Source organism: Mesorhizobium sp. B2-3-6, from assembly GCF_006442305.1.
GTDB lineage: Bacteria > Pseudomonadota > Alphaproteobacteria > Rhizobiales > Rhizobiaceae > Mesorhizobium.
In genome coordinates this window covers 167,393-222,245 of sequence record NZ_VFVW01000010.1, presented here as the reverse complement: position 1 = coordinate 222,245, position 54,853 = coordinate 167,393, and the positions used below count along the sequence as shown (strand labels likewise).

Annotated in this window: 58 protein-coding genes and 1 pseudogene (2 of these 59 cut by a window edge); 38 read left to right on the top strand and 21 right to left on the bottom strand. The window is 64.4% G+C overall.

What is annotated here, in order from left to right:
- From sdhD to FJ953_RS26680, 4 genes are all read left to right on the top strand, one after another.
- Positions 1–362, top strand: the 3' portion of a protein-coding gene (sdhD, locus tag FJ953_RS26695; protein WP_140518101.1) for a succinate dehydrogenase, hydrophobic membrane anchor protein. 34 nt of this gene lie to the left of the window's left edge; 362 of the gene's 396 nt are visible here — the last part of the coding sequence; its start codon lies off the left edge, out of view; it ends in the stop codon at positions 360–362.
- 4 nt (positions 363–366) lie between these two features.
- Positions 367–2,202, top strand: a complete 1,836-nt coding sequence (sdhA, locus tag FJ953_RS26690; protein ID WP_140518102.1) for a succinate dehydrogenase flavoprotein subunit — start codon at positions 367–369, stop codon at positions 2,200–2,202.
- Between the two features lie 39 nt (positions 2,203–2,241).
- Positions 2,242–3,021: a succinate dehydrogenase iron-sulfur subunit gene (locus tag FJ953_RS26685; protein ID WP_140518103.1), complete on the top strand. Its 780-nt coding sequence runs from the start codon at positions 2,242–2,244 to the stop codon at positions 3,019–3,021.
- 105 nt (positions 3,022–3,126) lie between these two features.
- Entirely contained in the window at positions 3,127–3,753 is a 627-nt protein-coding gene (locus tag FJ953_RS26680; RefSeq protein ID WP_140559263.1) for a DUF480 domain-containing protein, read from the top strand.
- Positions 3,754–3,801: 48 nt separating this feature from the next.
- On the opposite strand, the gene FJ953_RS26675 is transcribed toward FJ953_RS26680, so the two are convergent.
- Positions 3,802–4,227 carry an OsmC family protein gene (locus tag FJ953_RS26675; RefSeq protein WP_140492697.1) on the bottom strand — a complete coding sequence of 142 codons (426 nt, stop codon included), beginning with the start codon at positions 4,225–4,227 and terminating at the stop codon, positions 3,802–3,804.
- Between the two features lie 214 nt (positions 4,228–4,441).
- On the opposite strand from FJ953_RS26675, the gene FJ953_RS26670 reads away from it, so the two are divergent.
- Positions 4,442–4,669, top strand: a complete 228-nt coding sequence (locus FJ953_RS26670; RefSeq protein ID WP_140550699.1) for a hypothetical protein — start codon at positions 4,442–4,444, stop codon at positions 4,667–4,669.
- Positions 4,666–5,022 (top strand): YciI family protein, encoded by a 357-nt coding sequence (locus tag FJ953_RS26665; RefSeq protein WP_140492691.1) that lies wholly within the window; start codon positions 4,666–4,668, stop codon positions 5,020–5,022. The genes FJ953_RS26670 and FJ953_RS26665 overlap by 4 nt, the downstream gene beginning before the upstream one ends.
- Before the next feature lie 13 nt (positions 5,023–5,035).
- Here the strand turns inward: FJ953_RS26665 and FJ953_RS26660 are convergent, their stop codons facing one another.
- The gene (locus tag FJ953_RS26660) at positions 5,036–6,295 is read right to left on the bottom strand and encodes a ubiquinone biosynthesis hydroxylase (protein ID WP_140563950.1); all 1,260 of its coding nucleotides are present in this window, start codon (positions 6,293–6,295) and stop codon (positions 5,036–5,038) included.
- 99 nt (positions 6,296–6,394) lie between these two features.
- Here FJ953_RS26660 and tesB point away from each other — a divergent pair, with 99 nt between their 5' ends.
- From tesB to FJ953_RS26625, 7 genes are all read left to right on the top strand, one after another.
- Positions 6,395–7,255 (top strand): acyl-CoA thioesterase II, encoded by an 861-nt coding sequence (gene tesB, locus FJ953_RS26655; RefSeq protein WP_140524665.1) that lies wholly within the window; start codon positions 6,395–6,397, stop codon positions 7,253–7,255.
- A gap of 249 nt (positions 7,256–7,504) precedes the next feature.
- Positions 7,505–7,843 carry a P-II family nitrogen regulator gene (locus FJ953_RS26650; protein ID WP_013528889.1) on the top strand — a complete coding sequence of 113 codons (339 nt, stop codon included), beginning with the start codon at positions 7,505–7,507 and terminating at the stop codon, positions 7,841–7,843.
- Positions 7,844–7,875: 32 nt separating this feature from the next.
- On the top strand, positions 7,876–9,228 hold the full coding sequence (locus FJ953_RS26645) for an ammonium transporter (protein WP_140625411.1): 1,353 nt from the start codon (positions 7,876–7,878) through the stop codon (positions 9,226–9,228).
- Positions 9,229–9,537: 309 nt separating this feature from the next.
- Positions 9,538–9,813: a hypothetical protein gene (locus FJ953_RS26640; protein WP_140513949.1), complete on the top strand. Its 276-nt coding sequence runs from the start codon at positions 9,538–9,540 to the stop codon at positions 9,811–9,813.
- A 213-nt stretch (positions 9,814–10,026) separates the two neighbouring features.
- Complete coding sequence (locus FJ953_RS26635) at positions 10,027–12,693, top strand: DNA translocase FtsK (RefSeq protein WP_140513950.1); 2,667 nt, start codon at positions 10,027–10,029, stop codon at positions 12,691–12,693.
- 136 nt (positions 12,694–12,829) lie between these two features.
- A complete protein-coding gene (locus FJ953_RS26630; protein WP_140513951.1) occupies positions 12,830–13,510 on the top strand; it encodes an outer membrane lipoprotein carrier protein LolA in 681 nt (226 codons plus the stop codon).
- Positions 13,511–13,640: 130 nt separating this feature from the next.
- The gene (locus tag FJ953_RS26625) at positions 13,641–14,447 is read left to right on the top strand and encodes an exodeoxyribonuclease III (protein ID WP_140492674.1); all 807 of its coding nucleotides are present in this window, start codon (positions 13,641–13,643) and stop codon (positions 14,445–14,447) included.
- 122 nt (positions 14,448–14,569) lie between these two features.
- On the opposite strand, the gene FJ953_RS26615 is transcribed toward FJ953_RS26625, so the two are convergent.
- Together FJ953_RS26615 and FJ953_RS26610 are read right to left on the bottom strand one after the other, a co-directional pair.
- Complete coding sequence (locus tag FJ953_RS26615; RefSeq protein WP_140492671.1) at positions 14,570–15,025, bottom strand: cyclic nucleotide-binding domain-containing protein; 456 nt, start codon at positions 15,023–15,025, stop codon at positions 14,570–14,572.
- A gap of 121 nt (positions 15,026–15,146) precedes the next feature.
- The gene (locus tag FJ953_RS26610) at positions 15,147–15,830 is read right to left on the bottom strand and encodes a response regulator transcription factor (protein WP_140625410.1); all 684 of its coding nucleotides are present in this window, start codon (positions 15,828–15,830) and stop codon (positions 15,147–15,149) included.
- A gap of 144 nt (positions 15,831–15,974) precedes the next feature.
- Between FJ953_RS26610 and FJ953_RS26605 the strand changes: the two genes are divergently transcribed.
- Positions 15,975–16,511 carry a L,D-transpeptidase gene (locus tag FJ953_RS26605; RefSeq protein ID WP_181165209.1) on the top strand — a complete coding sequence of 179 codons (537 nt, stop codon included), beginning with the start codon at positions 15,975–15,977 and terminating at the stop codon, positions 16,509–16,511.
- 63 nt (positions 16,512–16,574) lie between these two features.
- Here FJ953_RS26605 and FJ953_RS26600 read toward each other — a convergent pair whose 3' ends face one another.
- Positions 16,575–16,814, bottom strand: a complete 240-nt coding sequence (locus FJ953_RS26600) for a hypothetical protein (RefSeq protein ID WP_140513952.1) — start codon at positions 16,812–16,814, stop codon at positions 16,575–16,577.
- A gap of 165 nt (positions 16,815–16,979) precedes the next feature.
- Here FJ953_RS26600 and gcvA point away from each other — a divergent pair, with 165 nt between their 5' ends.
- Positions 16,980–17,912 (top strand): transcriptional regulator GcvA, encoded by a 933-nt coding sequence (gene gcvA, locus FJ953_RS26595; RefSeq protein ID WP_140492662.1) that lies wholly within the window; start codon positions 16,980–16,982, stop codon positions 17,910–17,912.
- A 9-nt stretch (positions 17,913–17,921) separates the two neighbouring features.
- Here gcvA and FJ953_RS26590 read toward each other — a convergent pair whose 3' ends face one another.
- The 6 genes from FJ953_RS26590 to tsaD are packed head-to-tail and all read right to left on the bottom strand — an operon-like array spanning position 17,922 to position 21,951.
- The gene (locus FJ953_RS26590) at positions 17,922–18,338 is read right to left on the bottom strand and encodes a DUF1761 domain-containing protein (RefSeq protein WP_140513953.1); all 417 of its coding nucleotides are present in this window, start codon (positions 18,336–18,338) and stop codon (positions 17,922–17,924) included.
- A 51-nt stretch (positions 18,339–18,389) separates the two neighbouring features.
- Complete coding sequence (locus FJ953_RS26585; protein ID WP_140513954.1) at positions 18,390–19,061, bottom strand: methyltransferase; 672 nt, start codon at positions 19,059–19,061, stop codon at positions 18,390–18,392.
- The gene (locus FJ953_RS26580; RefSeq protein WP_140492656.1) at positions 19,058–19,483 is read right to left on the bottom strand and encodes an EVE domain-containing protein; all 426 of its coding nucleotides are present in this window, start codon (positions 19,481–19,483) and stop codon (positions 19,058–19,060) included. The genes FJ953_RS26585 and FJ953_RS26580 overlap by 4 nt, the downstream gene beginning before the upstream one ends.
- Before the next feature lie 28 nt (positions 19,484–19,511).
- Entirely contained in the window at positions 19,512–19,808 is a 297-nt protein-coding gene (locus FJ953_RS26575; RefSeq protein ID WP_140554833.1) for a YciI-like protein, read from the bottom strand.
- Between the two features lie 23 nt (positions 19,809–19,831).
- Positions 19,832–20,869, bottom strand: coding sequence for an NAD(P)H-dependent glycerol-3-phosphate dehydrogenase (locus tag FJ953_RS26570; protein ID WP_140625409.1), 1,038 nt, complete (start codon positions 20,867–20,869; stop codon positions 19,832–19,834).
- Positions 20,866–21,951 carry a tRNA (adenosine(37)-N6)-threonylcarbamoyltransferase complex transferase subunit TsaD gene (tsaD, locus tag FJ953_RS26565; protein ID WP_181167281.1) on the bottom strand — a complete coding sequence of 362 codons (1,086 nt, stop codon included), beginning with the start codon at positions 21,949–21,951 and terminating at the stop codon, positions 20,866–20,868. The genes FJ953_RS26570 and tsaD overlap by 4 nt, the downstream gene beginning before the upstream one ends.
- A 106-nt stretch (positions 21,952–22,057) precedes the next feature.
- Between tsaD and hemC the strand changes: the two genes are divergently transcribed.
- The 6 genes from hemC to FJ953_RS26535 all read left to right on the top strand — a co-directional run bounded on the left by hemC (position 22,058) and on the right by FJ953_RS26535 (position 28,153).
- A complete protein-coding gene (gene hemC, locus FJ953_RS26560; protein ID WP_140625408.1) occupies positions 22,058–22,984 on the top strand; it encodes a hydroxymethylbilane synthase in 927 nt (308 codons plus the stop codon).
- 2 nt (positions 22,985–22,986) lie between these two features.
- The gene (locus FJ953_RS26555; RefSeq protein WP_140625417.1) at positions 22,987–23,703 is read left to right on the top strand and encodes a uroporphyrinogen-III synthase; all 717 of its coding nucleotides are present in this window, start codon (positions 22,987–22,989) and stop codon (positions 23,701–23,703) included.
- Between the two features lie 89 nt (positions 23,704–23,792).
- Entirely contained in the window at positions 23,793–25,274 is a 1,482-nt protein-coding gene (locus tag FJ953_RS26550) for a mitofilin family membrane protein (RefSeq protein WP_140625407.1), read from the top strand.
- A 10-nt stretch (positions 25,275–25,284) separates the two neighbouring features.
- Positions 25,285–26,886 (top strand): heme biosynthesis protein HemY, encoded by a 1,602-nt coding sequence (locus tag FJ953_RS26545; RefSeq protein ID WP_140625406.1) that lies wholly within the window; start codon positions 25,285–25,287, stop codon positions 26,884–26,886.
- Between the two features lie 36 nt (positions 26,887–26,922).
- Positions 26,923–27,402, top strand: coding sequence for a TerB family tellurite resistance protein (locus tag FJ953_RS26540; RefSeq protein WP_140492633.1), 480 nt, complete (start codon positions 26,923–26,925; stop codon positions 27,400–27,402).
- Between the two features lie 22 nt (positions 27,403–27,424).
- Positions 27,425–28,153, top strand: a complete 729-nt coding sequence (locus FJ953_RS26535) for a glutamine amidotransferase (RefSeq protein WP_140492630.1) — start codon at positions 27,425–27,427, stop codon at positions 28,151–28,153.
- Positions 28,154–28,174: 21 nt separating this feature from the next.
- Here the strand turns inward: FJ953_RS26535 and FJ953_RS26530 are convergent, their stop codons facing one another.
- Both FJ953_RS26530 and FJ953_RS26525 read right to left on the bottom strand, forming a co-directional pair.
- Entirely contained in the window at positions 28,175–28,405 is a 231-nt protein-coding gene (locus FJ953_RS26530; protein WP_140492627.1) for a hypothetical protein, read from the bottom strand.
- An 85-nt stretch (positions 28,406–28,490) separates the two neighbouring features.
- Positions 28,491–29,729: an MFS transporter gene (locus FJ953_RS26525; protein ID WP_140625405.1), complete on the bottom strand. Its 1,239-nt coding sequence runs from the start codon at positions 29,727–29,729 to the stop codon at positions 28,491–28,493.
- A gap of 842 nt (positions 29,730–30,571) precedes the next feature.
- Between FJ953_RS26525 and FJ953_RS26520 the strand changes: the two genes are divergently transcribed.
- The 3 genes from FJ953_RS26520 to FJ953_RS26510 are packed head-to-tail and all read left to right on the top strand — an operon-like array spanning position 30,572 to position 31,810.
- The gene (locus tag FJ953_RS26520; protein ID WP_140625404.1) at positions 30,572–30,907 is read left to right on the top strand and encodes a hypothetical protein; all 336 of its coding nucleotides are present in this window, start codon (positions 30,572–30,574) and stop codon (positions 30,905–30,907) included.
- A gap of 35 nt (positions 30,908–30,942) precedes the next feature.
- Complete coding sequence (locus FJ953_RS26515; protein WP_140554826.1) at positions 30,943–31,368, top strand: hypothetical protein; 426 nt, start codon at positions 30,943–30,945, stop codon at positions 31,366–31,368.
- Positions 31,369–31,402: 34 nt separating this feature from the next.
- Entirely contained in the window at positions 31,403–31,810 is a 408-nt protein-coding gene (locus FJ953_RS26510; RefSeq protein ID WP_140625403.1) for a lysozyme inhibitor LprI family protein, read from the top strand.
- A gap of 40 nt (positions 31,811–31,850) precedes the next feature.
- On the opposite strand, the gene FJ953_RS26505 is transcribed toward FJ953_RS26510, so the two are convergent.
- From FJ953_RS26505 to FJ953_RS26480, 6 genes are all read right to left on the bottom strand, one after another.
- Positions 31,851–32,045, bottom strand: a complete 195-nt coding sequence (locus FJ953_RS26505) for a hypothetical protein (RefSeq protein ID WP_246674906.1) — start codon at positions 32,043–32,045, stop codon at positions 31,851–31,853.
- Positions 32,046–32,156: 111 nt separating this feature from the next.
- Positions 32,157–32,618, bottom strand: a complete 462-nt coding sequence (locus tag FJ953_RS26500) for a MucR family transcriptional regulator (RefSeq protein WP_140492615.1) — start codon at positions 32,616–32,618, stop codon at positions 32,157–32,159.
- A gap of 216 nt (positions 32,619–32,834) precedes the next feature.
- The gene (locus FJ953_RS26495; protein ID WP_140625402.1) at positions 32,835–33,539 is read right to left on the bottom strand and encodes an ROK family protein; all 705 of its coding nucleotides are present in this window, start codon (positions 33,537–33,539) and stop codon (positions 32,835–32,837) included.
- Positions 33,540–33,555: 16 nt separating this feature from the next.
- Complete coding sequence (gene zwf / locus FJ953_RS26490; RefSeq protein WP_140492609.1) at positions 33,556–34,932, bottom strand: glucose-6-phosphate dehydrogenase; 1,377 nt, start codon at positions 34,930–34,932, stop codon at positions 33,556–33,558.
- Positions 34,933–34,954: 22 nt separating this feature from the next.
- A complete protein-coding gene (gene gnd / locus FJ953_RS26485) occupies positions 34,955–35,971 on the bottom strand; it encodes a phosphogluconate dehydrogenase (NAD(+)-dependent, decarboxylating) (RefSeq protein ID WP_140625401.1) in 1,017 nt (338 codons plus the stop codon).
- A 42-nt stretch (positions 35,972–36,013) separates the two neighbouring features.
- Positions 36,014–38,431: a glucan 1,4-alpha-glucosidase gene (locus FJ953_RS26480; protein ID WP_140625400.1), complete on the bottom strand. Its 2,418-nt coding sequence runs from the start codon at positions 38,429–38,431 to the stop codon at positions 36,014–36,016.
- A gap of 208 nt (positions 38,432–38,639) precedes the next feature.
- Here FJ953_RS26480 and FJ953_RS26475 point away from each other — a divergent pair, with 208 nt between their 5' ends.
- The 5 genes from FJ953_RS26475 to FJ953_RS26455 all read left to right on the top strand — a co-directional run bounded on the left by FJ953_RS26475 (position 38,640) and on the right by FJ953_RS26455 (position 45,310).
- Entirely contained in the window at positions 38,640–39,653 is a 1,014-nt protein-coding gene (locus FJ953_RS26475; RefSeq protein WP_140492600.1) for an ABC transporter substrate-binding protein, read from the top strand.
- Between the two features lie 49 nt (positions 39,654–39,702).
- Positions 39,703–41,166, top strand: a complete 1,464-nt coding sequence (locus FJ953_RS26470) for a sugar ABC transporter ATP-binding protein (RefSeq protein ID WP_140559251.1) — start codon at positions 39,703–39,705, stop codon at positions 41,164–41,166.
- A gap of 1 nt (position 41,167) precedes the next feature.
- Entirely contained in the window at positions 41,168–42,142 is a 975-nt protein-coding gene (locus FJ953_RS26465; RefSeq protein ID WP_140625399.1) for an ABC transporter permease, read from the top strand.
- Between the two features lie 3 nt (positions 42,143–42,145).
- On the top strand, positions 42,146–43,093 hold the full coding sequence (locus FJ953_RS26460; RefSeq protein WP_140625398.1) for an ABC transporter permease: 948 nt from the start codon (positions 42,146–42,148) through the stop codon (positions 43,091–43,093).
- A gap of 144 nt (positions 43,094–43,237) precedes the next feature.
- Positions 43,238–45,310, top strand: coding sequence for a 3-hydroxyacyl-CoA dehydrogenase NAD-binding domain-containing protein (locus FJ953_RS26455; protein ID WP_140625397.1), 2,073 nt, complete (start codon positions 43,238–43,240; stop codon positions 45,308–45,310).
- A gap of 27 nt (positions 45,311–45,337) precedes the next feature.
- Here FJ953_RS26455 and FJ953_RS26450 read toward each other — a convergent pair whose 3' ends face one another.
- A complete protein-coding gene (locus FJ953_RS26450; RefSeq protein WP_140513972.1) occupies positions 45,338–46,144 on the bottom strand; it encodes a LuxR C-terminal-related transcriptional regulator in 807 nt (268 codons plus the stop codon).
- Between the two features lie 119 nt (positions 46,145–46,263).
- Between FJ953_RS26450 and FJ953_RS26445 the strand changes: the two genes are divergently transcribed.
- The 6 genes from FJ953_RS26445 to FJ953_RS26420 all read left to right on the top strand — a co-directional run bounded on the left by FJ953_RS26445 (position 46,264) and on the right by FJ953_RS26420 (position 52,084).
- On the top strand, positions 46,264–47,400 hold the full coding sequence (locus tag FJ953_RS26445; protein ID WP_140513973.1) for an ABC transporter ATP-binding protein: 1,137 nt from the start codon (positions 46,264–46,266) through the stop codon (positions 47,398–47,400).
- The gene (locus FJ953_RS26440; RefSeq protein WP_140492580.1) at positions 47,381–48,544 is read left to right on the top strand and encodes a spermidine/putrescine ABC transporter substrate-binding protein; all 1,164 of its coding nucleotides are present in this window, start codon (positions 47,381–47,383) and stop codon (positions 48,542–48,544) included. The genes FJ953_RS26445 and FJ953_RS26440 overlap by 20 nt, the downstream gene beginning before the upstream one ends.
- A 77-nt stretch (positions 48,545–48,621) precedes the next feature.
- A complete protein-coding gene (locus FJ953_RS26435) occupies positions 48,622–49,479 on the top strand; it encodes an ABC transporter permease (RefSeq protein ID WP_140524649.1) in 858 nt (285 codons plus the stop codon).
- Positions 49,479–50,291 carry an ABC transporter permease gene (locus FJ953_RS26430; RefSeq protein WP_140625396.1) on the top strand — a complete coding sequence of 271 codons (813 nt, stop codon included), beginning with the start codon at positions 49,479–49,481 and terminating at the stop codon, positions 50,289–50,291. Before FJ953_RS26435 ends, FJ953_RS26430 begins: the two co-directional genes overlap by 1 nt.
- A gap of 10 nt (positions 50,292–50,301) precedes the next feature.
- The gene (locus FJ953_RS26425; RefSeq protein ID WP_140580185.1) at positions 50,302–51,063 is read left to right on the top strand and encodes a glucose 1-dehydrogenase; all 762 of its coding nucleotides are present in this window, start codon (positions 50,302–50,304) and stop codon (positions 51,061–51,063) included.
- Between the two features lie 325 nt (positions 51,064–51,388).
- Positions 51,389–52,084: a hypothetical protein gene (locus FJ953_RS26420; RefSeq protein ID WP_140580186.1), complete on the top strand. Its 696-nt coding sequence runs from the start codon at positions 51,389–51,391 to the stop codon at positions 52,082–52,084.
- Between the two features lie 29 nt (positions 52,085–52,113).
- Here FJ953_RS26420 and FJ953_RS30625 read toward each other — a convergent pair whose 3' ends face one another.
- A complete protein-coding gene (locus FJ953_RS30625; protein ID WP_181167274.1) occupies positions 52,114–52,308 on the bottom strand; it encodes a hypothetical protein in 195 nt (64 codons plus the stop codon).
- A 222-nt stretch (positions 52,309–52,530) separates the two neighbouring features.
- Between FJ953_RS30625 and FJ953_RS26410 the strand changes: the two are divergent.
- The 3 genes and pseudogenes from FJ953_RS26410 to FJ953_RS26400 form a co-directional block, all read left to right on the top strand.
- Positions 52,531–52,908, top strand: a pseudogene (locus FJ953_RS26410) (nucleotide disphospho-sugar-binding domain-containing protein); the annotation flags it as partial.
- Positions 52,909–52,962: 54 nt separating this feature from the next.
- On the top strand, positions 52,963–54,336 hold the full coding sequence (locus FJ953_RS26405; protein ID WP_140524685.1) for a glutamine synthetase family protein: 1,374 nt from the start codon (positions 52,963–52,965) through the stop codon (positions 54,334–54,336).
- Positions 54,337–54,338: 2 nt separating this feature from the next.
- Positions 54,339–54,853: the 5' end (the start) of an FAD-binding oxidoreductase gene (locus tag FJ953_RS26400; RefSeq protein ID WP_181165198.1), read on the top strand. The gene runs 784 nt beyond the window's last position; the window shows 515 of its 1,299 coding nt (coding positions 1–515); the start codon lies at positions 54,339–54,341; its stop codon lies off the right edge, out of view.

Sequence of the window (54,853 nt, the reverse complement as noted above, 5' to 3'; positions counted from 1 at the left end):
TGGCGAAAGTCCGCGGCCTGGGGTCCGCCCGCGAAGGCACCGGGCATTTCTGGCGCCAGCGCCTCACGGCAATCGCCAACATCCCGCTGATCCTGTTCTTCACCGGGTTCCTGGTCGCGCTCAACGGCGCCGGTTATGCGGAGGTGCGGGCAGCGCTCGCCAACCCGCTCGTGGCGCTGATGATGGCCCTTGTGCTCATCTCGCCGCTTTATCACATGCGGATCGGCATGCAGGTGATCATCGAGGATTACGTGCATGGCGAAGGCATGAAGCTGGCGCTGATCGCCCTCAACACTTTCTTCACCGTAGCGGTCGGCGTGGCTTCGCTCTTCGCCCTGCTCAAACTGGCATTCGGAGGCTGACGTTTTGGCCAAGGACGCGAAAGAAGCCAATACGGCAGGCTATACCTATGTCGACCACAAATTCGACGTCGTGGTCGTCGGTGCCGGGGGCGCGGGACTGCGCGCTACGCTGGGCATGGCCGAACAGGGCCTGCGCACCGCCTGCATCACCAAGGTTTTCCCGACCCGCTCGCACACGGTGGCGGCGCAGGGCGGTATTGCCGCTTCGCTTTCCAACATGGGCCCGGACTCCTGGCAGTGGCACATGTACGACACCGTCAAGGGTTCGGACTGGCTGGGCGATGTCGACGCCATGGAATATCTGGTGCGTGAAGCGCCGGCCGCCGTCTACGAACTCGAGCATTACGGCGTGCCGTTCTCGCGCACGGAAGAGGGCAAGATCTACCAGCGGCCGTTCGGCGGCCACATGATGAATTACGGCGATGGCCCGCCCGTGCAACGCACCTGTGCCGCCGCCGACCGCACCGGCCACGCCATCCTGCACACGCTCTACGGCCAGTCGCTGAAGAACAACGCGCAGTTCTTCATCGAGTATTTCGCGCTCGACCTGATCATGGAGCCGGACGGCACATGCACCGGCGTCGTCGCCTGGAATCTCGACGACGGCACCATCCACCGTTTCTCGGCCAAGATGGTTGTGCTGGCGACAGGCGGCTATGGCCGCGCTTATTTCTCGGCGACGTCGGCCCACACCTGCACCGGCGACGGCGGCGGCATGGCCGCGCGGGCGGGGTTCCCTTTACAGGACATGGAGTTCGTGCAGTTCCACCCGACCGGCATCTACGGGGCCGGCTGCCTGATCACCGAAGGCGCGCGCGGCGAGGGCGGCTATCTCGTCAATTCCGAGGGCGAGCGGTTCATGGAGCGCTACGCGCCGTCGGCCAAGGACCTTGCCTCGCGCGATGTCGTCTCGCGCTGCATGACGCTGGAAATCCGGGAGGGCCGCGGCGTCGGCAAGAACAAGGACCATATCTTCCTGCACCTCGATCATCTCGATCCGGCGGTGCTGCACGAGCGGCTGCCCGGCATCTCGGAATCGGCAAAGATCTTCGCCGGCGTCGACCTCACCAAGGAGCCGATTCCGGTGCTGCCGACGGTGCACTACAATATGGGCGGCGTGCCGACCAATTACTGGGGCGAGGTGCTCAACCCGACGATCCTTAATCCCGATCGGGTCTCGCCCGGCTTGATGGCGGTAGGCGAGGCCGGGTGCGCCTCGGTGCACGGCGCCAACCGGCTGGGATCGAACTCGCTGATCGACCTGGTCGTGTTCGGCCGCGCGGCGGCGATCCGTGCCGGCCAGGTCATCGACCGCAAATCGGCAATCCCGTCGCCCAACCAGGCCTCGGTCGACAAGATCATGGACCGCTTCGACCGGCTGCGTCACGCCAACGGCTCGACGCCGACGGCGGTTCTGCGCGAAAAGATGCAGCGCGCCATGCAGGAAGACGCGGCGGTGTTCCGCACGCAGGAATCGCTGGAGAACGGTTGCAAGCGCATTTCGCAGATCTGGGGCGAGCTCAAGGACATAAAGGTTTTCGACCGCTCGATGATCTGGAACTCCGACCTGGTGGAGACGCTGGAGCTGGAAAACCTGATGGCCAACGCCATCACCACGGTCTACGGCGCCGAGGCGCGCAAGGAGAGCCGTGGCGCGCACGCGCGGGAGGATTTCTCCGCCCGCGACGACGCCAACTGGCGCAAGCACACGCTCGCCCATCTGAGCGAGACCGGTGAGGTGACGCTCTCCTACCGTCCGGTGCACACCGAACCGCTGCTGGCCGAAAAGGACGGCGGCATCAGTCTCGCCAAGATCGCGCCCAAGGCCAGGGTGTATTGAAATGACGTCCAGCCGCGTCATCCGAAAGGACCTGAGGTAATGGTCGAACTCACGCTCCCCAAGAACTCGAAGATCCAGCAGGGCAAGACCTGGCCGAAGCCGGAAGGCGCGACCAATCTCAGGGAATACCGCATCTACCGCTGGTCGCCGGATGATGACGAGAACCCGCGCATGGACACGTATTTCGTCGACATGGACGATTGCGGGCCGATGGTGCTGGATGCGCTGCTCTGGATCAAGAACAAGATCGACCCGACGCTGACCTTGCGCCGCTCCTGCCGGGAAGGCATCTGCGGCTCCTGCGCCATGAATATCGACGGCTCCAACACGCTCGCCTGCACCAAGGGCTGCGACGACATATCGGGCGCCGTCAAGATCTACCCGCTGCCGCATATGCCCGTCATCAAGGACCTGGTGCCCGACCTCACCAATTTCTACGCCCAGCACGCCTCGATCGAACCGTGGCTGAAGACGGTCTCGCCGCAGCCCGCCAAGGAATGGCTGCAGAGCCATGAGGAGCGTGAGAAGCTCGACGGGCTCTACGAATGCATATTGTGCGCCTGCTGCTCGACCTCTTGCCCGAGCTATTGGTGGAACGGCGACCGTTATCTCGGCCCGGCAACCCTGCTGCAGGCGTATCGCTGGCTGATCGACAGCCGCGACGAGGCCACGGGCGAGCGGCTGGACAATCTCGAGGACCCCTTCCGGCTCTATCGCTGCCACACCATCATGAACTGCGCGCAGACCTGCCCCAAGGGCTTGAATCCGGCCAAGGCGATCGCGGAAATCAAGAAGATGATGGTGGAGAGAAGGGTTTAGGCGCTCGCTCGCGGCAATCTTGAACGCAGCGATCCTTCGCGCCCCCTTTCTCCGGCAGGACAAAAGGGGCGCTGTCTTGCCAGCTTCAAAAAGGATTGCAATCCAATGACGGACCTCCCCATCCTGTCTCCTCCCGAAGCGCGTGTGCTCGGCTGCCTCATCGAGAAGAAGGAGCTGACGCCGGACGTCTATCCGTTGACCCTCAACGCAGCGCTTGCCGCCGCCAACCAGAAGACGGCGCGCGAGCCCGTCATGGCGCTGGAGCAGACAGAGGTGCACCGGGCGCTAAAGCTGCTCGAGCAGAAGGGGCTGGTGCGGCAGATGTTCGGCTCCCGCGTCGAGCGCTACGAGCACCAGATGGCGCAGCGCTTCTCGCTGACCACGCCTCAGACCGCCTTGGTCGGTCTGCTTTTGCTGCGCGGGCCGCAGACGGCGCATGAATTGTTGGCACGCAGCGAGCGCATGGCAAGGTTTTCATCGATCGAGGATTTGCGCGGTGAACTCGATATGCTGATCGGCCGTCGACCGCCGCTCGTTCAGGAAATCCCGCGCGGTCCAGGCCAACGCGAGGACCGCTATGTGCATCTCCTCGCCGGGCCGGTTGACGTTGCCGCCCTGTCGGCGCAGCGCACTGCATCGGCCGTGCCCGCTTCCGACCTCGAAGCGAGAGTGGAGGCGCTGGAGCAGGAAGTCGCAGCCCTTCGCGCCCGGCTCGACGCGCTGGGCGCCTGAGCGGTCGGGCGTGTCCGGCGCGACCATGCGCGCCGGGATGCCGGGGTCTCAGCCGAGCCTGGCGTCGAGCGATACGTTGATGGCGCCCAGCGCTTTGGAAACAGGGCATTCGGCCTTGGCCTTCTCGGCCAATTCCTTGAACTTCGCCGCGTCGATGCCGGGCACCTTGCCGACAAGGGTGATCGCGCTGCCCGTGATGCCGGTGCCGGGAACCAGCGTCACCACGGCCTTGGCGTCGAGTTCGGCTGCCGGGGTGCCGTTCTCGGCCAGGAAATGCGACAGCTGCATGGCGTAGCAGCCGGCGTGCGCGGCCGCGATCAGCTCTTCCGGATTGGTGCCGGATTTGCCGCTCTCGTCCTCGAAGCGTGCCTTGAACGAATAGGGCGTGCCGTTCAGGGTCCCGCTCTGGCTGTCGAGCGTGCCTTTGCCGTCCTTCAGATTGCCCTTCCAGACGGCGGTTGCGGTGCGGTCCATGAATTCCTCCTTGGTTGTCGTGAACTTGTCCAGGTGAGCCCAGCGTCCGGCCAACTATAACGCGGGCATGCGCGAAGACCACTGCGCTGTTTGGACCACGGCGTGATGACGGTTCATTCCTTTCGAAAAAAAAACTGCGTGCAAAAATGTCGGCTTCCATTCGGCCCGGCCGTCCTGCGGGCGACCACGGGATTGTGGCCGGATGGAGGTTCACATGGACAATCTGTTTTTCGCAATATGGAAGACCCCGGGCCGCAAGGCTCAACGACGGCAAGACTTCTGGCTGGAGCCACCGCCGTCCGGTGTCCGCAGGCTGCTGGCGGCTGTCGCCATCATCGCGGTCGCGGCATGCCTTCTCGACCATGCGGCAGCGGTCGAAGGCAAGGCTGACACGCTCGTCGCCGCATCCTATGATTCATCGCAGCAAGGGAGCGCGAAATGAAATATGTCTGCCTGGTCTATGGTGAGGAGAAAGACCTCTACGCGCTCACCCCGGAAGGATCGGCCAAGCTCGACGCCGATTCGCTGGCCTATGACCGGTCCTTGGACCAACAAGGCAAGCTCATCGTCGCGCAGGCGCTGCAATCGGTGAAGACCTCGAAGACCGTGCGCCGTCGCAAGGGCAAGCGGCTGGTCACCGACGGCCCGTTCGCCGAAACCAAGGAGCAGTTGCTCGGCTTCGTCATGATCGAGGCGAAGGACCTCCAGGAGGCACTGGACATCGCCGGCGGCATTCCGCTGGCCGAACTCGGCACGATCGAGGTCCGGGCGATCTATGACGTGCCCGGGTCATAGATGGCGCGGCGGGTCAGATCGCCTCGCCCTTCAAAAGGCGCGGCGTGCCGGCTGAAAGCCCCGACGCCTGGCGGATGAAGAATTCCTTCAGCCGCGGCATGCGTTCGACCAGGCCGAGGCCGATGTCGCGCACTGCGCGCAGCGGACCGATGTCGTTGGAAAACAGCCGGTTCAGCACATCTGTCGTGACGCCCATCTGCACCGTGTCGAAACGACGCCATTGCTGGTAGCGCTCGAGCACGTCGAGCGCGCCGATATCCTGGCCCAGCCGGTCGGCCTCGACGATCACCTCGGCCAGGGCGGCGACATCCTTGAAGCCGAGATTGAGGCCCTGGCCGGCAATCGGATGGATGCCGTGGGCGGCATCGCCGGCAAGCGCCACGCGCGGCGCGACGAAGGCGCGCGCGATGGTAAGACCCAGCGGCCAGGCGCGCGGCTTGTCGGCGACGCGGATCTCGCCAAGCTTGAGGCCGAAACGCTGTTCCAGCTCATGCTCGAAGAGGAGGTCGTCGCCGGCGACCAGCGTCTGAGCATCTTCCGACCGCTCGACCCAGACGATCGACGAGCGGTTGGAGCCGTCCGCGCCCGGCTTCAGCGGCAGCGTGGCGAAGGGGCCGGCGGGCAGGAAATGCTCTTCGGCACGGCCGTTGTGGGGCCGTTCATGTGCCACGGTGCAGACGATGCCGGACTGGCCGTATTCCCACTTCACCGTCTTGATGCCGGCCATGTCACGCAGCTTCGAATTGACGCCGTCGGCGGCGACCAGCAGCCGCGCCTTCAGCGTCGCGCCGTCGGCTAAATGCACGGTGATGCCTGCACCATTGGTTTCGAACCCTTGCACGGCAACGCCTTCGATGATGTCGACGCCGAGCTTTTCGGCGCTGCGGCGCAAGGCGCCGTTCAGCACCCGGTTGGCCACCATATGTGCGAAGGGCTCGCCCGACGCCACCTCGCCGTCGAAAGTGAGGAAGACCGGGCGCACAGGATCGGCGGCACGCGAATCGGTGATGATCATCTCGGTGATTGCCTGCGCTTCCGGCGCGATCTCGGCCCAGACGCCGAGCCGCTCGAGCATGCGGCAGGCGGCCGCCGCAATGGCCGAGGCGCGCCCGTCCCTTTGCCAGGAGCCGGGGGGTGCGGCATCGACCAGGGCCACGGCAAGCTCCGGTTGCGCCTGTTTCAGCGACACGGCGGCAGCCAGGCCGACATAGCCGGCGCCGGCGACCAGAACATCGAGCCCGGACCTGGTTTTCGCCTCTGCCTTGCCTTCCATGGTCTTCGCTCCTTGCAAGCCAGCCTGCCATCCGCCCTTGACGGCCCGTCCTTCCTGTCGGAAACCCGCCGAGGAAATCTTGAGGCGAGGTCACGACACATGACGGCGGCCATGGACGAGCTTCTGCGCATTCTCGACCTCGAGAGGCTGGAACACAATCTGTATCGTGGTCGCAGCCCCCAGGTGGAGTGGCAGCGCGTGTTCGGCGGCCAGACCATCGCCCAGGCGCTGGTGGCGGCGCAGCGGACCGTCGAGCCCGACCGCTACGTGCATTCGCTGCACGGCTATTTTATGCGGCCGGGCGACATCAAGGTGCCGATCATCTACGAGGTCGACCGCATCCGCGACGGCGGCTCCTTCACCACCCGCCGGGTGCTGGCGATCCAGCACGGGAACGCGATCTTCTCGCTGGAAGCCTCGTTCCAGGTCGATGAGAAGGGGCTGGAGCACCAGTTCGCTTTGCCCGACGACGTGCCGCCGCCGGAAGGGCTGAAGACGCAGCGCCAACTGCTCGAAAAGGCCGACCGGGTGCCGGAAGCGGTGCGACGCTTCTGGGCGCGCGAGCGACCGCTGGAGCTCAGGCCGGTCAATCTCCAGCACTATGAAAGCCGTGACAAGCTGCCGCCCCGGCAGAATGTCTGGATCCGCCTCGCCGGTCCCGTCCCAGACGACCGCGCGCTGCAATCGGTGTTGCTCGCCTATCTCTCCGACATGACGCTGCTCGACACCTCGACCTTCGCGCATGGGCGCGGGCTGTTCGATCCCGACATCCAGGCGGCCAGCCTCGACCATTCGATGTGGTTCCACCGCCCGCATTCGCTCGACGGCTGGCTGCTCTACGCGCAGGACAGCCCCTCGAGCTCGGGATCGCGCGGATTCAGCCGCGGCACGCTTTATGCCCGCGACGGCACGCTGATCGCCTCGATGGCCCAGGAAGGCTTGATCCGGCTCAAGCGTTGAGCAGTCCTTTCGACCAAAGCCCGCCAAATAGGCGTTTTCTGAAAACTGCTTAATTATTGAGCAGAAGCTGTGCCGCGCTCATCGGTACGGTGCGATCGCCGGTGCGTCAATTCCTTTGTTTACAACCAGTTAACACGCTGCTTCGGCAATTGGCACGGAGCTTGAATCCTCGTCGGCACTCTCCGGCTCCTCGGGATCGGTGAAGGTGTGCAAACGCGGGGGACCGCAACAGCAAAAGGGTGAAACCTTATGAAAATCGTGATGGCAATCATCAAGCCGTTCAAGCTCGACGAGGTACGCGAAGCGCTTACCGCCGTCGGCATCCAGGGCCTGACCGTCACCGAAGTCAAAGGCTACGGGCGTCAGAAGGGGCACACGGAAATCTATCGCGGGGCGGAATACGCGGTCAGTTTCCTGCCGAAGATCAAGATCGAGGTCGCGGTCAGCGCCGACATGGTCGACAAGGCCGTGGAGGCCATCACCGCGGCCGCCAAGACCGGTCAGATCGGCGACGGCAAGATCTTCGTTTTCGGCATCGACCAGGCGGTGCGCATCCGCACCGGCGAAACAGACACCGACGCGCTCTGAAGCGGCGAACACGTATTCCAATGGAGAGTTCAATGAATATTCCTTCCACCTTGAAGAAGACGGGACGCGCCGCCCTTTTTGGCTCGCTCGCTCTCGCAGCGTTGGGCAGCGTCGCCGCCCTCGCGCAGGAAGCGGCTCCGGCCGCGGCTGCCGCCGCCCCGGCCGCTCCCACCCCGGTGCTCGACACCGGCAACACCGCCTGGATGCTGACTTCGACGGCGCTGGTGCTGATGATGACCATCCCCGGCCTGGCACTGTTCTACGGCGGCATGGTGCGCAAGAAGAACGTGCTTGCCACCGTCATGCAGAGCTTCGCCATCACCTGCCTGATGACGGTGCTGTGGTTCATGTTCGGCTATTCGCTGGCCTTTTCCGACGGCGGCGGCATGAATGCCTATCTCGGGGGCTTCTCGAAGTTCTTCCATCACGGCATCACCACCTCGACGCTGTGGGCGCCGGGCGTGGCCAACATTCCTGAATTCGTCTTTTCGATGTTCCAGATGACCTTCGCCATCATCACCCCGGCCCTGATCGCCGGCGCCTTTGCCGAGCGCATGAAGTTCTCGGCCCTGCTGATCTTCATGGCGCTGTGGCTGCTGGTCGTCTATGCGCCGATCGCGCATTGGGTCTGGGGCGGCGGCTTCCTCGGCGCTGCCGGCGTGCTCGACTTCGCCGGCGGCACGGTCGTCCATATCAATGCCGGTGTCGCGGGTCTCGTCTGCGCCCTGGTCCTGGGCAAGCGCGAAGGCTACGGCACCACCAACATGGCGCCGCATAACCTGGTCTATTCCGTGATCGGCGCTTCGCTGCTGTGGGTCGGCTGGTTCGGCTTCAACGCCGGTTCGGAACTCGCCGCCGACGGCCTCGCCGGTGCCGCGATGCTCAACACCCAGGTTGCCACCGCGGCAGCGGCGCTGGCCTGGATGTTCGCCGAATGGATCGTCGCCAAGAAGCCCTCGGTGCTCGGCATCATCTCCGGCGCCGTCGCCGGCCTTGTCGCGGTGACGCCGGCTTCCGGCTTCGTCAACCCGACGGGCGCCTTCATCGTCGGCATCGTCGCCGGCGTCGTCTGCTACATCTCGGCGGTCAAGGTAAAGCACATGTTCGGCTATGACGACTCGCTCGATGCCTTCGGTGTCCATGGCGTCGGCGGCGTGGTCGGCGCATTGCTGACCGGCGTGCTCGCCGACCCGGCAATCAACAGCCTCTCCTCGGGCGCGTCGATCGGCAAGCAGCTCTACGGCATCATCTTCACCATCCTGTGGACGGCAATCGCCACCTTCGTCATCCTCTACATCGTCAAGGCGCTCGTCGGCCTGCGTCCGTCGACCCAGGAGGAGGTCGAGGGTCTCGACATCAGCCAGCACGGCGAAGTGGTGCCGTAAGGCCTCTTTGCCATGGGACCGGCGGACCTCCTCCCGCCGGTCCCATCTCTTTCGGTAATCACGTACGGAAAACCGCTGCACGTCTTCCGGAACTGTTTTGAAATCCCGTCGTGACGCTCCGCAAGGTGCTCACGCCTTGAGGCCCGGATCGCTCCGGGCCTCTTTTTTTGGAGCCCGTTTGGTTGGACGAGCGCAATCACGTTCGCGTGATTGAGATTTTCGAGGAAACATCGGCCGTCTTGGCATCGAACTCCCGGGCACGACCACTGTTCGGCGGTCGTTGCAAACAATAGGGAAGGAAATTATCCAATGAACGTCAAGAATATCTGTCTCGGCGCGCTCGCTCTTTCCATGGTCAGCGGCATGGCATTTGCCGGGGCTCTCGACGAACCCGACAATATGGCCCCGTTCTTCACCGATTCCAGCATGAAAACCATGAAGCCGATGGCGGAATTCAAGACCGCTTTCATGGCCATGCCAATGGAAAAGCAGGATGCGATGAAGAAGGAATGCCAGGACGCGGCGATGAGCAAGCCGCACGCCGAGTTCTGCGCCAACGTCCAGGCGCTCGGCGGAGCCAACTGAGACCGCGGCGGATCAGGCCCACCGAGCCTGGTCATCCTGCCGTTGCCGATGCAGAAATGGCGGGCCGTGAGGCTCGCCATTGTTATTTGCGGCAGGCGGCTGGGGCCCTTGCCATGGTTAATGCGGCCTTAACCTTCCCACGCATAGTCTGGCAGCCAAATCTGCCGAAGTGCGTCACGCGCTCGGGCCAGGCAATCACTGACGGGGAAGAGCATGCGTTCAGGGGCTTCAGCACCGCTCGCGCTGACCGATACGGGGCACGGCATCCAGGCATTCGCGCGACGCCAGGTCGGCCGGCTTGTCGGCGCCGGCATGTTCGCGTTCACCGCTTTCGGCGTCGCCAGCCTGGCCACCTGGAATGTCGCCGACCCGAGCTTCTCGCACGCCACAGCCAACACCGTCACCAATGCCATGGGCTATGCGGGTGCTGTCTTCTCCGACATCGCCATGCAGTTCTTCGGCCTTGCCGCCGTGGCGGCGCTGGTTCCGGCCGTGATCTGGGGATATCTCCTGTTTTCGGCGCGTGGCGTCGACAGGCTGCCCAGGCGCGGTCTGTTCTGGTTCGGCTTTGCCCTGCTGGCCGCTGCGATCGCCGGCTGCGTGGTGCCGCCCAAGACCTGGCCGCTGCCGACCGGGCTCGGCGGCGTGTTCGGCGACATGGTGCTGAAGATTCCGGGCGTCGTCATCGGTGGCTATCCGACCGGGCTGGTGGCCAGCGTGCTCGCCATTCTGATGGCCGGTCCGGCGCTATGGCTGTTCGCCTACGGTTCGGCGCTGATCGCACGCAAGAACGGTTTCGCCGTCATGGAGGAACCGGCCGCCGCCGATCCGCGTGAGGATGAGCTGCTGTTCGACAATGACGAGGATGAAGGCGACGAAGGCATACTGGCGCTCGGCGCAATGACCCATTGGTGGCTTTCGTTCCGCGCCTGGATGCACCGCCGCGCCGTGCGCCGCAGGCAGCGGCGGGACGAATTCGAGCCGGGAATGGAGCCGCGCGCCAGCGCCTGGCGGCGTGCCGCCGAACGGGTCGAATCGGCCGAGTTCGCCGAGCAGCGGATGAGCCCGGATGGCCGTGCCCGCGTCGAACCGGAATTCTTCGCCGCCATGGTCAACGACCGCAGCGTTTCCGTCGATCCGGACGATGACGTCTTCGACGATCGCTTCGACACCGGCGATGACGATGTCGATTTCGACGATGAACCCCTCGTCCAGCGTCGCGCGGCTTCCACCGCAAAGGTCCAGCCGTTCCGCTCGGATGCCGCCACGCGCGTTGAAGCGCCGGCGCCGCGCCCGGCTCCGGGTGCGCGCGTCCAGCGCGAGGCGCAGGCCTCGTTGATCGGCTCGGAAAAATTCGAGATGCCGTCGCTGCATTTCCTGTCCGAACCGAAGAACGTCGCGCGCGACCCGAGCCTCTCGAAAGACGCGCTGGAACAGAACGCCCGCCTGCTCGAAGGCGTGCTGGAGGATTTCGGCGTCAAGGGCGAGATCATCCATGTCCGCCCCGGCCCCGTCGTCACGCTCTATGAGCTGGAGCCTGCGCCAGGCATCAAATCATCGCGCGTCATCGGCCTCTCCGACGACATCGCCCGCTCGATGAGCGCCATCGCCTGCCGCGTCGCCGTGGTGCCGGGCCGCAACGCCATCGGCATCGAATTGCCGAACGCCAAGCGCGAGACGGTGTATCTCAGGGAAATCATGGCCAGCCGCGATTTCGAGACCACCAAGGCCAAGCTGGCGCTGGCGCTGGGCAAGACCATCAACGGCGAGGCGGTCATCGTCGATATCGCCAAGATGCCGCACGTCTTGGTCGCCGGCACCACCGGCTCGGGCAAGTCGGTCGCCATCAACACCATGATCCTGTCGCTGCTCTACCGGCTGACGCCGCAGGAATGCCGGCTGATCATGATCGATCCCAAGATGCTGGAGCTCTCGGTCTATGACGGCATCCCGCACCTTTTGACGCCTGTCGTCACCGACCCGAAGAAGGCGGTGGTTGCGCTGAAATGGACCGTGCGGGAGATGGAAGACCGCTACCGCAAGATGTCGAAGGTCGGCGTGCGCAATATCGACGGTTTCAACGCACGCGTCCAACAGGCGGAGAAGAAGGGCGAAAAGATCTCGCGCACGGTGCAGACCGGCTTCGACCGCCAGACCGGCGAGGCGATCTACGAGACCGAGAATCTCGACCTCGAGCCGATGCCCTACATCGTCGTCATCATCGACGAAATGGCCGATCTGATGATGGTTGCCGGCAAGGACATCGAGGGTGCCGTCCAGCGCCTGGCGCAGATGGCGCGCGCCGCCGGCATCCATGTCATCATGGCGACGCAACGTCCGTCTGTCGACGTGATCACCGGTACCATCAAGGCCAACTTCCCCACCCGCATCTCCTTCCAGGTGACGTCGAAGATCGACAGCCGCACCATCTTGGGCGAGCAAGGCGCCGAGCAGTTGCTCGGCATGGGCGACATGCTCTACATGGCCGGCGGCGGCCGCATCCAGCGCGTGCACGGCCCGTTCGTCTCCGACGACGAGGTCGAGAAGATCGTCGCGCATCTGAAGCTGCAGGGCGTGCCGGAATATCTCGACGCCATCACCGAGGACGATGATGAGGACGAGGACGAGCCCTCCGGCAAGGGCGGCTCGGGCGGCGGCGGCGGCAATTTCGAGGATTCCGACGATCCTTACGACCAGGCGGTGTCCGTCGTGCTGCGCGACGGCAAGGCCTCGACCAGCTACATCCAGCGGCGTCTGGGCATCGGCTACAACCGCGCCGCTTCGATCATCGAGAAGATGGAAAAAGAAGGCATTGTCGGCCCCGCCAATCATGCCGGAAAACGCGAGATCCTGGTGCCGACCGAAGAGGACAAATTCTGATCGCGACAAATACCGGCGGCAACTTTGAACCTTCTGGCGCGTTCAAGCGGTTAAGCAGTGTTCGCGCCGTCAAACTTCAGCCCAACTGGGGGTTCAGGACAACAACAAATCAGGACTCAAGATGAGAGTGACCGACATGAAAAACGATCTTTCCGCGCTCGGCGATCTTGCCCCGACGCGCCGCCAGTTGCTTGGCCTCGGCCTGGTGCTCGCGGGCGCTGCCGCCCTCAACGTGGTGCCCGGATTCGAGTTGCTGGCGTCCGCGCAGGCGGCCGTGCCGGCAGCCGCGCAGAAGATCGCCGATCATTTTTCCTCGGTTAAGTCGATGAGCGGCGAATTCGTGCAGTTCGGCCCCAAGGGCGAACAGACCGGCGGCAAGTTCTTCCTGGAAAGACCGGGCAAGATCCGCTTCAATTATGACGGATCCTCGAATTTCCGAGTGATTTCGGACGGCAAGTCGGTGGTCATCCTCAACAAGAAACTGAACACGTCCGATCTCTATCCCTTGTCGAAGACGCCGCTGAAACTGCTGCTCGACGACCGGATCGATCTCTCCGGAAACCGCGTCAAGAGCGTCAAGGAAGAGGACGACCTCACCACCATCCAGCTCTCGGACAAGTCGGTGTTCGGCAATGCGCGGATCACCATGATGTTCGATCCGAAGACCTATGATCTGCGCCAGTGGACGATCACCGATGCGCAGGGCAAGGACACCACGGTGATGATCTTCAACACCAAGGAAGGCGTCAGCTTCGCTCCCGACACGTTTGCCATCGACTATACGGCCAATCGCGAGCTGAATACGAAAACCAGATAGCTTTCCTCGCGCTGGCGAAGCCTTTCGTGCAGTTTCGGCGGCGCGGCGCCGACCTCCGCAACTGCTGCAATGCTTGTCTTTATGGCGCGGGGCTGGCAGTAGTTCGGCGATCTTTCGCCGGACCCGCCAAATGCCCTTTTCCATCGCCACCTGGAACATAAATTCCGTTCGCCTGCGCATGCCGATCATCGAGCGCCTGCTCGATGAATACGCACCCGATGTGCTTTGCCTGCAGGAAACAAAAGTTCCCGACGAGCTGTTCCCCGAAAAGGCCTTCCGCAGGCTCGGCTACGGGCACATCGCCTTTCACGGTCAGAAGGGCTATCACGGCGTGGCGACGGTCGCGCGCCGGCCGATCGCGGTGGTCGAGAAGCGCCGCTTCTGCGACATCGACGACAGCCGGCATTTGTCGGTGACCGTGCGGGCCGGCGGCAAGACGATCCTGCTGCACAATTTCTACGTTCCGGCGGGCGGTGACGAACCGGACCCGGAAGTCAACCGCAAATTCAGGCACAAGCTCGATTTCGTCGCCGAGATGAACGCAATCCGCGCCGAACACAGCGAAGTGTCCGCCTCGGTCCTGGTCGGCGACCTCAACATCGCGCCGCTCGAACACGATGTCTGGTCGCATAAGCAACTGCTCAACGTGGTCAGCCATACACCGGTCGAGACGGAGAGTTTCGAGGCCATGCGGCTGGCCGGCGACTGGGTCGACCTGATGCGGCTCAACGTGCCATCAGAACAGAAGCTCTACACCTGGTGGAGCTACCGCGCGCAGGACTGGGAGGCATCCAACCGCGGCCGGCGGCTTGACCATGTCTGGTCGTCACCGAACCTGGTGCCTGATTTCACCGGCTACGAAATCCTGCGGGCGGCGCGTGGCTGGGAACGTCCCTCGGACCATGTTCCGGTCATCGCGCGGTTCAACCTGGACTGATCAGCCGGGCCGGCGCTTTTCCCACTCCGGCGACAATTGCGTCAAGCCGCTCGGTCGCCATGATGAAGGGCAGGTCATTTTCGGTGGCGCGAACCAGCCGGAACTCCACCTGTCTCTCCCGTTCACTCGGAAAAGCGCGGCGCCAGCTTCTCGATGCGGTGGATCATTGCCTGAAAGTCTTCCAGGATGCGCTGGTGGAGCTGTGCCGCCAAATCCGGATATTCCTCCAGGATGCGGCGGAACATCTTTCGGCTGAGCCGGATCACCTCCGAATCGACCGCGGCCGATGCACTGGTCAGCCGGTTGGTGTCGGCGATCAGCGCCAGTTCGCTCAGCATGGTGCCGGGGCCGGCCGTGCCGATAGGGATGCGTTCGCCTGTCTGCTCGCGGTAGAGCACGATCTCTCCGCTGACCACGATATAGGCCGAATCAGCCATATCGTCCTCGCGATAGAGCTTGTGGTCTGCCTGCAGCAGCATGGTCTCGGCGCCGAAGGCGAGCAGGCGCAATTGTTCCTGCGTGAAGCCCTCGAAAAGCCTCACGGCTGACAGGATGCGGATGTCGTCATCCAGCGCCATCTAGCTGTGTCCCCGAACGGTCAGTCCAATCCCTCCTCTGCGGTGCGATCCAGAATCCCGCTCCAACAGGATCGCACCCAAAAGCAGCCCCGCCCAGACCGCTTATTGGATAATAAAATGTTTAAGGAACCAGCTTGTAGCCACCGCTTTCTGTCACAAGAATTTCCGCATTGGAAGGATCGCGCTCGATCTTCTGGCGCAGGCGATACACATGGGTTTCCAGCGTGTGCGTGGTAACGCCGGAATTGTAGCCCCACACCTCCTCGAGCAGCACGTCGCGCGTCACCACCTTCTGGTCGGCGCGGTAGAGATATTTGATGATCGAGGCCTCCTTCTCCGTCAGCCGCACCTTTGCGCCGCGCGGGTCGATCAGCAGCTTCTGGCTTGGCTTGAAGGTGTAGGGGCCGACCGAGAAGGTGGCGTCCTCGCTTTGCTCGTGCTGGCGCAGCTGCGCGCGGATGCGCGCCAAAAACACCGCGAAGCGGAACGGCTTCGTCACGTAGTCGTTGGCGCCGGCTTCGAGGCCAAGGATCGTGTCCGAATCGGTGTCGTGGCCGGTCAGCATGATGATGGGCGCCTTGTAGCCGCCCTTGCGCAGGATCTTCACCGCTTCGCGGCCGTCCATGTCGGGCAGGCCGACATCCATGATCAGCAGGTCGATGAGGCCGCCACGCGCCGCGGCGACGCCTTTTGCCGCAGTGGACTCCTGCAGCACGTCGAATTCCTCATAAAGGGACAATTGCTCGACCAACGTGCCGCGCAGGTCGTCATCGTCGTCGACGATCAGGATGGTTCGTGAAGTCATGGATCAATCCGTTGTTTTGAAAAGAAAATTCAGTTGACCGCTGCCTGTTTATGCGGAAGCTGACCGGCACAACAGCCGATCACAGTGATTTGTTCCGTGGCACGATCATACAAGAAAAAACACGATCGCAATGCAGCCGGCGCAATTTTGCGAAAAGGACTGCGGGTGCTGACCGTGCGGGCAAGGCCCGGCCGTCCCAGCCAGGGGCTGCTGCAGGCGGGCAGAACGGTGTTTGCCTGCGCGCTGGGGCGTGGCGGCATCTCGGCGGGCAAGCGCGAAGGCGACGGCGCCACGCCGCTTGGCCAAATGCGGATCCTGTCGGGTTATTTCCGTGGAGACCACTTCTCCAGCGGCCGCATCACCCGGCTGGCGATGACGCCGATCGGGCCTGATCTCGGCTGGTGCGAAGTGCCCGACGACCGAAACTATAACAGGCCGGTCAAGATCCCCTACGGCGCCAGCCACGAACGCATGCGGCGCGACGACAGGCTCTATGATGCCTGCCTTGTGCTCGACTGGAATATAACGCCGCGCCGCCGCGGACGCGGCAGCGCCATCTTCTTCCACCTGGCGCGCCCGGGCTTCACGCCCACGCAAGGCTGCGTCGCGGTGACCGCACGCACGATGGCGCGCCTTTTGCCGCTGCTGTCGGACCGGACGGTGGTGAGGGTGGTAAGGTAGGGAATGGTGTAGGGAATAGGCAGTAGGCAGTAGGGTTCTCTTTCTATTGCCTACTCCTAATTCCTATTCCCTTTTCCTTACCTGCCAGCCGATGTCGAGCAGGCCCAGCCGGCCGAGTTCGCGGTCCATGGCGCGGGAGACGTCTTTGCGCGTGGCGCCAACATCGCGCAACTGGCGATCCGACAGGTCCTCGATGTCGTCCTGCGGCAGGCTTGCCGCGACCTTGGCCTGGCGGAGCCAGTCGAACGCGGCGGTCAGCCAGTTCAGCCGGCTCGCGGGAGCTCTCAAAGCTATGTGAGACATGATACGGTTCCTTCCATCCGGACATAAAATCCGGTTTGATATTGGTTCGATGGTCGCATCATGCCCGATTGAAAGATTGGAGAGAAACGAGTAGTTCTTTCCGGATTATCAAGTTTTCTTTGAGGATCAGGACGCCATGACCGCGTCTGTTCTGGGGCCACGCTGATGGCCCGCCTGGTGCCGGGAACCCGGGCGCTGAGGACGCTGGAGGCAGCGGCCCGGCATCTCAATTTCACCCGGGCCGCCGACGAACTCGGCCTGACACCAGCCGCCGTCAGCCACCAGATCAAGGAGATCGAAGACCAGCTCGGCATCGTCCTGTTCACGCGCTCCAGCCGCAGCATCCGGCTGACGGAGGCCGGAACGGTGCTGTTCGAGGCCTCTGCCGATGCGCTCGACCTGCTTGGCAAGGCCGTCTCGCGGGCACAGAAGATGACGCGCGGCACGACGCTGCTGAAAGTGACGCTCGACGCCCAATTCGCGACGAAATGGCTGATGCGGCGGGTCGAGGATTTTCGAAAAAAACATGAAGGCATCGAACTCAGGTTCGACATCGCCTACGGATTGCGGGATTTCGACCTTGACGATGTCGATGTCGGCATCCGCTTCGGCGCCGGCAGATATCCGGGACTTTGCGCGCATCGGCTGTTCGACAACGTCATCATCCCGGTATGCAGCCCGAGCCTGCTGGCGTCAGGTCCGCCGCTGCGCGAACCGCGCGATCTCTTCCATCACACGCTTGCCCATATCGAATGGGCGCGTCAGGGCGTGACCTGGCCGAACTGGCGCATGTGGATGGCGGCAGCCGGCGTCGACGATTTCGACGACAGCCGCACCATCGTTTTCGGCACCTCGGCCGACGCGGTCCAGGCGGCGATGGAGGGCAGCGCCGTGGCGCTCGCCGATTTCGCCATGGTGGCCAACGACCTTTCCGAAGGCAGGTTGGTGCGGCCTTTCGAACTCGGCATCAAGGTCGCGCCGGAATTCGCCTATTTCCTGGTCTATCCCAAGGAACTGGTGAACGATCCGCGCATCGTTGCCTTTCGCACGTGGATTCTGGAGGAAATGGCAAAATCCCAAACCGCGGACCGGGTGTAGCGGAGGCCTTCAACTCGCTGCGGCGCCGAACCAGCCGACCACGGCGCCGACGATCAACAGCACGCCAAGCCAGTGGCCGCCGTCGATGATGGTCAGGTCCCAGCCGAAATTCTCGTAGCGATGATTGACCGACAGCGTGGTTGCGACGAAGCCGAGCCAAAGCACGAAACCGAAGACCAGTCCCGCCAGCAATGTCGGCTCGCCGCCAGTCACCGCGCCGACGACCAGGGCCATCACAAGCGCCATGACCAACTCGGCGATGAAAGAGATGAGAAACGGCAGCAACGATTTCTTCATGGTCGCCGGATCGAGTTTTGCAGCCTTCAGCCATGGCTTACTCAAACCGGTGTACCAGCCGGCGCCGAACAGCCACGCCAGGATTGCGGCGACGATCACCGCCAGCCAGTTAACCGCTGAAAAATCCATGATATCCCCCTCTGATACGGAGCTCATGGAAACGCCTGTTCAGTGGCGGCGTCAAGCCGGGCGCGCGGTGCTCCACCGCCAGACGGTGGTGCGTTTGATCTCGGCATCCTCGAGCGCCCGCGTCACCGGCACCTGGTAGACGCCAAGCGGTTCCAACCCCGACCGCGGCAGATAGGAGCGGCCGGGATCGCCGATCAGGATATCGGCGCCGCGCCGCTTCAGAGCCGCGAACCAGGGCGTCAGCCGGTCTGCGAACGGCTTGTCGTAGAAGACATCGCCGGCAAGAACCACGTCCCAGTCCGCATCCGTTCCGACGCAGTCATTCTGGACGAATTCGACCGCGACGCCATTGGCTTGCGCATTGAGGCGGACCGCCGTGGCGCAGAACGGGTCGATGTCGGCGGCGGTCACCCCTGCCGCGCCGGCTTTGGCTGCGGCGATGGCGACGAGACCGGAGCCGGAGGCGAAGTCGAGCACGCGCTTGCCCCGCACCATGGCCGGATTGTCGATGATATGGCGGGCAAGCCCCTGGCCGCCGGCCCAGGCAAAGGCCCAGAAAGGCGGCGGCAGCCCGATCTCGACCAGCTCGTCCTCCGTCCGCTGCCACAGATCATGCGCCTCGTCGGCAAGATACAGCGCAATCTCGGGCACATGCGGCGGCGCCATCAGCGCCGTATTGTCGAGGATGAAGCGTTCGGCGCTATGGCTCGTGAGAACCGTCACGGAGCCGGCGTCAGGCCACCCATGCGGCAGACTTCCTTCCATTCGGCCGGCGTCACCGGCTGCACGGAAAGCCGTCCGAGCCGCACCAGCGCCATGTCGGCGAGCTTGGGATTGGCCTTGACCTGCTCCAGCGTCGGCGGGTTCGGCACATCCTTGAAGGCGCGGATGTCGACGCATTCCCAGCGCGGATCGTCCGATGTGGTGTCGGGATGAGCCAGTGCGCACACTTCGGCGATGCCGACCACGTTCAGCCCCTCGTTGGAGTGGTAGAAGAAGCCGAGATCACCGATCTGCATGGCCTTCATGTTGTTGCGCGCCGCATAGTTGCGCACGCCGTCCCATTGCGTGCCTGCCTTGCCCTTGGCCTTCAACGCCTCGAACGAGAAGACCGAGGGTTCGGATTTGAACAGCCAGTAGTTCATTCGTATTGCTCCTCCAGCCCTGTACCGATTAATTAGCCGCCGGCTTGTTGAAGGTCCAGTTCCACTGGCGGACCTCGACGCTTTCGAACAGTCCCGCCTTGGCATAGGGATCGGCTGCCGACAGCGCCTGCGCGCCTGCCATGTCAGGCGCTTCGACGACGACGAGGCTGCCGTTGGACTTGCCGTCGGCGTCGAGGAACGGACCGGCGAAGGCCAGCTTCTTGTCGCTGTTCAGCCCTTCGAGAAAAGCGAGGTGCTCCGGCCGCGTATCGATGCGCACTTGCATGCTTCCGGGCTTGTCCTTGCAAATCAACGCGAACAACATGTCTCTGTCTCCTGATGCTGGAATCAATCGTCGGTTTCGGTCTTCAGCGGCCGGGTCATCAAGGCCGCCACAGCCTGCCGGATGGTGATGGTGCCGTCCAGTATGGCGGCGACTGCGGCGATGATAGGCGCGTCGATGCCGCGCTCGGTGGCGATGCGGGCGGCGATCGCCGCCGTCGGCACGCCTTCCGCCAGCGGCAGCCCGCCAAGCGGCTTGCCCTGGCCGAGCGCCAGTCCGTAGGCGAAGTTGCGCGATTGCGTGGACGAGCAGGTGAGCAGCAGGTCGCCAAGGCCGGAAAGCCCCATCAACGTCTCGGGTCTGGCGCCGAAGGCGGCACCGATGCGGCGCAGTTCGACGAAGCCGCGCGTCACCATGGCGGCCTGGGCACTGGCGCCAAGCCCGGCGCCAGTGACGGCACCCGCGGCGATGGCGAAGACGTTCTTCAAGGCGCCGCCGATCTCGACGCCGATCAAATCATCATTCGAATAGCAGCGCAGATTTTCCGCCGAGAAGCGCGCGGCAAGCTTGGCCGCCAGCGCCTCGTCCCGGGCGGCAACCACCACCGCCGTCGGCAAGCCCCGGGCAACGTCCGTGGCGAAGCTCGGACCGGACAGGGCGGCGACCGGATTCCCAGGCAGGATTTCCCCGACGATCGCCGACAGCAAGGCGCCGGTATCGCGCTCGATGCCCTTGGCGCATAGCACCAGCGGGACACCGGCCGGCATATGGCCGTTGGCGTGAGCAAGCATCGCCCGCAACGATTGCGCCGGCGTCACCGCCAGCACGCAATCGGCACCGTCGAGCGCGGCTTGGATGTTGCTCGTCGCCACGATGCCGGCCTGGAGCGCGATGCCAGGCAGATAGCGTCGATTTTCGCCGTGATCGATCGCGGCGACGGTCTCCGGGTCGCGCGCATAAAGGCGGACGAAATGGCCGGCGCGCAGCATAGCCAGCGCCAGAGCGGTACCCCAGGCCCCGCCACCGAGCACGGCAACGCGCCAGCCGGTTGGCGCGGTCTCGATGCCGCTCCTGCCCTCCTTGCTCCTGCCCTCCGTGTTCATGCCTTGGCCCCGCGCCGGCCCGAGCCGATCATCGGCGCGGAGATGCTGTCCAGCGGCCAGCGCGAGCGCGGCACGAAATCGAAGCCGTTTTCTTGCGCCAGGCCTTCGCGCATCCGCTCGATGCCGGCCCAGGCGATCATTGCCGCATTGTCGGTGCAAAGTTTCAGCGGTGGCGCGACGAAGGCGAAGCGCGCCTCGGCGCACAGCCGTTCCAGCGTCGCCTTGATCGTATGGTTGGCGGCGACGCCGCCGGCGACGACCAGCGCCGGCGCGGCCGTGTCGGGGAATTCCCGGCGGAACCGGGCGAGCGCGCGCGAGACACGGTCGCCCAGCGCGTCGGCCACCGCCGCCTGGAAGGACGCGCAGATGTCGGCGACGTCCCGGTCGCTCAAGGGCTCGATAGCGCTCGCCGCCTGGCGCACGGCGGTCTTCAGGCCGGAGAACGAAAAATCGGGCTGCGCCGATCCCTTCATCGGACGCGGGAAGGCAAAACGACCCGCATCGCCCGATGCCGCCGCCTTCTCGACATTGGGACCGCCGGGATAGGGCAGGCCAAGCATCTTGGCCGTCTTGTCGAATGCTTCGCCGAGCGCGTCGTCGATGGTCGTCGCCCAGCGCTGGTAGTCGCCGACACCGCGCACGGCCAGGATCTGTGTGTGGCCGCCGGAGACCAGCAGCAGGAGATAGGGAAAGTCGAGCCCATCGGTCAGCCGCGCCGTCAAGGCATGGCCTTCGAGATGGTTGACGGCGATCAGCGGCTTGCCGGTTGCGGCCGCGATCGCCTTGGCCGTCATCAGCCCGACGATGAGGCCCCCGACGAGGCCCGGACCTGCGGTCGCGGCGATGGCGTCGATGTCGGCCAGCGCCACGCCCGAATCGGCAAGGGCTGCCTCGACAATGCCGTCCAGCGCCTCGACATGGGCGCGCGCGGCGATCTCCGGCACAACCCCGCCGAAGGCGGCATGCTCCTCGATCTGCGACAGCACGATATTGGACAGGATTTTGGGCGCGGCATCGCCCTCCAACGCCACGACGCTGGCGGCGGTCTCGTCACAACTCGTTTCAATGCCCAGAACGCGGATCAAATTGGTCGCTGTCCCCAAGGATTGTGTATCGGGGCATTCCCCGGTAGGAGACGCCCGGAAAAGGCGACTTCGCTTGCCGGGGGGTTATCACGGACCGCGCGCCATGCAAACAATCTTGAAGATCGGAACACGCGGCAGCCCGCTGGCGCTGGCGCAGGCGCAGGAAACCCAGGCGCGGCTTATGGCGGCGCATGGTTTGCCGCAAGAAGCGTTCGAAATCGTCGTCATCTCGACCAGCGGCGACCGCATCCAGGACCGGCCGCTGTCGGAAGCTGGCGGCAAGGGCCTGTTCACCAAGGAGATCGAGGAGGCGCTGCTCGCCCGCGCGATCGACATTGCCGTGCATTCCTCGAAGGACATGCCGACGCAGTTGCCCGACGGCCTGGAGCTCTCAGCCTTTTTGCCGCGTGAGGACGCACGCGACGCCTTTGTCGGCAGGGCGGCTAAGACGATTGCAGACCTGCCGCGTGGCGCCAAAGTCGGCTCGTCGTCGCTCAGGCGGCAGGCGCTGATCCGCCGCATGCGGCCGGATCTCGACGTGGTGATGTTTCGTGGCAATGTGCAGACGCGGCTGCGCAAGCTCGATGAAGGCGTCGCCGCCGGCACCATCCTCGCCCATGCCGGGCTGAAGCGGCTCGGGCTCGGCCACGTGGTCACCGATCTGATCCCGCTCGACATCTTTCCGCCGGCGCCGGGCCAAGGCGCGATCGGCATCGAAACCCGCATAGGCGATGGCGACGTCGAACAGATGCTGGCGGCCATCCACGACCTGCCGACCGGACAGGCGCTGGCTTGCGAGCGCGCTTTCCTGGCGGCCCTCGACGGCTCTTGCCGCACGCCGATTGCCGGTCATGCCGTGATAGACGGCGCGGACCTTTCTTTCGCGGGATTGATCATCTCGCCTGATGGCACGCAGTCGCACATGGTCGAGATGAAAGGCCCGGCGCTGGATGCCGCCCGCATCGGTGAAGAGGCGGCAAGGACGGTGCGGGCCAGGGCCGGCGAGACATTCTTCGACGGCTGGGCCTGATGGTGCAGCGCGTTCTGGTGACGCGGCCTGAACCGAGCGCCTCCCGCACCGCGCGACTGCTCAAGGACATGGGGTTTCTACCGGTGCTTTTGCCGCTGACCGAGACGGTGACCTTGCCGATCGATGCGGACCTCGTCATCGGCAATGCCGTGGCCGTTGCGGTGACCAGCGCCAATGGCGTGCGCTTTGCGCCTAAGGAGGTCGTCGCCCGGCTTTCGGACTTGCCTTGCCATGCCGTCGGCAAGAGGACCGCGCAAGCCGCGCGTGAAGCAGGATTTTTGTCCGTCAGCGAAGGTCCCGGCAATGCCGAAGGTCTTGCCGGCAGTCTTGCCGGCGAATTCCAGGGCAAGACCATTGTCTATCTCTGCGGACGCGTGCGCTTCCCGGCATTCGAGCAGCGGCTGCAAGCTGCCGACGTCGGGGTCCGCCCCGTCGAGACATACGACACGCTCGCCGTGACCTATTCGGACGAGGCCGTGCTTGCCCGTCTGTCGGGGCAAACCGCGGATGCGGTGCTGCTCTATTCCGCCAGGGCGGCTACCGCGCTGCAGGCCCTGGTCAGGCGGCCTGCGCTGCATGAAGCCTTTGACAAGACGCGGGTTTTTGCCCTGTCGCATCGCATCGCCGCCGTCCTTGGCGACGTCGCTGGCGACCGTATCCACATAGCCGCGCGGCCCGACGAGGGTGCGCTGCTTTCGCTTTTGCGGCCCGGGTCCTGAGCCGCGTCATCACACCGCCCCTTTTCACCGCTTGGTGATGTGCTAGACCCTCTTTGAACCATCCCCAAGCGAATTTGCGGAGCCCAAGCATGGTGAAGACGCCGAAGATGCGACATTCGAAAAGCCGCCGCGAGCCGGTGACCATCGAACTTGAGCCCGGCGCCGTTTCCCGCATCGCCGACGAGAATGCCGCCAGGGCCGGGGCGCAAACCGATGAGGCCAAGGCGGAGGAAGCCGCGAACGCCTCGCAGCCGGAGGCGCCCGAAGAGCCTGTGCACGCCGACCAGACCGATCTAGAACCCTGGGAGCACGCCGAGGCGACAGCGCCCCGATCGGAACGATCCGCGGAAAGCGCCGCCAAGGCGGACGAACCGGCGGCAGCCTACCCCGGTTCCCCGGAGGACGCCGCTGGCAAGGCCGGCGCCTTCGACTACAGTTTCGAGGACGCTTCGGCGAAGCGCGCCGAACCTGAACCGGCCGGGCGGGTGACCGGCGCCTCGGCGGCGAACGGGAAAACCGCATCCGCACCGCCACCGCCGAAGCGGGTCAACGGCATCGCGGCCGGCATCATCGGCGGTGTCATCGCACTGGTCGGCGCCGGCGGATTGCAGTTCGCCGGCCTGCTCGGCGCGCCGGGGTCCGCTCCCAGCGTCTCGCTCGAAGGCGTCAACGGCGAAATCGGCGCGCTCAGAACCGAGATCGCGGATCTGAGGCAAGCCGGCGACGGCGGTGCGTCGGCCAAGGTCGACGGGTTGTCCGCGGCGTTGGATCAGGTCAGGACGGATGTCGCAGCGCTCAAATCGGCGGTCGAGCAAGGCGGAGCGGGCGACAATGCCGGGCTGGCCGCGCTTGGCGACAAGGTCAGGCAGATCGAGACGGCGGTTGCGGCGCTAGGCAAGGCCGGCAACCCGGCTCCAGTCGATCTCGGCCCGCTCAATGAAAGGCTGGCTGGCCTCGATGCGCTGGTCAAATCGGCCGGCGAGGCGGCGGCGAAGCAGGACGGCCGGCTCACCGCGCTGGAGCAGTCGGTGGCGCAGCTTTCCGGCAAGGTCGAGGCGCAGGCCGGACAGCCGAAGGTCGCGCTCGCCATCGCCGCTTCGGCACTGAAGGCGGCGCTCGACCGTGGCGCGCCGTTCGGTGCCGAACTCGAGACCTTCGCCGCGATCGCGCCGGACGCGCCGCAGCTTGCGGCTCTGCGCGCCTACGCGCAAAAGGGCGTCCAGACCCGCACCGAGATCGCATCGCAGATGGATGCCGCCGCCAACGCCATGGTCGCGGCGGCCACGCCGGTCGACGAAAATGCCGGGCTGCTGCAGAACCTTCTGTCGAGCGCCGAATCGCTGGTCAAGGTCCGGCCGATCGGCGCTGTCCAGGGCGCCGGCGCGCCGGAAACCATTGCGCGCATGGAGGTGGCGGTCAATCAGGGCGACTATGCCAAGGCGCTCACAGAATATGAGACGCTGCCCGCGCCTGCAAAGGCGGCCGGCGCCGATTTTGCCGGCAAGCTGAAGGCACGCATCGAGGTCGAGACGCTGATCGATGCGCTGATATCAGGCGCGATGAAGGCGTGAGGAACTGGCGATGATCCGAATCCTGCTCTTCCTCGCCGTCGTCTTCGCGCTGGGCCTAGGCTTTGCCTGGCTGGCGGACCGGCCGGGCGACATGGTCATCACCTTCAACGGCTACCAGTATCAGGTCAGCCTGATGGTGGCGGCGGTGGCGGTGGTCGCCGTCGTCGCGGCGGTGATGATCCTGTGGTGGCTGATCAAGTCGGTCTGGAACAGCCCCTACACCATTTCGCGCTATTTCCGGGTGCGGCGCCGCGACCGCGGCTATCAGGCGCTGTCGACCGGCATGATCGCCGCCGGCGCCGGCGACGGCGCGCTGGCCCGCAAGAAGACCAAGGAAGCGGCCAAGCTGATCCGCTCCGACCAGGAGCCATTGATCCATCTGCTCGAGGCCCAGGCTTCGCTGCTCGAAGGCGACCACGAAGGCGCGCGCCAGAAATTCGAGAGCATGCTCGACGATCCCGAAATGCGGCTGCTCGGCCTGCGCGGGCTTTATCTCGAAGCCGAGCGCCTGGGGGACCGCAATGCCGCCAGGCACTATGCTGGGCGCGCCGCCGGCATGGCGCCGCAACTGGCCTGGGCGGCCGAATCGACGCTTGAAGAGCTGACCGGGCGCGGCGACTGGGACGGCGCGCTGAAGCTGGTCGAGGCGCAGAAGGCGACCCGCCAGATCGAACGTGACGCCGCCAACCGCCGACGCGCAGTTCTGTTGACCGCCAAGGCGCAGTCACTCGCCGACAGCGATCCCGCAGCTGCCCGCACGGCGGCGATAGAGGCCAATCGGCTGCAGCCGGAGTTCGCGCCGGCCGCGGTCGCGGCTGCGACGCTGCTGTTTCGCCAGAACGACGTGCGCAAGGGCTCGAAGATCCTCGAGACAGCCTGGAGGGCCGAACCGCATCCGGAGATAGCGGAGCTCTATACCCATGCCAGGCCGGGTGACGCCGTGCTCGATCGCCTCAACCGGGCGAGGAAATTGCAGGAGATGAAGAAGAACCACGCCGAATCCTCGATGACGGTGGCGCGCGCCGCGCTCGATGCACAGGATTTTGCGACTGCCCGCCGCGAAGCCGAGGCGGCGATCCGGATGGACCGCCGCGAGGGCGCCTATCTGCTTTTGGCCGACATCGAAGAAGCCGAGACGGGCGACCAAGGCAAGGTGCGACAGCTCTTGTCCAAGGCGGTGCGGGCGCCGCGCGACCCGGCCTGGGTCGCCGACGGCGTCGTCTCGGAGCGCTGGGGGCCGGTATCGCCGGTCACCGGCCGGCTTGACGCCTTCGAGTGGCGCGCCCCGATGGAGCGTCTCGGCCAGCTGATCGACAGCCGTGACGATGCGCCGGACGCCCCGGCGGTGGCGATCGAGGCGCCGGGCAGGCCGGCGCAGGAAGAGTCGGTCGAGGTGATCGATCACGCTGGCCCGGGCGGCGAGACGGCCGGCAAGCAGGCCGAGAACGATCAGGACCACGTCAGGCCGGTGACGGCGCAGGCTTTCGCCGCGGTGCCCGCCGATGCCGAGGCCGTCGAACCGGCGCAGGAACTGGCACGCCTGCCGGACGATCCCGGCGTCGATCCGGACGATGCGGCGGAAAAGTCGCCGCGCCGGTTCCGGTTGTTTTGAGTTGGCTGGGTGGCCCGGCCGTTTGGGAATGGATCGATGTTCGAACGCGTTTTGTCGTTTCTGAGGGATTTGCCGACCGGCACCGGCGCCCGCGCCAGCGCCGATGATCCGCGCGTGGCAGCCTCGGCGCTGCTCTACCACGTGATGAGCGCCGACGGCGTGCGCCAGGACGTCGAGTGGGAACGGTTCAAGGCAGTGCTGGCGCAGGCCTATTCGGTCAGCGGCAACGAGCTCGACGCGCTGGCCGCCGCCGGCGAGCGCGCCGACAACGAGGCGATCGACCTCTATGCCTTCACCAGCGTGCTGAAGCGCCACCTCGATGCCGAAGGCCGCAAGGCTTTCATCGGCCTGATGTGGGAGATCGTCTATGCCGATGGCGAGCTGCACGAGTTGGAAGACAACACGGTCTGGCGCGTTGCCGAGCTGATCGGCGTCGAACGCCAGGATCGCATCGAGGCGCGCCGCAAGGCGGCGGCCGCGGCGCCGGGGGCCCGTGGAACGTCGAGCGACGAATAGGATCCATCCGCCGATGCCGTCGATGCCGCCGCGTTCGAAGCCGAGAATCCTGATCGTGCTGCATCAGGAGAATTCGAGCCCCGGGCGCGTCGGCCACATGCTTCTCGAAGAGGGCTTCGATCTCGACATCCGCCGCCCGCCGCTTGGCGATCCCTTGCCAGAGACGCTCGACGGCCATGCCGGGGCCGTGGTGTTCGGCGGGCCGATGAGCGCCAATGACGAGGACGAGTTCGTCCGCCGCGAGACCGAGTGGCTTGAGGTTCCGCTGCGCGAGAACCGGCCGCTGCTGGGCATCTGCCTTGGCGCGCAGATGCTGGTCAACCATTTGGGCGGCAAGGTCGAGGGGCATGGCGAAGGGCTTGTCGAGATCGGCTGGTATCCGTTGAAGGCGACGGAAGCGGGCCAGAAACTGATGCGCTGGCCGGAAATGGTCTATCAGTTCCACCGCGAAGGTTTTTCGCTGCCGAGCGACGCGACCTTGCTGGCGACCGCCGAGACCTATCCCAACCAGGCTTTCCGCTACCGCGACAATGCCTGGGGCATCCAGTTCCACGGCGAATTGACCAGGCTGATGATGCAGCGCTGGGTGGTGCGCGGCGCGCACCGCTTCGAATTGCCGGGCGCCCAGCCCGGCCGCGACCATCTCGGCGGCAGGCTGATCTGGGACATGCACCTCAAGCGCTGGCTGGACGAGTTCCTGGTGCTGATTTTCGGCGGCCGACGGCGCGGTCGCGGCACAACCATCCCCTGATGGCGGGTCGTTTAACGCCTGCTAGTTCGAAAACGTCACGCTCACGCCGCGCTGACGAAAATAAGCCTGCATCAATTTGCGGCCCGAGCGGTTGTTCTGCGCCAGTTTGGTGGGATCGAACACCGCCTGCTTCATCCCCTCTCGTGCCAGCGCTGCCTTAAGCGTCGCGATATGGGCATCGAGATCGGCATTGTCGGCCCGCAGCGACACATAGATACTCTCGGTTGCCTCAGCCACGGTCGGTTCGCTCACAGGTATCGTCCTTTGGTTGGTCGGGCGGCGGCTTAGCACAGATTCGCAGCCCGCCGATACCGGTGGACCTGAATTCGATGCCCCGTCAGTTTCGTCCATTGAGGTGCCGCACCCTTCGGAGCGCCGGGAACAGGTAGGCCCACAGGCCGGCAACGGCGATGGCGCCGACGCCGCCGATGACGACGGCCGGCACCGTGCCGATCAGCGCCGCCATGGTGCCGGCGCGGAATTCGCCGAGCTCGTTGGAGGCGCCGACGAAGACCTGATTGACGGCGTTGACGCGGCCGCGGACATGATCGGGGGTCCAGAGCTGGATCAAGGTTTCCCTGATGTAGACGCTGAACATGTCGGTGGCGCCGAGGAAGGCCAATGCCAGGATCGACAGCCAGGCGATGGTCGACAGGCCGAACAGCACCGTAAAGGCGCCGAACGCGGCCACGAAGCCGAGCATGATCAGGCCCGCGTGGTTGCGGATAGGATGACCAGCGAGCCAGATGGCGACACAGATGGCACCCACCCCTGGCGCCGAGCGCAGCAAACCAAGTCCCCAGGGACCGAGTTGCAATATGTCGCGGGCATAGATCGGCAGCAGCGCCGAGGCGCCGGACAGGAGCACGGCGAAGAGATCGAGCGAGATGGCGCCAAGCACGATCTTCTCGCCCCAGATGTAACCGAAGCCGGCGAACAGGGTCTGCATGGTCGGCTTGTCGGTCTCGCTGCGCTGTGCCGGCCTCGGTATGGTGAAGATCAGCAGCCCGGCGACGAGCATCAGCGCCGTGGCCGTGCCATAGGCCACCTCGGCCGATACGCCGTAGAGAAGGCCGCCGGCGACCGGCCCGACGATGGTCGCCGTCTGCCAGGCCGACGAGTTCCAGGCAATGGCGTTGGCGAAATCCCGGGGCGGCACCAGATTGGCGAACAGCGACGACGAGGCCGGTCCGAAGAAGGCGCGGGCGATGCCGAACATGGCGAGCACGATGAAGATTGGCAGCGGGCCACTGATGCCGCGCAGGGTCAGGATGAGCAGCGCGAGCGCGCAGATCGCCTCGAGTAGCACCGCCAGCGCCATGATCAGCCGGCGGCCGAAACGGTCGGCAACGACCCCGGTGACCAGCACCAGGAGTAGCGAAGGCAGGAACTGGACGATGCCGACAAGACCGAGATCGAGCGGGTCACGGGTCAGGTCGTACATCTGCCAGCCGACCGCGACGGAAACGATCATGGTGGCGAATGTGGTGAGGAAGCGCGCCGCCCAATAGCTCAGGAAGGAGCGATGGCGGAACGCGGCATAGCGCTGGTCCGGTGATATCTGTTCGGCGGTCATGGAACGAGGCCCCGTTAGAAGGATGGAGGCCGGCGGGGCACTTCCACGATGGACGCTGGTCCGGCCGGGGAACCCTTTAGCCCAGTTCGACGTATGACGCGCGCAAAAAACAGGTTCTGGATCAAGGATTTTCTGACGTGTTCCATCGAACGCACACGAAACTCACCCGCCAAGACCCGGCGGGACAGGAAAGCCTATCGGGTGTCTCGAAGACCGCATGTCTCCCCCATCGTGCACGCGATAACCTTGAAAGCCGATCCGTGAGCAGCATTCTTTTGGCCTGCCCACTGGCCTGGCCGAAACCTACCAATACATTGGGGTTCTGGCGATAATGTCGAGCGTAACTTCACCCTTATATATCGTCGTCCCTTGTGAATTGAAATAATAGACCATTTTTATGCTGGAATAGTCGAAAAGCGTAGGCGTAACACAGCAATCTTTTTGCTGGAGCCTTTCTATCAATTGTATTTAAGTACTTGCTAAATCATGCAGGGTGCTTACTGGGTTGTTAAGCATTCTCAAAACAGGACTCATCTGGCAATTTTCCCTTGCTAGCCGGCGACATCGGCTACAACCTATGGATACATCAACCGCGCCGGCGGATCGTTGGCATGCTTGGGCGGATGGGCGCTAGGCATGGAGAGGGAAATGGACATTCGCCAAGGCGGCTCCCGCTGGGAGCGTTCCCCTCGACTTGAGGAATTGCGACAGCCGGCAGCAAAGTCGTCGAATGCCTGGACCACAGCCCGGGCGTTTCGTGATCCGCGAAGCTTTTGTCCTCTTCGGATCGTCCCCCGATCGACGGATGAATCGCTGCCGCCGGGGAGCGAGAAGAATAAACCGTGAAACATATAGTCTATTCGGTCATCGCCAGTGTTTTACTGGCGGTCGCCGGCTGCACCACCGACGATCAGACAATCGACACCAGGCCGCAATACGACAAGCAAGGCAATCCCAATTTCGATACGCGAGGCAGATACATTGGCTGCCATGGGATCGGATGCAAAGTCGATGACCCTGGCGATGGGGATCAAAGCATCGACGACAGGCCGCAATACGACAGGCAAGGCAATCCAAACTTCGATACGCAGGGCAACTATCAGGGATGCAATGGCATTGGCTGCCAGGTCGATGCGCCTGACGATGACAATTCATCGGGTGACGACGATTCCGACTGACAGCCACACTCCGCAAAGGAAGAGGAAAACCACCTATGTCTGAATTCGGCGACTTGGTTCGACGGCACGCCAAAATCGTCATGATCGGGCTGGCGGGGTTGATACCGACATCTGCTTTCGCGAACGATGCCTGCGACGGCGTCAAGGTCGAAGTGACGAAGGCGCGCAAACAGGAATATGCACCGCTCGTCGCCTCGGCGATGGACAATAAGTTCAAGCCCGCCCGCGCCAAGTTCATCACCATCTTGGAAAGCGGCAACTGGAGCGCCGCGTATGTCTCCACGCCTGTGAGCGATGACGGCGTGATGTTCTTCCAGACCGTCGACGGAAAGAAGCAGTTTCGTGACGTATGGGGCGGCTATGCCGATCCATCGGAAAAGCCTGGACTGGTATCCTGGGCGAAGAAGCTTGGAGCACCGGAAAAGCTGGCCAGGTGCTTCGCCGAAACCGTTACGGAATGACGATGCCGCTCACCTGCAAAGAGGACGAGAACCGATGAAAACCGCAATTCTGACCACCGCCGTGGTTCTGGCCGTGCCGGCTTTCGCTTTTGCCAAGGACAAGTGCGCCGACGCCAAGGATCAGGCCACCATGAACCAGTGCGCCGATGCTTCGTTCAGGAAATCCGACAAGAAGCTCAACGAACTTTACAAGCAGATCGAAACCCGCCTGAAGGACGACGCGGATACCAAGAAGCTTCTTGTCCAAGCGCAGCAGGATTGGATCAAGTTCCGCGACGCCGAGTGCAATTTCCAGACCGCGGGAGCGGCCCGAGGCAGCGTGGTCCCCATGCTCCTCTCGATGTGCATGGATGGCCTGACGCAATCCCGGGTCAAGGATTTCGACGGTTACCTGAACTGCAAGGAAGGCGATCTGAGCTGTTCCGTTCCGGCAGCGAACTGAGCTTTCCTGCCTGCCTGCAGGCGGGGTGGAAAGTCATTCCTCAGCGCGGCGGAGATGGCGTCGAGCCCCCCTGCAATTGCGCGCTCGCCGTGGAAGAGCGCAAGATCGGGCAGCGACAGGCCGAGGTCGAATAGCTTCTGGTCGGCGATCGAATTTCGGAGAGATTGTAACGGATGCGGTCGTAGCCGTATTCCTCCGGCGCCTCTTTCTCGATCACCAGCCTGGTGTAGTTCATGGCTTCCCCAAGGCCTGTCTGGCACATCCAAGCCACAAAAGCATGAAGCCTGCCAAGACGGACCGCCGGCAGGCCTCAATCAAACCATTGGCTCAGCGCCGGAATGCGCGCTCAGGCCGAGACCTTGGCTTTCCTGCCCCTGGCCGGCGCTTTCGGGGCGACGGCCTTGCGGCCGAGACCGATCGACTTCGCCAGTTCCGAACGCGAGGCCGCGTAATTGGGAGCGACCATCGGATAGTCCGACGGCAAGCCCCATTTGGCGCGGTAGGCGTCCGGCGTCAGGCCGAAATGCACGCCCAGATGACGCTTCAGCGATTTGAACTTCTTGCCATCCTCCAGGCAGATGATGAAATCCGGCGTCACCGACTTCTTGGGATTGACCGCCGGCACGAGCGGCGCCGCCACGGGTACGGCCGGCTGGCCGAGCCCGCTGATCGAAGCGCTGACGCTGGCGATGAGGTCGGCCAGGCCGGAGGCGGGCAGGCGGTTCTTCTCGACGTAAGCCGACACGATATGGGCGGTCAGCTCGAGAAGGTCGATATCCTTGCGAGCGTCGTTGCTGTCGTCGGTCAATCTATTTTCCTCCGTCTATGGCGTATGGGGCCCGAAATCGGCACAGTTTCGGATGGGATGATGCGCAAAGTTAAAGTGCGGCGGCGTCTTTGCACGTCCCTCGCGGTTCGTCGCGATGTAGTGCGCCGGAATTCCTAGTCGGCAAATCTGCGCAATGCAACGACTTGGCCCCGCGTCACACATTATTTTGAATAACTATACTGAACTGTAATATTATCAGACGATCAGGGCCTTGTCTCGCCACAGACGAAATCCGCCTTCGAAGGCGCGTGTGTTGTCGCCGCGCCTGCTGTCGGCGGGCAAATCGTCGAGCTTGTCGACATTGCCGCCGCCGATGACGACATAATCGGGCTGCATGGCGGCGCGCAGCCGGTCGACGACGTCGAAGACGGATTTGCGCCACTTCTTCTTGCCGCGTTTTACCAGGCCGCGCTCACCGACATAGTCCTCGAAGCTCTTGCCCTTCTTGTAGGGAAGATGGGCGAGTTCCATCGGTTGGGCGACGTTGTCGACGATCATCGCCGCACCCAGGCCGGTTCCCAGCCCCAGGAACAGCATGCGGCCGCCTTCATAGCTGCCGATGGCCTGCATCAGCGCGTCGTTGACCACCTTGACCGGCTTGCCGAACTGCGCGGCGAAGTCGAAGCCGGCCCAGCCCTTGCCGAGATTGGCGGGATCGAGCAAGGGCCTGTTGTGATGCACCGGGCCGGGATAGCCCATCGAGACGACGTCGTAGGACAGCCCGTCGGCCAGCGCCGTCACGGCATCGATCATCTGCTGGGGCATCAGATCCGGCCCGGAATCGGCGCGGCGCTCAGCACCGCCTGAGCTGGTGAGTATCTTGACGTGCGAGCCGCCGATGTCGATCGACAGCACGATCGGATCGCCGCTCGCCGCTTTCGGCCTTGCCGCCCTGGCCATGCTGCCCTCTCCCAGCCTATTTCGATGGATTGATCCAGCCGTTCGGCGGCCCGAAGCCGTTCATTGCGGCTGCCGGCCCCCAGGTCTTCGGTTCATAAAGATGTGGCGGCGTGGTGTCGCCGAGCACCGGCCCGACGATGCGCCAGGCGAGTTCGCTGGCGTCCTGGCGGGTAAAAAGCTGGCCATTGCCGTTCATGGCATCGCCGATCAGCCGTTCATAGGGCGGCATATCGCCCTTGCTGTCGTCGAGCGCCGTCAGTTCGACCTGTTCGCCGACCATGTCGTCGCCCGCTGCCTTGCGCTGGGCGCCGATCGAGATCGCCACCTGCGGGTCGATGCGGAAGCGCACATAGTTGGCGTCGTTCGGCTTGATCGGGTCGAAGACATCGAGCGGCGGCCGCTTCAGCCGCACGATCACCTCCGTGGCATGCACCGGCATGTTCTTGCCGGCGCGAATGAAGAACGGCACGTCGCGCCAGCGCCAGGTGTCGACGAGGAAGCGCACCGCCGCGAAGGTTTCGACCGGCGAGTTGGGCGCCACGCCGGGCTCGGCGAGATAGCCGTCGAATTGGCCACGCACGATATCGTCCTTGGTCAAGGTGCGGATCGCGCGCAGCACCTGCACCTTCTCGTCGATCAGGTCGTCGGCGGAACGGCCGACCGGCGGTTCCATCGCCAGCAGCAGGAGGATGTTGAGAAGATGGTTCTCGATCACGTCCCTGACGCAGCCGACCTCGTCATAGAACCGGCCGCGCCCATCGATGCCGAAATCCTCGGCCATGGTGATCTGCACGCTCTCGACGAAATTGCGGTTCCAGATCGGTTCCAGGAAGGAATTGGCAAAGCGGAAATAGAGCAGGTTCTGGATCGCCTCCTTGCCGAGATAGTGATCGATACGGAAGATCGACTGTTCGTCGAACACCAGATGCAGCACCCGGTTCAGCCAGCGCGCCGATTGCAGGTCATGGCCGAAGGGCTTTTCCACCATCAGCCGCGCGCCGCGCGCCGTGCCCGATTGCTCCAGGCCCTGGACCACCGTCTCGAACATGGTCGGCGGCACCGCCATGTAGTGCAGCGGCCGCTGGGCGGTGCCCAGCGCGCTCTTCAGTTTCTCGAACGTGGCCGGGTCGCGATAGTCGCCGCTGACATAGCGCAGCAGCGAAGCGAGCTTGGCGAACACCTTCTCGTCGATCTTGCCGAGCGTATTGACGATGCCGTCGCGCGCGCGGTCCTGCAATTTCCTCAAATCCCAGGCGTCGAAGGCGACGCCGATCACCGGTTCGGTAAGCGTTCCCTTGGCGACCATGGCATAGAGGGAAGGAAATATCTTCTTGTGGGCGAGGTCGCCGGTCGCCCCGAAGAGCACCAGCGTATCGGACCGTTCCGGGCTCATGAGCGCGTCTCCCCTGCCGCCGTCACTTGCCGGCCTTCGGTTTTTCGACATGGCCGCCGAATGCATAGCGCATGGCCGACAAGAGCTTGTCGGCGAATTCGGATTCGCTTTGCGAGGAGAAGCGGTCGAAGAGGGCCGAGGACAGCACCGGCGCCGGCACGCCGGTGTCGATGGCCGCTTTCAGGGTCCAGCGGCCTTCGCCGGAATCGGACACCCGGCCGCCAAACTGGGTCAGGCCGGGATCGCTCTTCAACGCGCCGGCGGTGAGATCAAGCAGCCACGAGCCGATGACGCTGCCATGCCGCCAGACCTCGGCCACTTCGGCAAGGTCGATGTCAAACTGGTAGTATTCGGGGTTCTGCAACGGGCTGGTCTCGGCATCGGCCTCGCGCTTGACCTTGCCGGCATTGCCGGCCTTGAGAATATTCATGCCTTCGGCATAGGCGGCCATGACGCCGTACTCGATGCCGTTATGGACCATCTTGACGAAGTGGCCGGCGCCGCTCGGGCCACAATGCAGATAGCCGAAGGGCGCCGTGCCGGCCGTCTTGTCGGGAGCGGGCGCACCGGCATCCGCGCCGGGCGCCAGCGTGGCGAAGACCGAATCGAGATGCCGGACCGCGTCATCGGGCCCGCCGATCATCAGGCAGTAGCCGCGATCCAGGCCCCAGACGCCGCCGCTGGTGCCGACATCGACATAGTTGAGGCCCTTGGCGGCGAGCTTGGCGGCCCGGTCGACGTCGTCGTGATAGTAGGAATTGCCGCCGTCGATGATGATGTCGCCGGGTTCCATCAGCGCCGCCACCTGATCGACGATCTTGCCGGTGATGGCCGCAGGCAGCATCAGCCACACGCAGCGCGGCTTGGCGAGCTTGCCGACGAATTCCGCCATCGATGCAGCCCCCGAGGCGCCGTCGCCGACCAGGGCCGCGACGCTTGCCGGGTTGATGTCGTAGACGACGCATTCGTGGCCGTCACGCATCAGGCGCCGGACCATGTTGGCGCCCATTCGGCCCAGTCCCATCATTCCGATCTGCATGGTCTCATCCTTGTGTCTTGAAGAGGATCTGCCGGGAAGGATCTACAGTCTGTCCTGTTCACCAATGATGACGGAGAAGTCGACATTCTCCCAATCGCCGCTGCCGGGCCAGAAAAAAGTGAAGATCAGCGTGCTCCCCTCGGGCAGGCCGGCGACCGGCAGATCAGCAACATGGACGCCGAAGGCATTCTCGCTGGTCGCGCTGTCATGCACGGTCGCCCAATTGTCGACGCTCCAATGAACGGTTGCCTTCGCCAAAAGCTCGACGCGCATTGTCTTGCCGGCCGGCATGGAACGGATCTTGTTGTTGAAGCGCCATGTCCGGAACGGCGAGACGGTCCTATTGTCGATATAGCGTTCGACGCCTTGCGGCGGCATGTCGAACACCGCGCCGTCGCGCAGCGAGCGCAGCAGCTTGATATGTTCGGAATGCGCCCAGACCAGCGGCATGGCGCTGCCCGAGGGCTTGCCATGCAGCAGTTCGCGCTCGGGGAGGTCGGCGCCGTCCCAGATCTGCTCCGGCAACAGGCCGCCCGGTCCGGACGAGCCCTCCATCGCCGCCAGCAGCGAGGTCGCCTTGTCCTTGCGTCCGGCCGCCAGCTCGTAATGGGCCCGTTCGCCGGCGAGCAACGGCCAGGGGCGGCCCTGGCCGGTGCCGTCGAATGGCGCGCCGTCCTCGTGCTCGCCATAGCCGTCGCCGGTGTAGCGATACCAGAGCGGCCCCTGCGGCAGTTGCCGGCGCAGCTGCGCGTCGATGACCTTGACCGTGTCGACGATGCGCGGATCGTCGGCTGCCCTGAGGCCAAAGCGCACCAGGGCAAATGCGTCCGGGCTGACGATTTCCTGCGCCGGCCGGTCGGCATCGCCAGGCGGGCGGTTTTTGATCGGCACATAGCCGTCCTTCGGCGAACCGGCCTCGGCGCTGTCGGGCGGTGCGATGCGGACATAGTAACCCGCGACGCCGGTCGCCTCGCAGCCTGCCGTGCCGGTGACATAGGTCCAGCGCTCGACCTGGTCGTTCCAGCCGTCGGCGGTCTCGCGCAGATAGCTTGCTGCGTCCTGCTTGCCGCAGGCCTCCAGCATATCCGCGGCGGCAAGCAGCGCCGCGATCTCAACGGCGAGCGTGAACGGGCTGTAACCGGAATCCTCCTCCCAACGGTCCTCGCCGGTGACGGGTCCATTGCGCACGACATAGGCTGCGGCGCGCTCGATCATTGGCAGGAAGGCCAAAAGCCTGGCGCGCGGCAAATGGCCCTGGCGCCGCAGCGCATCCACCAGCAGCAGAGGAAAGGCGCATTCGTCCATCTGGATGCCCGGCCAATAAGCTGTCCCATCGAGCCAGGCGTTCTGCGGCCAGTGGCCATCCGGCTGCTGGATGGAGCAGAGATAGTCGAGGGTTTGCAGGGCCGAAGCGGCATCGCCGGCGGCGAGAAAGCCGCCCGCCGTCTCGACCAGATCGCGCGGCCAGACCAGATGGTAACCGCCGAGATCGTCGTCGCCCTTGTCGAAGCCCCATGGGATAGACAGGCTGGCGACCGCCGCGCCCGGCATGAGCGATGACCGGTGCGTCGCCAGGACGGCGGTGGAGATCCTGTAGCTGTTCACTCCGGACGCGCCACGGCGGTCCAGCCGCAGCAGGCCAGCCTGCCATTCGCGCCATTGTTCGGCGTAGGACGTCGCCGCCGCCGCGAAACCCTGCCTGAGGCTGGCGAAGGCATTTCGAGCGGCCTCTTCGGACGTCGCCCCGAAGCCCAGCGCCAGTACCGTTTTGGTGCTGTTGGCGGAAAACCCGATTTCGCCGGTCAGCGCTACATTGCCGTCCTCGGCTTGCTGAAAGGCTGGATCGAGCCGACCGGTGTTGCGCAGTTGCTGCCAGCCGTCGGAGACGCCGACATAGCCGGCCGAGCCGTTCCGCCAGGGCAGCGATGAGGCCAGCGCAAGGCAAGTGCCGCGGCCCGAGGCGAACAGCACAGGCTCTCCCTCATGGTCGCCGACCCAGGCGGTGTTGCCCATGCCGGCATTGACCAGATGCGGCGCCAGCAAGGCGTGGACGCGGTAGTCGCCCGGCGCGCCCTTGAGCGGCGTGAAGGTGATCTCCTGCAGCAAGGTGGGTCGTGCAGGGTCGGCCAGGATACGCTTCTCGATCCGGTAGGCGCCGTCATCAGCGGTGTTGACCAGCCTGTAGGCTGGCACGCCTTCTTCGAACGGTTCGATGCCATGCGAGGCATCACGTTTTTCTTCCGAGAAATATCCGTTCGGGCCGGTGACAATCAGGCCGAGGTCGCGGGTGCAGGCACTGTCGACACCGGGATAGTAGATCTCGTTCAGGATGCCATGGCTGAGCGTGAACCAGACGCGGCTCGACGGCGAAAGCGCCGCGCCGACGCCGCTTTTGGCGCTTGACGTCCAGCGCGCCGGAATTCCCGGAGCCCCCGGGGGAACGATCGGCGTCACTGCCATACGTCTGCGGCCTCCTGCCCGCATGCCTAGCCCATCCACCGAAGCCTTTTCAATCGTCGCACCGCAATGTGATCAGCGGCATCTTATGGATTGCAGTTGACAGCTCGCCGGCCTTCTGCACTTTTGTCTGACAATAGATAAAAAACAGGTACGCAAGCGCGATAGTCACCAGCAGCCATCAAGACCAGCAACTCGGGAGGAGTATGACATGAAGAAACTGTTCGTCCTGGGCACCCTTGCAGCGGTGCTCGCAGCCGGTACGGCGTTTGCCGACACCAGCGGCAAGAAGATCGCTTTCTCCAATAATTACGCCGGCAATTCGTGGCGGCAGGCGATGCTCGACAGCTACAACGCCGTCACCAAGAAGGCGGTGGCCGACAAGGTGGTCGGGGCCGCCGATGTCTTCACGACGGCCGACAAGGAAGTGCCGACCCAGGCAGCCCAGGTGCAAAACCTGATTCTACAGGGCTATGACGCCATCGTCATCAACGCCGCCTCGCCCGACGCGCTGAACGGTGCCATCAAGCAGGCCTGCGACGCCGGCATCGTGGTCGTTTCCTTCGACGGCATCGTCACCGAACCCTGCGCCTACCGCGTCGTCGTCGACTATAAGGACATGGGCAAGCAGGAAGTCGAGCATATGGCCAAGTTCCAGCCCAAGGGCGGCAACCTGCTCGAGATCCGTGGCCTCGCCGGCACCTCGATCGACGACGCCATCCATGCCGGCATCCTCGAAGGCGTGGCCGCCCATCCCGAGTTCAAGATCGTCGGCTCGGTGACCGGCGACTGGGACCAGACGACGGCGCAGAAGGCGGTGGCGACCATCCTGCCCTCGCTGCCCGAAATCGTCGGCATCGTCGACCAGGGCGGTGACGGCTATGGCGCCGCGCAAGCCTTCGCCGCCGCCGGCAAGCCGCGCCCGACCATCATCATGGGCAACCGCCAGGACGAGCTGAAATGGTGGAAGGAACAGAAGGAAAAGGACGGCTACCAGACCTGGTCGGCCTCGATCGCGCCCGGTGTCTCGACGCTCGCCTTCTGGGTGGCGCAGCAAGTGCTCGATGGCCGCAAGGACATTCCGCACGACCTGCTGGTGCCGTATCTCGCCTTCACTCAGGACGATTTCGAGGCCGCTCTGCCGAAGATCAAGGAGGGCGGTGTCGCCACGCACGAATACACACAGGAAGATGCCATCGCGGCCATCAAAGCCAATATCAAGTGAATGTCGCACACGCGTTGCCGTGCACATCGCCGACCGGATATCGTTGAGCATGCCTGAAGGGAACGCGGACATCATCAGACTGAGCGGCGCCGAAAAACACTTCGGCGCCGTTCGCGCGCTTGGCGGCGTCGACTTCACTGTCGGGCCCGGCGAGTGCGTCGGCCTCGTCGGCCACAACGGCGCCGGCAAATCGACGCTCATGCACATGGTGGCGGGCACGCTGACACCCGACAGCGGAACGATCGGCGTGCATGGTGAGGCCGAGGAGAACTACTCGGTGTCGCGGGCACAGCAGCTCGGCATACGCTGCGTGTTCCAGGAATTGTCGCTGTGCCCCAATCTCAGCGTCGCCGAGAACACGCGCATCAACCACGCCTCGCTCACCGGCTTCGGCTGGCGGCGCAAGGCGGCCGAGCTGATCACGGCCAAGCTGGACGAAATCTTTCCCGACCATGGCATTTCGGCGGCCGACATCGCCGGTGACCTTTCAATCGGACGGCGACAGATGGTGGAGGTGGCGCGCGCGTTCACGCTGACCCGCGAGCCGCTCCACCTGGTCATCCTCGACGAGCCGACGTCCTCGCTCGACGCGCACACGGCGGGGCAGTTGCTTGCCTTCGTGCGCCGCTTCGTCGCGTCGGGTGGGAGCTGCATTCTCATCTCCCACGTGCTGGGCGAAGTGCTGCAGAACGCCGATCGCATCGTCGTGATGCGCGACGGCAAGGTTGTCGGCGCCGACGCGGCGAACGCTTTCGACCGCGATAGGCTGGTCGCCACCATGGGCGGCGCCGAAGGACATCGGAGGACCGCCACCGAAATCCGGAAAGCCGAGGCCGGCCCGTTGCGCGTGCGCGCCCGGCCGGCGCGGCAGCAGGACGGCAAGGAGCTGGTGGCCCGCGCCGGCGAGATCATCGGACTTGCCGGCCTGGCCGGCCATGGCCAGACCGACCTGCTGCTGGCGATCTTCGCCGCGGCATCGCGCGCCAAGGCCGGCGTCGAGGTCACCGCACCGGTGGCGCTTGTGGCCGGCGACCGCCAGGCGGACGGCATCTTTCCGCAGTGGTCGATCGCTGAAAATATCGGCATCCGCTCGCTGGCTCGGCTGCGCAACGGGCTGCTGATCTCGCCGCGGCGAGAGGCCGAACTGGCCGGGTTCTGGCAAAAGAAGATCGGCATCCGCACGCCGGATATGAACAACAACATCTTTTCGCTGTCGGGCGGCAACCAGCAGAAGGCTTTGTTCGCCCGGGCTCTCGGCTCCGACGCCGGGATCGTGCTGATGGACGACCCGATGCGCGGCGTCGACATCGGCACCAAGCTCGAGGTTTACGATCTCGTGCGCGAGGAGGCCGGCAAGGGCCGCACCTTCCTCTGGTACACCACAGAAACGGAAGAACTCGACAATTGCGACCATGTCTATGTCTTCAAGAACGGCCGCATCGTCGCCAATCTGACGCGCGACGAGCTGACGGAAGAAAAGATCATCCAGTCCTCCTTCGGCGACGCGGCCTGAGATGACGGCCGTCTCTGTTCAAAACGGTTCGAAGACCTTTGGGAGCGGGGCGGCACGCGCCCGCCTACTGCGTGGGCTGCTGCCGGCGCTGTCGCTGGTGCTGGTGCTGCTCGCCATCGCCTGGCTCAATCCGCGCGCCATCAGCTATTTCGGCTTCGGCCTGATGCTCAACCTGGCGATCCCGATCGCGCTGGCGACGATCGCGCAGATGTTCGTCATATCGGGCAACGAGCTCGACCTGTCGATCGGCACCTTTGTCGGTTTCGTCGGTTGCGTCACCGCGACGTGGTTGAAGGACGCACCGCTCATCGGCGTCCTCATCCTGCTCGGATCGATCGGCGTCTATGCGCTGCTCGGCGCGCTGATCCACCTGCGCAATTTGCCATCGATCGTGGTGACGCTGGGCATGAGTTTCGTCTGGCAGGGGCTGGCCATCCTGGTGCTGCCCAAGCCGGGCGGCAAGGCGCCGGACTGGCTGCTGGCGATCATGGCGTTCAAGCCGCCCTTTGTGCCCTTCCCCATCATCGCGGCGCTGCTGATTGGCCTCATCGTCCATTTCGGCCTGATGCGCACCTCCTATGGCGTGATCCTGCGCGGCTCGGGCGGCAACCCGGCTGCGCTCAAACGTGCCGGCTGGTCGCTGCTCAAGACCAAGGTCGTGTTGTTCGCGCTGACGGGTCTGTTCGGCGTGCTGTCCGGCATGGCGCTGATCGGCATCACCACTTCGGCCGATGCCAATATCGGCAATGGCTACACGCTGCTTTCGATCGCCGGCGTCATCCTCGGCGGCGGCGAATTCGTCGGCGGCCGCGTGTCGCCGATCGGCGCGGTAATCGGCGCGCTGACGCTGGCGCTGGCGGCATCGCCGCTGCTTACCTTCATGCACATCCCGCCCGACTGGCAGGTGGCGGCCAACGGCGCCATCCTGATCATCGTGCTGGCGGCGCGGGTGCTGATCAGCCGTAAGGAGAGGTAAGCGATGGCGCTGGTTAGATCGCTGGTTGTCAAACCCTGGATCTGGTCGTTCGTCGGCGCGCTTGTGGTGTGGCTGGCGACCATCGCTTTCACCGGCGGCTATGGCGCCGGCGGCATGGTCACCGCCGCGCTGTCGCTGGCCGTGTTCACCGTCATCGTCGGCGTCGGCCAGATGTTCGTCATCACGCTTGGGCCGGGCAATGTCGACCTGTCGCTGCCGGCCAATATCGGGCTCGCCAGCGCGGTGGCCATGAAGGTGATGGGCGGCAGCGATGCCATGATCGTGGTCGGGCTGCTGGCCGCGCTTGCCTGTGGTGCCGCGATCGGTGCCGTCAACTATCTGCTGATCTGGGCGCTGCGAATACCGCCGATCATCGCCACTTTGTCGGCGAGCTTCATCATCCAGTCGGTCGACATCAGCTATGGGCGCGGATTGCAGATCAAGCCGCCGCCGGGCTTTGCCGATTTCGCCAACCGGCAGGTTCTCGGCATTCCGGTGCTGGCGGTTCTCACCGTGCTGTTTACCATCGGTGCGGCCATCGCCTTGCAGCGCATGATCTATGGCCGCTCGGTGCTGGCGATAGGCCAGAACATCCGCGCCGCCTGGCTCGCCGGCGTCAATGTCGGCCGCGTCCGTTTCCTCACCTACACGCTGTCGGGCGCGCTCGGCGGCATCGACGGCGCGCTGCTCGCCGGTTATTTCCGCGGCGCCAATGTCGATATCGGCAACGAGTATTTGCTGGCTTCGATCGCCGTGGTGGTCATCGGCGGCACCTCGGTGGCCGGCGGCAAGGCCAATGTCCCCGGCGTCTGGGGCGCAGCACTGTTCCTGGTGCTGCTTTTGACCATGCTCAACACATTCGGCGTCAGCGCCGGCGTGCGCCTGCTCTTGACCGGGCTGATCATCGTCGGCGTCATCACGGCGGCCGGCGGGGAGAAGGCGGTGCGGTGATATTCGCCTCACTTCAACCGCAACTCGCCAGCGTGCCGCCCTACAGCCTGTCCTGACAAGTCTTGTGCCAGTGCGACACGCGGTTCCCATTCGCGGCGCAGCCTAGTAAACCTCCGGATCGCAGCCGGTGTCGGGAGGGTCAACTTGTCCAATTTTGTCAGCGTCGCCAGGGACAGCGACGTCGCCATCGTCACCATCGACAACCCGCCGGTCAACGCGCTGAGCTTTCATGTCCGCGAACCACTGATGCACGCGCTGGCTGCCTTGCGTGACGACGCATCGGTCGGAGCCATCGTCGTCGCATGCGCGGGCCGGACCTTCGTCGCCGGCGCCGACATCACCGAATTCGGCAAGCCCGTGCAGCAGCCCGAGCTGCGTGCCATCATTGGGACGCTGGAAACCATCGCCAAACCTACGGTCGCCGCCATCCACGGCACCGCGCTGGGCGGCGGGCTGGAGCTGGCGCTCGGCTGTCACTTCCGCGTTGCCGATGCCGACGCCAGGCTCGGCCTGCCCGAGGTGAAGCTTGGACTGCTGCCGGGCGGCGGCGGCACGGTGCGGCTGCCGCGCCTCGTCGGCGCGATCAAAGCGCTCAGGATGATCGTTTCCGGTGCGCTGGTCGGTGCTGATGAGGCGCATGAAGCCGGACTGGTCGATGCTGTGTTCGAGAGTAACGTGATCACGCATGCCGTGAACTTCGCCAGGGAGATCGCTCGCAAGGGCGGGCCGTTCACGCCGGTGCGCGATCGCGATGACGAGATCAAGAAAACCGAGCTGGCCGCTTTCGATGCCGAGGCGGCGGATCTCGCCAGGAAGGCGCGCGGCCTCGACGCACCGATCGCTTGCGCGCAAGCGGTGCGCAACACCGTCACGATGTCGTTCGAGGAAGCTCTGGCTGCCGAACGCGCGCTGTTCATGAAGCTGGTTGCCGGCGATCAGTCGCGGGCGCAGCGGCATCTGTTCTTCGCCGAGCGTGAAGCCGCAAAGATCCCGGGCAAGGACCTTGTCCGGTGCAGGATCGCCCGCGTCGGCGTCATCGGCGCCGGCACGATGGGCGGCGGCATCGCCATGGCCTTCGCCAATGGCGGTTTTCCAGTCACCTTATTGGAGACCAGCGAGGAAGCCTTGCAGCGCGGGCTCGGCATGATCGACAAGAATTATGCCGTCTCCGTTTCGCGCGGCTCCTTGACCGAAGATGCCAGGCGCCAACGCCTCGCTCAATTCAAGGGCTCTACCGACTATTCCGACCTCGCCGATTGTGACCTGATCATCGAGGCGGTGTTCGAGGACATGGCGGTCAAGAAGGAGGTGTTCGGCAAGCTCGACGCCGCGGCCAAGCCGGGCGCCATCCTTGCCACCAACACCTCTTATCTCGATATCGACGAAATCGCCGCCTCGATCTCGCGCCCGCAGGACGTGCTCGGCCTGCACTTCTTCTCGCCGGCCAATGTCATGAAGCTGCTGGAAATCGTGCGGGCCGACAAGACCGCGCCGGACGCGCTGGCGACAGTTGTCGACATGGCGCGCAAGATCGGCAAGGTGGCCGTCGTCGTCGGCGTCTGCCATGGGTTCGTCGGCAACCGCATGCTGGCCGCGCGCGGCTCCGAATCGGAAGCCTTGCTGCTGGAAGGCGCGACGCCCAGCCAGATCGATAACGCCTTCACCGATTTCGGCTGGCCGATGGGGCCGTTCCAGATGGGCGATCTCGCCGGCCTCGACATTGGCTGGCGCAACCGCAAGGCGCGAGGCCAGACGGCCGTGATCGCCGACATGTTGTGCGAACAGGGGCGTTTCGGCCAGAAAACCGGCCGTGGGTTCTATCTCTACGAGAACGGGTCACGTATGCCGGTCCCGGACCCGCAGGTCGAGACGTTGATCCGCGATAAGGCAGCCGAGAAGGGCATCGCGCCGCGCGAAATCAGCGCGGAAGAAATCATCGAGCGCACGCACTATCCACTGATCAACGAAGGGGCGAAAATCCTCGAAGAAGAGATAGCCGCCCGCGCCTCCGACATCGATGTCATCTGGGTCAACGGCTATGGCTTTCCCATCGGCAAGGGCGGTCCGATGTTCTGGGCCGGTCTGGAAGGCGCAACCAGGATCGTCGAGCGGTTGGAATATTGGCATCAGCGGACAGGCAAGGATGTTTTCAAGCCGGCGCGGCTGCTGAAACGGATGGCCGAGACCGGCTCCTGGGAGGCTGGCGCAAGACCCTGATAGAAAGGTGGTCGAAGGCCGTTGGACTTATCTTATCCGCGCGTCGATGATTTCGACGAAGCGAGCGAAGAGACCGGCCTGCGACTTGATCTTGAGCTTGCGATAGATGTTGCGGCGATGGACCTTCACCGTCCCCGGCACGATGCGCATGGCCCGGGCGATTGATTCGGTGGAATGCCCTTGCAGCACCAGATCGACGACATGCTTTTCGCGCGGCGTCAGGGACAGGCTCTTCCAGATATGGGCGCGATCGAACTCGTTGACCGCCGCCAATGCATCGTCTTGCCCGGCCTCGGCCGGCTCGTCGGCGGGAAGGGCGGGCCAGCGCAATCGGGCGAAGGCGACCACCGCCGGCGCCATGTCGCGCAGCAGTCTGGCGTCGGCGGTCCCGAACGGACCTGAAGCGCGCAACCGCATCAGCGACAGCACCAGCGCATCCTTGCCCGGCAGCGGTACGAAGAAGCCGACCTCCTCGGCCAGCCTGGTCTGGCTGTAGTAGGAGCGAAAATATTCGCTGGCGTAGAAGCGGTCGGGCGCCAGCTCGCGCATGCGCCAGAACCCTTCCTTGCGTTCGACCGCCGCGTGATGGAACGGGTCGAGCAGGTATGGGCCTTCCTGATAGAGCGCGACGAAGACATGGCTCTCGGCCGACGAGAAGGTCTCGAACAGCAACGGCGGACGGGCAGCGCCGCGGTAGCCGAAGATCACGCAATGATCGAAGTCGACGTGCTGCCGCAGCCAAGCGACCATCGCCCTGCCGAAGACGTCGCCGCTCGTCTCCCGCGTCGCCGCGACCAGCGCGGCGAGCTGGCTGTAGTCGTCGCTGCGGGACATCCAATACCCCCTTAAACAAGAAAATAGGTCAGATATACCACCTGCGAGGTATATACTAGTTGCCATTGGCTCTGGTAGCGTCCCGAAATCGCATCGTCCTGTCGCTGGAGCCCGCAGCCTTGACCGCAGTGCCCGACATCGAGTTTCGCGGCGTCACCAAGCGCTATGGCGCGGTGACCGCGGTCAGCGGCATCGATCTGGCCGTGCCGCCCTCCGCCTTCGTCGCCCTGCTCGGACCATCCGGCTGCGGCAAGACGACCTGCCTGCGCATGATCGGCGGCTTCGAACAGCCGAGCGAGGGCAAGGTGCTCATCCGCGGCCAGGACATGGCCGACACGCCGCCCTACAGGCGGCCTGTCAACATGGTGTTCCAGCAATATGCACTGTTCCCGCATCTGGACGTGAACGACAATGTCGCCTACGGGTTGCGCCAGGCACGACCGCGGCTGTCGTCGCGCGAGATCGGCCTGCGGGCAGGCAAAGCGCTGGAAATGGTGCGACTCGCCGGTTATGGCGGCCGCAAGGTCCACGAACTGTCCGGCGGCCAGCAGCAGCGTGTCGCTCTCGCCCGCGCGCTGGTCAACAAACCGGCGGTGCTGCTGCTCGACGAGCCGCTGGCGGCGCTCGACAAGAAGCTGCGCACCGACATGCAGATCGAATTGCAGAACCTGCAACGCGAGATCGGCATCACCTTCGTGCTGGTGACCCACGACCAGGAGGAAGCGCTGTCGATGAGCGATTTCGTCTGCGTCATGAATGGCGGCCGCATCGTTCAGCTTGGGCAGCCGAGCGAGATTTATGACGAACCGGCCGACCTGTTCGTCGCCGATTTCGTCGGCAAGACCAATCTCTTGAGCGGCGCCGTCGCAGGGCATTCGGGCGATCTGGTGGATGTGAAGCTGGCCGATGGCACCGTCATCGCGGCGCGCAAGCGGGTGGATTTGCGGCAGGGCGAAACCGTTTCGGTCAGCCTGCGTCCTGAATCGCTCAGTCTCGGTGGCCCGACTAGCGGCCCGCTCAAGGGCATCGTCCGCAACCGGATCTTTCTGGGCTCCACGGCGGAATACGCAGTCGAGGTCCAGGGCATCGGAACGCTGCTGGCCAAGGCCGACCACATGATCGGCCAGGGCAATCTCTTTAAGCCGGGTGAACCCGTCGCCATCGGCTTTGCCGCCGGAACGCCGTTGGCGTTCGCGGATCCAAAGAACAACGGGACCAACCAGAGGGTAGAAAAACATGTCGAAATCATATCGTGACGGACTGCCGATAAGCCCCGAGAATTTCGTCGACCAGCTAATGCGCCTCAAGCGCGGCTCGATCGGCCGCCGCGACTTCCTTGGCCTCACCGGCCTCGGCATCGCGACGGCGGTGATGGCGCGCGAGATCGGCATCATGCCGACGCCGGCCTTTGCCGCCGAGAACCTCGGCGACCGCATGTCGATTGCCACCTGGCCCAACTATCACGACCCGCAGACCTTCGAGAATTTCAAGAAGGACACAGGCGTGGCCGTCGAGGTCAACGTGTTCGGCTCGAATGAGGAGATGCTGGCCAAATTGCAGGCCGGGGCGTCGGGCTGGAGCCTGTTCGTGCCGACCAATTACACCATCTCGACCTACAAGAAGCTCGGCATCATCGAGCCGTTGGACATGGCTAAGCTGCCGAATTTCGACGGCACGCAGGAAGACCCGCGCTTCACCTCGGAAGGCACGATCGACGGCACGATCTACGCCGTGCCGAAGAATTGGGGCACGACAGGATTTGCCGTCAACACCAAGAAGCTGACCAAGCCGATGACGAGCTGGAAGGAATTCTGGGACACCGCCATGACCGAGGGCGACGGCCGCACTATGGTGCACGACTATCAGCTGACCACCATCGGCAATGCGCTGAAATATTACGGCTACTCCTTCAACTCGCTGAAGCAGGACGAACTCGCCAAGGCCGAGGAATTGCTGCTCAAGGTCAAGCCGCATCTGTTCGCGGTGTCTTCCGACTACCAGCCGGGCATGCGCGCGGGCGATGCCTGGATGACGATGTGCTGGACCAATGACGGTGCGCAGCTCCATCGCGACATTCCGGAGATCGCCTATGTGCTGGGCAAGGAAGGCGGCGAGATCTGGACCGACTTCTACGCCATCCCGAAGGACGCGCCGAACAAGCCGGCCGGCTACGCCCTGCTCAACTATTTGATGAACCCGCAGGTCGCGGTCAAGGAACACCTCGCCAACGGCGCGCCCTCGACCGACGCGCGCGTCAACAAGCTGCTGCCGAAGGAAGTGCTGGACAATCCGATCCTCTATCCGGCGGCCGACCTGTTGACGCCGCTGGAATTCGGCGCTGCTGCAACGCTGACCGATCCGGGCCGCGCCGAGCTGATGGCGCGCTTCAAGTCGGCTTGAGCCAGGCGGGCAACAAATCCCATTCGAGACAACTTGACCGGCGGGCCCAGACCCGCCGGCACCGGGGCAATCCTTCGATGCGCGGCATTCGCAAAAATCTGCTGACGGCCATGCTGCTCGGGCCGGCGGCCGCCTGGCTCGTCGTGTTCCTGGTGCTGCCGTTCATGGCCATCGCCGTCTTCAGCGTCGGCGAGCGGGCGCCGGAGGGCGGCTATCAGGCGGCCTTCACCCTGGCGCAATATGCCAATCTTCCGGCGCGGGCGACCGCGTTCTGGAACACGATGGTGCTGGCTCCGGTGGGCGCGCTCGCCTGTCTGCTCGTGGCCTATCCCGTCGCCTATTACCTCGCCCTGCGGGCGCCGCAGCGCTGGCGGTTGATCCTGCTCGCGCTGGTCGTCATACCGTTCTGGACCAGCCTTTTGATGCGTACCTATGCCTGGATGTACATTTTGGGTGGACGCGGCATCCCGGCGCTGCTCGCGCTTGCCGGCATCGAGGACGTCAGGCTGATCAACACGCCGGGCGCCGTCCTGCTCGGCATCGTCTATGGCTATCTGCCGCTGATGATCCTGCCGATCTATGTCAGCCTCGAGCGGCTCGATCGCCGTCTGCTGGAGGCCTCCGCCGATCTCGGCGCGACGCCGCTCTCCACTTTCTTGGGCGTGACCTTGAAACTGTCGCTGCCCGGCGTGATGACCGGCTTCTCGCTGGTGATGATCCTGCTGCTCGGCGAATACCTGATTCCGACGCTGCTTGGCGGCGGCAAGGTGTTCTTCATCGGCAATGCGCTGGTCGACCTGTTCCTGCAGTCGCGCAACTGGCCGTTCGGATCGGCCATCGCGATCACGCTGGTGCTGGTCTCGGTCGTGGTGCTGATTGCCGCCAACCGCATCTCGACCCGCGTCTCGGGCGCCCGCCGGGTGGATCTGATCTGATGCGCGCCTTCGTCATTGCCGTCTTCGTCTTCCTCTACCTGCCGATCGCACTGGTCGTGCTGTTCTCCTTCAACGCCGGTCACCACGCCAGCGAGTTCACCGGTTTTTCGGTGCAATGGTACGGCAAGGCGCTGGCGAACCCATTCCTGGTCGAGGCGCTGAAGAACAGCCTGTTCATCGCCACCACCAGCGCCTTGCTGGCGGCGGTGTTCGGCACCGCGGCCGCGCTCGGCCTGGCACGCGTCGGGGTGCGGACCCGCGCCGTCTTCGACGCCTTGCTTGGAGCCGCAATCGTCGTTCCCGGCGTCGTCATCGGCATTTCGACACTGGTCGCACTCGTCCAGCTGTTCGCCGTCGTCAATCCGTTCCTCGCCTCGATCTGGCCGGACGATCAGCCGCCGCGCCTGTCGCTCGGCTATGGTTCGATCATCGCCGCGCACGGCCTGTTTTCGATGGCGCTGGTGACGATGATCGTCGGCACGCGGCTGGGCAGCCTTGATCGCAACTTGGTCGAGGCATCCAGCGATCTCTACGCCACGCCGCTGACGACGTTCCGTTCCATCGTCCTGCCGCAGATCTTGCCGGCGGTGGTCGCCGGCTTCCTGCTCGCCTTCACCTTCTCCTTCGACGATTTCATCGTCGCCTTCTTCGTCGCCGGCGCGCAGACGACGCTGCCGATCTATGTCTTTGCGTCGATCCGGCGCGGGGTGACGCCGGAGATCAATGCCATCGCGACGATCGTGCTCGTCGCCTCCGTCCTGCTCGTGGTGCTTGCCCAATGGCAGCTGCGCCAGCGCAAGCCGTCAAACTAAAGGTCGCATCATGATCCTCGAAGACCGCATCGCCGTGGTGACAGGCGCCGGTTCCGGCATCGGGCGCGCCGGCGCCATGATCATGGCCAGGGAAGGCGCGGTGGTCGTCATCGCGGACAGGGATCGGACCAGCGGCGAGGCGACGGCTTCGGATATACGCGCCGCGGGCGGCCGGGCGGAGGCGGTCGCCACCGACGTCTCGGACGACAATGCGGTCGAGCAGCTCCTTGCCGGCACGCTCAACCGGCATGGGCGCATCGACATCCTGCACAATCATGCCGGCATCCAGGTCGGCGGCACGCTGACCGAGGTCGAGGTCGGCGGCATGGATGCCTCCTGGCGGGTCAATGTGCGGGCGCAGTTCCTGGCGGCAAGGATCGTCATGCCATCGATGGTCGCGCAGGGCGGCGGCGTCATCCTTAATACGGCTTCGAATTCAGGCGTGTTCTACGACCGCGAGATGATCGCCTATGCGACCTCGAAACATGCCGTGGTGGCGATGACCAGGCAGATGTCGCTCGACTATGCCCGCCACAATGTGCGCGTCAACGCGCTCTGCCCCGGCTGGGTCGACACGCCGTTCAATGGACCGTTCATCGCCCAGATGGGCGGACGCGAGGCAATCGAAGCCTATGTCCGCACCAAGATCCCGATGGGCCGCTGGGCCAGCGCCGAGGAGATCGCCGAGGCGATCCTCTTCCTCGTGTCCGATCGGTCATCCTTCATGACCGGCCAGGCGTTGGTGATCGACGGTGGCGAAAGCATCGGCTGAATCAGCCGTCTGGGCCTTCGGCCGATTGGTGAAAAGCGCCGTCGCCTGCGCGTTCTGGGCCAGAGCCGCGGCGCCGGCCGGCAGCGCCGAAATCAACTCTGACCGACAGTTCGGACCATGGTCCGACCGGCATGGGACTTCAGTACCACAGCCGTTCAAAAACGTCGATTTCTGTTGGATATCAATCAGTTGCCGTACCGACAGGTTGCCCCTTCTCTCTTATTGAGACAGTCTTTGTCTAAAGTTTACTGCGCATAATTAGCGGCTTCTCATACGAACTTACCATAGCAGCGGGCGCAGAGCGGCGTTTCCCCAGGAGACTGACATGACAAACCGGAAAACTGTGTTGGCGGCGCTAGCCGCACTGGCGCTTCTGGCGTCTCCGGCACTGGCCGGCAATGGACACGGCGGAGGCCATGGTGGTGGTCACAGCGGCGGCAATGGCAATGGTGGCGCCCACGGCAACAGCGGCGCTACGCACGGTAAGTCCTCGTCGGCCCGCGGGCAGGTAGCCAAGGCGACAAGGGACGCAACGATCACGGTCGATACGAAGACAAAGGTTTCGTCCCTGCCCAAGGAAAAGAACCTCCACGCCAAGCTCGGCCGGCTGAACTCGCTCCAGCGCAACGTCAACGCCTATATGAATTCCAAGAGCAGGAAATTCGCTGCGCTTCAGGCTTTCGTGACGCAGTCGGCAAAAGCCAAGGTCGCACAAACCCAGCTGGACGTCCTGAATTCACAGCTGGACGCGCTGACGTCGCTGACGCCGGACCAGATCGCCGCCATGACCCCCGAGGAGCAGGCGGCCCTGCCTGGACAGATATCGGCTCTGCAGGACCAGATCGACGCCCAGCAGGAAGTGGTCGACGCGGCGGCGGTCGGCACCGACCCGGCCGCACTCGACGCGGCGTTGACCGATATGGCCAACAAGCCCGTCGACGCCGAGGTCACCGCTTGGGCCCAAGGCGTCCTTGCCGGCAAGATCGACGAGACGGCCGCTGCCATGCAACCGACGCCGTAGCATCGCCAGCGACAACGGGGCAGCCGGCCTCACACGTGTTTGCGGCCAATCGCTTCGTGGCCGATGCGTTGTCCGATCACCTTAAGCTGCGGCGGCTGTCGGCATCTATACCGGTGGCCGCCAATGTCTTTCGGCTGCGGCAATCGCTGCGCGAACGTCTGAAAGCACTCGACCAGCTCGAAAGCCGGCAGTATTAGGTTACTGCCGATCTGCTTCGCGTCCATCTGCGGCTCTCGCAAACTGCGACCGCAAGCGGCCGGCCGCGGCGCTCCCGCGCCGTTCGGCATGATCAGCCGGCCGGAATGAAGAGGAAATAATTGACGCGTAAAGTCAGCCCGACCATCGCGCTGTTCCCCGAAGCAGGCTTCGGCGCGGCGCTGAATTGCGTCGGCATCGCGCGGGCCGTGCGGGGCCCCGCCTTCATCTTCCATGCCGGCCTTTCCGGCGTCTTTGCCGACAAGCTGCCGGCGCGCTTCATCGTCAATGTCGGCGGCCTGCGCGACGCTTACCGAGCGGTGCCCGACAATGTCTATCTCGGCGCCTGGTTTCCGCAGTCCTCGGCGGTGGCGAAGTTGGATTTGTTCATCCACCACGGCGGCAACACCGGCTTTTGCGAGGCGTTGCGCTTCTGTGTGGCGTCGCTGATCATGCCCTATTGCCGGGACGGCCACGACAATGCACCTCGCGCCGAAGAGACCGGCACCGGCGATCATATCGGCCGTGACGGCTGGACCGAAGGAGGATTGGAGAGAGCCATTCCCGGCCTGCTGGCCGACCACGCCATGCGCGCCCGCCTCAAGGGAAATGCAGCCAGATGGCGCTGACACCCAGAACGTGGCCGCGCAAGCCATACTCTCTCTGATACGGACTTGAACGAAATGCTTGAGAAGAACACGAATACCGCGCCCTTCAGCGATCCCAAGGCATGGTTGGCGCAGCACGGCATCAACGAGGTCGAATGCCTGGTGCCCGACATGAACGGCGTGCTGCGCGGCAAGGCGCTGCCGACGGCAAAATTCCTCACGGCGCTGGAAGACCGCGCGCTTTATCTGCCGAGCAGCGCCTTCCTGGTCAGCATAGACGGGCGCTATTCCGGTTCCATCGACGAGGGTTTTGCGTATTCGGACCCCGACATGCGCATGGTGCCCGATGTCTCGACGCTTTGCCTGGCGCCGGGCGCCGGCGCTGGCAAGGCCTACGTCTTCGCCGACGCCTTCCACATGGACGGCCGGCCATGGATGGCCTCGCCGCGCCATGTTCTGCGCGCCGTGCTCGATCTCTACCGGCAGCGCGGCTGGCGGGCGGTAGTGGCGCCGGAGCTCGAATTCTACCTGACCGCGCCCAATCCCGATCCCGACAAGCCGCTGACCGCGCCGACCGGCGGCAATGGCCGCGCCGAGGCCGTGCAGCATCCCTATGACATGGCGGCGCTCGAGGAATATGAACCGGTGGTCCGGCGCGTCTATGACTATGCGGAGGCGGCCGGACTGCCGCTCGATACGCTGATTCATGAATCGGGACCGGGGCAGTTGGAGATCAACTTCCTGCATGGCGACGCGCTGCCGCTGGCCGACAAGGTGCTGCTGTTCAAACGGCTGACGCGCCAGGCCGCCCAGCAAGACGGCATGTATGCGACCTTCATGGCCAAGCCGATCGCCGCACAGGCCGGCAGCTCGATGCATCTGCACATGTCAGTCATCGACGAGGCCGGCAACACGTTGTTTGCCGGCAGCGATGATGCCGATACCGCGATGTTCGGTTATTTCATCGGCGGCCTGCAAAAATACATTCCCGAAATCATGCCGCTGTTCGCGCCCAACGTGAATTCGTTCCGGCGCGTTAGACCGAACCACAGTGCGCCGGCCAACATCGAATGGTCGCATGACAACCGCTCCTGCGGCCTGCGCGTGCCGGCCGGCGGGCGCGCCGCGCGGCGGGTGGAGAACCGGCTGCCGGGTGCCGATTGCAATCCGTATCTGGCGATCGCCGGCTCGCTTCTGGCGGGCTATCTGGGCGTCGAACAGAAGCTGGCGCGCTCGGCGGAAGCATCCGGAAATGCCTACAAGATCAAGAGCACGCTGCCGAAAACGATGGAGGAGGCGCTGGATCGTTTCGAGGCCTGTGAACCGGTGCGCAAACTGCTCGGCGAGGACTTCTTCCAGACCTATTTGCGCGTGAAAAGCGTCGAGCTCGACCTGTTCCAGAGCGTGGTGACGAGCTGGGAACGCGACCACCTGCTCTTGAAGGTGTGATCATGGCATCTTCAACGGGTTTCAATTCCGGTCTCGACATCGGCAAGTCCTACTATGTCGCCACCGCCAATCCGGCGCCGGACCATCCGGCACTTATCGGCGATGTCGAGGCCGACCTGGTGGTCGTCGGCGGCGGCTGCACCGGTCTGTCGGCCGCTCTTCACGCCGCCGAACGCGGCTTGAAGGTGGTGCTGCTGGAAGGCGGCAAGATTGGCTGGGGCGCTTCGGGCCGCAATGGCGGCCAGATGATCCCCGGCCTGCGCAAGGGCGCCAAGGGCCTGGTCAAGCTTTATGGGCCTGAACGGGCAAAGGCGCTGTTCGATCTCGCCTTCGAGGCGCGCAGCCTGGTGCTCGACATTATCGAGCGCCATACGATCGACTGCGATCTCAGGCTGACCGGCCATCTGGTCGGCGCGGTCAACGGCTCCGATCTCAGGGATTTGGAGGAAGAGGCGAAATGCCTCGAGAGCGTGATGAAATTCCGCGACCTCGAGATCCTGTCGGCGGCGCAGGCCCG

What these genes read in the sequence shown, in the direction of transcription:
- FJ953_RS26685 (WP_140518103.1), top strand. Translation starts at nt 2,242, where the DNA reads ATGGTCGAACTCACGCTCCCCAAGAACTCGAAGATCCAGCAGGGCAAG.
- FJ953_RS26680 (WP_140559263.1), top strand. Translation starts at nt 3,127, where the DNA reads ATGACGGACCTCCCCATCCTGTCTCCTCCCGAAGCGCGTGTGCTCGGC.
- FJ953_RS26675 (WP_140492697.1), bottom strand. Translation starts at nt 4,227, where the DNA reads ATGGACCGCACCGCAACCGCCGTCTGGAAGGGCAATCTGAAGGACGGC.
- FJ953_RS26670 (WP_140550699.1), top strand. Translation starts at nt 4,442, where the DNA reads ATGGACAATCTGTTTTTCGCAATATGGAAGACCCCGGGCCGCAAGGCT.
- FJ953_RS26665 (WP_140492691.1), top strand. Translation starts at nt 4,666, where the DNA reads ATGAAATATGTCTGCCTGGTCTATGGTGAGGAGAAAGACCTCTACGCG.
- FJ953_RS26660 (WP_140563950.1), bottom strand. Translation starts at nt 6,295, where the DNA reads ATGGAAGGCAAGGCAGAGGCGAAAACCAGGTCCGGGCTCGATGTTCTG.
- tesB (WP_140524665.1), top strand. Translation starts at nt 6,395, where the DNA reads ATGACGGCGGCCATGGACGAGCTTCTGCGCATTCTCGACCTCGAGAGG.
- FJ953_RS26650 (WP_013528889.1), top strand. Translation starts at nt 7,505, where the DNA reads ATGAAAATCGTGATGGCAATCATCAAGCCGTTCAAGCTCGACGAGGTA.
- FJ953_RS26645 (WP_140625411.1), top strand. Translation starts at nt 7,876, where the DNA reads ATGAATATTCCTTCCACCTTGAAGAAGACGGGACGCGCCGCCCTTTTT.
- FJ953_RS26640 (WP_140513949.1), top strand. Translation starts at nt 9,538, where the DNA reads ATGAACGTCAAGAATATCTGTCTCGGCGCGCTCGCTCTTTCCATGGTC.
- FJ953_RS26635 (WP_140513950.1), top strand. Translation starts at nt 10,027, where the DNA reads ATGCGTTCAGGGGCTTCAGCACCGCTCGCGCTGACCGATACGGGGCAC.
- FJ953_RS26630 (WP_140513951.1), top strand. Translation starts at nt 12,830, where the DNA reads ATGAAAAACGATCTTTCCGCGCTCGGCGATCTTGCCCCGACGCGCCGC.
- FJ953_RS26625 (WP_140492674.1), top strand. Translation starts at nt 13,641, where the DNA reads ATGCCCTTTTCCATCGCCACCTGGAACATAAATTCCGTTCGCCTGCGC.
- FJ953_RS26615 (WP_140492671.1), bottom strand. Translation starts at nt 15,025, where the DNA reads ATGGCGCTGGATGACGACATCCGCATCCTGTCAGCCGTGAGGCTTTTC.
- FJ953_RS26610 (WP_140625410.1), bottom strand. Translation starts at nt 15,830, where the DNA reads ATGACTTCACGAACCATCCTGATCGTCGACGACGATGACGACCTGCGC.
- FJ953_RS26600 (WP_140513952.1), bottom strand. Translation starts at nt 16,814, where the DNA reads ATGTCTCACATAGCTTTGAGAGCTCCCGCGAGCCGGCTGAACTGGCTG.
- gcvA (WP_140492662.1), top strand. Translation starts at nt 16,980, where the DNA reads ATGGCCCGCCTGGTGCCGGGAACCCGGGCGCTGAGGACGCTGGAGGCA.
- FJ953_RS26590 (WP_140513953.1), bottom strand. Translation starts at nt 18,338, where the DNA reads ATGGATTTTTCAGCGGTTAACTGGCTGGCGGTGATCGTCGCCGCAATC.
- FJ953_RS26580 (WP_140492656.1), bottom strand. Translation starts at nt 19,483, where the DNA reads ATGAACTACTGGCTGTTCAAATCCGAACCCTCGGTCTTCTCGTTCGAG.
- FJ953_RS26575 (WP_140554833.1), bottom strand. Translation starts at nt 19,808, where the DNA reads ATGTTGTTCGCGTTGATTTGCAAGGACAAGCCCGGAAGCATGCAAGTG.
- FJ953_RS26570 (WP_140625409.1), bottom strand. Translation starts at nt 20,869, where the DNA reads ATGAACACGGAGGGCAGGAGCAAGGAGGGCAGGAGCGGCATCGAGACC.
- hemC (WP_140625408.1), top strand. Translation starts at nt 22,058, where the DNA reads ATGCAAACAATCTTGAAGATCGGAACACGCGGCAGCCCGCTGGCGCTG.
- FJ953_RS26550 (WP_140625407.1), top strand. Translation starts at nt 23,793, where the DNA reads ATGGTGAAGACGCCGAAGATGCGACATTCGAAAAGCCGCCGCGAGCCG.
- FJ953_RS26545 (WP_140625406.1), top strand. Translation starts at nt 25,285, where the DNA reads ATGATCCGAATCCTGCTCTTCCTCGCCGTCGTCTTCGCGCTGGGCCTA.
- FJ953_RS26540 (WP_140492633.1), top strand. Translation starts at nt 26,923, where the DNA reads ATGTTCGAACGCGTTTTGTCGTTTCTGAGGGATTTGCCGACCGGCACC.
- FJ953_RS26535 (WP_140492630.1), top strand. Translation starts at nt 27,425, where the DNA reads ATGCCGCCGCGTTCGAAGCCGAGAATCCTGATCGTGCTGCATCAGGAG.
- FJ953_RS26525 (WP_140625405.1), bottom strand. Translation starts at nt 29,729, where the DNA reads ATGACCGCCGAACAGATATCACCGGACCAGCGCTATGCCGCGTTCCGC.
- FJ953_RS26515 (WP_140554826.1), top strand. Translation starts at nt 30,943, where the DNA reads ATGTCTGAATTCGGCGACTTGGTTCGACGGCACGCCAAAATCGTCATG.
- FJ953_RS26510 (WP_140625403.1), top strand. Translation starts at nt 31,403, where the DNA reads ATGAAAACCGCAATTCTGACCACCGCCGTGGTTCTGGCCGTGCCGGCT.
- FJ953_RS26505 (WP_246674906.1), bottom strand. Translation starts at nt 32,045, where the DNA reads ATGAACTACACCAGGCTGGTGATCGAGAAAGAGGCGCCGGAGGAATAC.
- FJ953_RS26495 (WP_140625402.1), bottom strand. Translation starts at nt 33,539, where the DNA reads ATGGCCAGGGCGGCAAGGCCGAAAGCGGCGAGCGGCGATCCGATCGTG.
- zwf (WP_140492609.1), bottom strand. Translation starts at nt 34,932, where the DNA reads ATGAGCCCGGAACGGTCCGATACGCTGGTGCTCTTCGGGGCGACCGGC.
- gnd (WP_140625401.1), bottom strand. Translation starts at nt 35,971, where the DNA reads ATGCAGATCGGAATGATGGGACTGGGCCGAATGGGCGCCAACATGGTC.
- FJ953_RS26480 (WP_140625400.1), bottom strand. Translation starts at nt 38,431, where the DNA reads ATGGCAGTGACGCCGATCGTTCCCCCGGGGGCTCCGGGAATTCCGGCG.
- FJ953_RS26475 (WP_140492600.1), top strand. Translation starts at nt 38,640, where the DNA reads ATGAAGAAACTGTTCGTCCTGGGCACCCTTGCAGCGGTGCTCGCAGCC.
- FJ953_RS26470 (WP_140559251.1), top strand. Translation starts at nt 39,703, where the DNA reads ATGCCTGAAGGGAACGCGGACATCATCAGACTGAGCGGCGCCGAAAAA.
- FJ953_RS26465 (WP_140625399.1), top strand. Translation starts at nt 41,168, where the DNA reads ATGACGGCCGTCTCTGTTCAAAACGGTTCGAAGACCTTTGGGAGCGGG.
- FJ953_RS26460 (WP_140625398.1), top strand. Translation starts at nt 42,146, where the DNA reads ATGGCGCTGGTTAGATCGCTGGTTGTCAAACCCTGGATCTGGTCGTTC.
- FJ953_RS26450 (WP_140513972.1), bottom strand. Translation starts at nt 46,144, where the DNA reads ATGTCCCGCAGCGACGACTACAGCCAGCTCGCCGCGCTGGTCGCGGCG.
- FJ953_RS26440 (WP_140492580.1), top strand. Translation starts at nt 47,381, where the DNA reads ATGTCGAAATCATATCGTGACGGACTGCCGATAAGCCCCGAGAATTTC.
- FJ953_RS26435 (WP_140524649.1), top strand. Translation starts at nt 48,622, where the DNA reads ATGCGCGGCATTCGCAAAAATCTGCTGACGGCCATGCTGCTCGGGCCG.
- FJ953_RS26430 (WP_140625396.1), top strand. Translation starts at nt 49,479, where the DNA reads ATGCGCGCCTTCGTCATTGCCGTCTTCGTCTTCCTCTACCTGCCGATC.
- FJ953_RS26425 (WP_140580185.1), top strand. Translation starts at nt 50,302, where the DNA reads ATGATCCTCGAAGACCGCATCGCCGTGGTGACAGGCGCCGGTTCCGGC.
- FJ953_RS26420 (WP_140580186.1), top strand. Translation starts at nt 51,389, where the DNA reads ATGACAAACCGGAAAACTGTGTTGGCGGCGCTAGCCGCACTGGCGCTT.
- FJ953_RS30625 (WP_181167274.1), bottom strand. Translation starts at nt 52,308, where the DNA reads ATGGACGCGAAGCAGATCGGCAGTAACCTAATACTGCCGGCTTTCGAG.
- FJ953_RS26405 (WP_140524685.1), top strand. Translation starts at nt 52,963, where the DNA reads ATGCTTGAGAAGAACACGAATACCGCGCCCTTCAGCGATCCCAAGGCA.